Here is a 56,445-nt window from a genome sequence, read left to right as displayed (position 1 = left end):
CGGCGGGCCTGCTGACTGCCGGTGGTCGCATGCAGATCTGGGTCACGACGTCAGATGAAGGAGTGAAGCGCTGATGGCCAACTTCAACACGCTGATCAAACGTAAGCAATATATCTGGCTGGGACTCATTCTGGCGGGCGGCGCGGCAGCCGTCGGAGGCGGGCTGTATCTGTCAGATCTGAACATGAGCTCTGATGAGGAAGCCCCGGCTCAGGGCGAACCCGCACCGGATATGACCGGGGTGGTCGACAGCAGCTTCAACAGTAAGGTGGAGCAGCACGCGACAACAGAAATGCAGGCGACTGCCGCTGATCTCAACAAGCGTTTTGACTCCCTGCAGGGGGAAGTGGACCTACTGAGTAAGGCGCGAACCGCTGACCAGATACGTATCGACAAGCTCAGCAGTGACAATGAAGCCATGCAGAATCAGCTGAAGGCGCTGGGCGTGAAACCGGCTGTCTCTGGTGGCGAGCCCGCGCCGACTCCTCCGTCACCGCCACCCGGTCCGGAAGGGGAGCCGCAGCCAGCCAGTTATCCGCCGCAAACCGGCGCCGCGGTACCGCCTCCGACGGCATTCTATCCGGGGAATGGTATGACACCGCCGCCGCAGGTCAGCTACCAGTCTGTACCGGTACCAAACCAGATACAGCGTAAAACGTTCAGTTACGACAAAGGAAAAAAAACGAAGTCATTGCCGTACATTCCGTCGGGGAGCTTTGCAAAAAGTATGCTTATCGAGGGGGCAGATGCCAACGCGTCTGTTACCGGGAATGAATCAACTGTACCGATGCAGTTGCGTATCACCGGTCGCGTGGAAATGCCAAACAGCAAAACCTACGACCTGACAGGGTGTTTTGTGGGCCTTGAGGCCTGGGGAGATGTCTCCAGCGAACGCGCCATTGTCCGTACCCGCAATATCAGCTGTATCAAAGGTGATAAAACCATCGATCAGCCCATTAACGGCCACGTTTCCTTTATGGGGAAAAACGGGGTTAAGGGAGAGGTGGTGATGCGTAACGGAAAAATCCTCGGCTGGGCATGGGGGGCCGGTTTTGTTGACGGGATTGGTCAGGGCATGGAACGGGCTTCACAGCCGGCTGTTGGCCTGGGGGCAACCGCAACTGTTGGCGCCGGTGACGTTCTGAAAATGGGGGTCGGCGGTGGTGCATCTAAAGCTGCGCAGACGCTGAGCGAGTACTACATCAAAAGGGCCGAGCAGTATCACCCGATCATTCCGATTGGTGCCGGCAACGAAGTGACCGTCGTGTTCCAGGATGGATTCCAGCTGAAAACGATTGAAGAACTGGAAGCGGAAAAGAACGGGCAACAGCAGGCTCAGAATCAGGAGGCGGAGCCGGCACCGCAGGCTGATGCACATCATCAGTCAGGCGGCGGTATGAACGGATTCAATACTGACGAGATGCTGAAGAAGCTGGGCAAACTTGATCCGCGTGAGTTCTCTCCGGGCGCAGCGCCGCAGGGGGAAAATAATGGCTAAGTCTCTCATTACTGCTGTTCTGTCAGCACTGCGCTGGGCTCACTGGCTGGTTAAGTGTGCGGTGGTGTATCCGCTGGCCATGATGATGTTACTGGTTGTTCTGGTGTTCCTGACGGGACCGTACACGTTCGGCCAGACGCTGGTGAAAACCGTAGAGTCTGTGCAGCAGTAGGGATATGTCATTCAGGACTGCACGGGGCCGAAAGAACTTAATGGTGATGCGGTGAACGCTCCACTGCCTCCGGTTTTACAGGAAGACTGCACCACCGTCAGTACGGATGCGGCAGGGTATGCAGCATATATCGACCAGAGCTATACGCATAATATTCTCTGGCTCTGGCTGCTGATGGCGGTGGTGTTTACCGGGATCGCTGTGGTTTTCCGTCGGACTCCTGTCCGCAGGGTGATCATACGGAAAAACGGTGTTGTCGTCGGAGAGGCTGGTTCGGGTTCTTCAGGGCTGATTCTAGCCCGATCTGATGTCAGCCAGATTAAGCGTGTTTACTATGAAATGAGTCCGGATGAAGGGGATAAATTTGTTCGGGCGATTAAGGAAAATACCCAAATCAGGATGAACCTGAAGAAATAACCGATAAATAGCGAGAAATATCATGAAGGAATTAATGCTGTTAATTCCTCTGGGCAGCGCTTTGCTCTTAACCGGGTGTGCGGGCACAGAGACCGAATTTCAATGTAATGCCACGACGTCGGATACCTGTATGACGATGGAGCAGGCAAATGAAAAAGCGAAGCTGAAGGAGGTACGCAGTGATGCAAAGCCGGCTGCGGCCGGGTTGCCACAACTGGCTGAGGGTAATTTCAGAACCACGTCAGTTAATTCGTTCCCGTTGCCGCCTCAACCCAACCTGAACCGGGCCAGAGTGGCAGCGGAGAGAGAACGAGCACGTGCAGTGTACCTAAATAATCCAACGGCAAAGAATGAGGCAATATATTTCGAAACCGAGAAAAGGCTCCAGTCTTTGCCGGTAGTGAAAATGTCTTTACCAGTAGTGGCGTCAACGTTTACGTCACCGTCAACACCGCCAGGTAATTATCCCCGGCCATTAAGAAAAGGGGAGGAGACAACGTCATTGTGGATAGCGCCGTATGTGGATTCAGATGATGTATATCACCAGCCGGCAACGGTTCTTTTTGTCGTAAAACCATCGGCGTGGGGACAGCCTCGCCTTAATTGATTCACAGCGCCATTGCTGGCGCTGCAGTAGTGTTCCATTTCTGAATTATAACGAGTGCCCTCTGCGTTGAAAGGGATGGGCGGTAGCGTGTGAAATGAACGTCGATAACGAAAAATGAAAGAATTTGAAAAATGACTGACTCAATGAAATATCTATGGCTGCTTTTGCGCGAAGATTCGTCATATATTTTTATGTTGATTCTTATTGTTGGTTCTGCCGTAATCGTGTCTTCCTTTTTTCAGAGAGTAATCACATCCTGGTGGGGTAAAACCCTCAGTGTGATACTGTGTATGGTGAGTATGATTACTACAGCAACAGGAGTTCTTGATCCTGAGTCAACATATAAACAAATTATAAACAGGAAAGAAAATATCATTTATACGCTTAGAAATTGCAGAGTCTCCGCATTTGAAGCGCAGCAGGCAGGGTTTCTGGCTAAAGCAAAAGATGCCTGGTCTTGCCCGGATGGCGTAACACGGTATATGGATGTGAGATACAGAGATAAGGCAGAGATTAATAAACTTAGTACGGAAGGTAAGTAACGTTATGGATGAATTATTCAAATGGACGATGGCGCTGGTGTTTTTATTGACAGGTTATCGCCTGCTTTTTTCTAGTGACAGTAATACAGTGCCCGAAGTTCTTTCTCATCACTGGAAAAATGACTGCCGGTTGCTTGAGACTAATATTGATAAAGGGTTTTCTCTCCAGCGCAAAATAGACTTCAGTGTGGTGATGTTATTGAAAATGTCAGCAAGGCTGATTATGACAGAGCGATAAGGGGCGATAAGCAAACAACTATCGCAGAGGCAATGAAAGAAATATTCATTCGTTAATATATAAACAGAGGCAATAAAGTATGCATGCCTTTATTTTTCTGGTGCTGATGACGCCGAGTAGTGGTGGTGGAATTTGGGATATTACTCCCATGCCTAATACAGATGTCTGCATAAAAATGCTACGGGTACTCGAAGCACGTGGTGGCAGAGGTTACGGAAGTAATACAGGAGAGTGCATTGAAATTAAAACCCGCGAGCCTTTGAGCAGCGTGATAGAAACATTGAGTGAGGGTGGGTAAATGGCTGAATACCAGTTAAGTTTTGATGGTTTTGTTCGACTTTTTTTTGCAATGGCAATCATTATCTGCGGTTACGGCTATGTAATTATTGGTGTTTTTATAAGAGATGCGCTTGCCTATATTTTAATGTTGTTTGGGCTTACAGGTCTCAGTGCTTTATTTTCTTTAATGGTATTCATGGATAAAAATATGTGGGCCGGTTCTCCTGATTTGACGCTATCAGTAATAACGGGATTTTTTTCAGCCACAGTGATCTTTTATATGTTTTATGTCTTGATTTATTACTTTGATCGGATGGGGGCGGGTGAATAGTAAGACCGGTGGTCAGTGTTAACAATCTCACGTTATTTGAAAGTATGCAGCATAAGGAATAAGAAAGTGAAAGCGTACTATATACTTGGACATAACGTTGCATGGCTTAACGGTATATGCCTGATTCTTTTTGTTATTGGTTTGGTCGGTGCGCTGGCAATGGTTGCCATCCCTGAAAAATTCAATCTTCGAGTTAACAGAGGCGATACATTCATATACTGTGCGCTTATAGCGGTGGTTGGGTTTTCCGGGATGTTCGTTATCTCCATTCACTCATTTTCGATGGATGAACTTGAAGCAGGTAGACACTGGAAAGATGACTGCCGGACACTTGAGGTAAACATGCCGACAGGCGCTTTTACCAGCCCTGTTAATAAACTGGACTGTGATGGCATCATCATTAATGTGCCTGGTGGGCAGTATTATTCCTATATCCATCAGTGGGAATTATATAAAGCTAACTCAAAATGAAATGCTGATTAATAAACTGGATTGACCGGTAGGGATGGAACAATGGAAAGACAACAAGAAATTGAAGAGCGCTCTCGGGATTTAATAAGAAAGGCCGATGAAAAAGAAAGGCAAGAATTGAAACGTTTTGATCTGCTATATGGTATTTTTTGGGTTCTTCTTTTTTTTGCTTCAGCTGGATGTTTTTTTGTTCAGTATGAAGATTTTCGCGATATGCAGCCCGCCACTCCAGAACAACTGCAAAGTATTATTCATGATGCGCCTTGTGCGGGTGAGGCTTTTCGGATGGCTCTTCAAACTAATAATGTGACTTCGTCAGCGACATTAACTTTTGGTGACGCAAAAAAGATGGCATCAGAATGCAAGGATAAAAAAGAGATTAAAGCAGTACGTGAAAAACAACTTAACGCACTGAACGATATGAGCAAATAATCAGGGGATGGATATGATGCTGTTTCTTCGAAAGTATGGATTTTTGTTTACCCCTCCAGTCTACTGGCTCATCTATCTGGGAGCCAGACTGACTTACAATGGACTGGCAGGAGACTTTTCTGCTGATTTCCTTCAGGGTATTCGACATGAAGGCGTCTATATTATCTGTAGTTTGTGTGTATTTTATTTTTTCTGCTTAGAGGTGGAAGTTGGTGATGGCGAATTCTCAGCGAACATTCTGTTCCTGATTGTTTTCTTTCATGTGGTTTTATTATTTATCACTCTGCTTATTTGTTTGTGGCAAGGGGAGGTGTTGTTGGATTCGATCTTTATGGGTCAGATTATCGCCTCCATGTGTTTATTGTTTTTCATTCCTGTGCTTTCCATTATAAGGAGGAGTTTCTAGTGCGGCTGTGAATATTCTTCTTGCCATTTATTACCCTTGTTATTTTGAAATGCTCTTAAAGGAACGCCTGCATGAGTAATAACATCATCGATGCCGTCACCCAGACTGTGAATTCACTGGTATCAGCACTGAAGCTGCCCGACGAATCTGCAAAAGCCAATGACACGCTGGGCAGCATGAATTTCCCCCAGTTCAGCCGTATTCTGCCCTATAAGGATTATGATTCCGCGACCGGTCTGTTTATTAATAACAAAACCGTCGGTTTTATGTTTGAGGCGCGTCCTTTACCCGGTGCGGATAAAAGTATCGTCGCCACACTGGAGCATTTACTGCGCAGCAAACTTCCCCGGGGCGTCCCGGTCAGTTTTCATCTGGTCTCCAGCAAACTGGTCGGCAATGATATCGACTACGGTCTGCGTGAATTCCGCTGGAGTGGTAAACAGGCTAAAAAGTTTAACGCCATTAATTACTATACGGACAAGGATAATTACTACGTTATCGGGAGTATGGACGAGCGCTGGCAGGGTAAAGGCGCGGAAGCGCTTGGTCTTGAAGGAAAGGTGGACAAGCAGGTCTTCACGGAGCTTCTGCAGGGAAAACTACCTGATGGCAGCGACCTGACCCGGATACAGGATGGCGTGAATAAACACCGGCCCGGTTACGATCTGACCTTCTCGGCCCCCAAAAGTGTATCGATGCTGGCTATGCTGGGCGGCGATAAGCGTCTTATCGATGCTCATAATCGCGCGGTGACAGTGGCTCTTAACCAGGTGGAGTCCCTTGCCTCCACACGGGTAAAGAGAGATGGCGTTTCTGAAACGGTCCTGACCGGGAATCTGATTATTGCCCGCTTTAACCACGATACATCGCGCGCTCAGGACCCACAGATACACACGCACAGCGTGGTTATCAATGCGACACAGAACGGCGATAAATGGCAGACGCTGGCCAGCGATACCGTCGGTAAAACCGGGTTTTCCGAAACCATACTGGCCAACCGCATCGCATTCGGAAAGATATACCAGAACTCTCTCAGGGCCGATGTTGAGTCTATGGGTTACAAGACAGTGGATGCGGGTAAGAATGGCATGTGGGAGATGGAGGGCGTGCCGGTTGAGTCGTTTTCCACGCGCAGTCAGGAGCTCCGGGAGGCTGCAGGACCCGATGCCTCCCTGAAGTCCCGGGATGTGGCCGCGCTCGATACCCGCAAGTCGAAAGAAGCCATCGATCCGGCAGAGAAGATGGTGGAGTGGATGAACACGCTGAAGGAGACCGGGTTTGACATCCGGGGGTACCGTGAGGCCGCCGATGCGCGGGCCGCAGAGCTGGCCCGTGCACCTGCCGCGCCGGTGAACACTGACGGTCCGGATATCACGGATGTGGTGACGAAAGCGATTGCCGGTCTCAGCGACCGCAAGGTGCAGTTCACGTATGCCGACCTGCTGGCACGCACGGTCGGCCAGCTGGAGGCGAAGGACGGTGTCTTTGAGCTGGCGAGAAAGGGCATCGATGCCGCCATTGAACGGGAGCAGCTTATCCCTCTCGATCGCGAGAAAGGCCTGTTCACCTCAAACATCCACGTTCTCGATGAACTCGCCGTCAAAGCCCTGAGTCAGGAGGTGCAGCGCCAGAATCATGTCTCTGTCACGCCCGATGCGTCTGTGGTGCGCCAGGTCCCTTTCAGCGATGCCGTCAGCGTGCTGGCGCAGGATCGCCCGGTCATAGGTATCGTTTCCGGTCAGGGCGGTGCAACCGGCCAGCGGGAGCGGGTGGCCGAGTTAACCCTGATGGCCCGGGAGCAGGGGCGTGACGTCCATATCCTGGCGGCCGATAACCGTTCACGAGATTTTCTCGCCGGTGATGTGCGTCTGGCCGGGGAAACGGTGACCGGTAAATCCGCCCTGCAGGACGGGACGGCGTTTATTCCGGGCGGAACACTCATCGTGGATCAGGCGGAGAAGCTGAGCCTGAAGGAAACGATTTCCCTGCTTGATGGCGCGATGCGCCATAACGTGCAGGTCCTGCTCTCCGACAGCGGGAAGCGCAGCGGGACCGGCAGCGCGCTGACGGTGCTGAAGGACAGCGGCGTGAATACGTATCGCTGGCAGGGTGGCCATCAGACCACCGCCGACATCATCAGTGAACCGGATAAAGGAGCACGCTACAGCCGGCTGGCACAGGAGTTTGCCGTCAGCGTGCGTGAAGGGCAGGAAAGCGTGGCCCAAATCAGCGGGACGCGTGAACAGAGCGTACTCAACGGCCTCATCCGAGACTCCCTCAGACAGGAGGGGGTGCTGGGTGAGAAAGACACGACCATTACAGCCCTGACGCCGGTGTGGCTGGACAGCAAAAGCCGGGGCGTGCGGGATTATTACCGGGAGGGGATGGTGATGGAACGCTGGGATCCGGAGACCCGGACGCACGATCGCTTTGTCATTGACCGGGTGACCGCGAGCAGCAATATGCTGACCCTGAAAGACCGGGAAGGGGACCGTCTTGATCTGAAGGTTTCCGCGGTCGACAGCCAGTGGACGCTGTTCCGGGCAGATACACTGCCGGTGGCAGAGGGGGAACGTCTGGCGGTGCTCGGGAAGATACCGGACACACGCCTTAAGGGCGGGGAGAGCGTCACAGTGATGAACGTGGAGGACGGGCAGCTGACGGTACAGCGGCCGGGGCAGAAAACCACGCAGACCCTGGCCGTGGGTGCGGGCGTGTTTGACGGTATTAAAGTCGGCCACGGCTGGGTGGAAAGTCCCGGCAGGTCGGTTAGCGAGACGGCAACGGTCTTTGCGTCGGTGACGCAGCGTGAGCTGGATAACGCCACCCTCAACCAGCTGGCACAGAGCGGAAGTCACCTCCGGTTGTACTCGGCGCAGGATGCGGCGCGCACGACGGAGAAGCTGTCGCGGCATACCGCGTTTAGCGTGGTCTCAGAGCAGCTGAAGTCCCGATCCGGCGAGACGGATCTGGATGCGGCCATTGCGCAGCAGAAGGCCGGGCTGCATACCCCGGCAGAACAGGCCATTCACCTGGCCATCCCGCTGCTTGAGAGCCAGGACCTGACCTTCTCCCGGCCCCAGCTGCTGGCGACGGCAATGGAAACCGGGGGCGGGAAGGTTTCGATGGCGGACATCGACACGACCATCCAGGCACAAATCAGGTCGGGGCAGTTGCTGAATGTACCGGTGGCACCCGGGCGTGGCAATGACCTGCTGATATCCCGTCAGGCCTGGGACGCCGAGAAAAGCATCCTGACCCGGGTGCTGGAAGGTAAAGACGCGGTGGCCCCCCTGATGGACCGCGTGCCGGACAGTCTGATGACGGAACTGACCGCCGGACAGCGGGCGGCGACCCGGATGATTCTGGAGAGCACGGACCGGTTCACGGTGGTTCAGGGGTATGCCGGGGTGGGGAAAACCACCCAGTTCCGGGCAGTCATGAGTGCCATCAGTCTGCTGCCGGAAGAGACCCGCCCGCGCGTCATCGGTCTGGCGCCGACGCATCGCGCGGTCGGGGAAATGCAGAGTGCCGGCGTGGATGCGCGCACGACGGCGTCGTTCCTCCACGACACGCAGCTGCTGCAGCGCAATGGGCAGACACCCGATTTCAGCAACACCCTGTTCCTGCTCGACGAGAGCTCGATGGTGGGGCTGGCCGATATGGCAAAAGCCCACTCCCTCATCGCCGCCGGCGGTGGACGGGCGGTGCCCAGCGGGGATACCGACCAGCTGCCGCCCATCGCGTCGGGCCAGCCGTTCAGGCTGACGCAGCAGCGCAGCGCCGCCGACGTTGCCATCATGAAAGAGATTGTGCGCCAGGTACCTGAGCTGCGACCGGCGGTCTACAGCCTGATTGAGCGGGATGTGCACCGCGCCCTGACCACCATTGAGCAGGTCACGCCGGAGCAGGTGCCGAGAAAAGAAGGCGCCTGGGCGCCGGGCAGTTCTGTGGTGGAATTCACACAGAAGCAGGAAAAGGAGATAGAAAAGGCACTGAGCGAGGGGAAAACCCTGCCGGAAGGTCAGCCCGCGACGCTCTACGAGGCGCTGGTGAAGGACTATACCGGACGGACCCCGGAGGCACAGTCGCAGACTCTGGTGATCACCCATCTGAATAAGGACCGGCGGGCGCTGAACAGTCTGATCCATGACGCACGGCGGGAGAACGGGGAAACCGGCAAAGAGGAAATCACCCTGCCGGTGCTGGTCACGAGTAACATCCGTGACGGTGAACTGCGCAAACTGTCGACCTGGACGGCTCACAAGGAGGCGGTGGCGCTGGTTGATAACGTATACCACCGTATCAGCAAAGTGGATAAGGATAATCAGCTGATCACCCTGACAGACAGTGAAGGAAAGGAGCGATTTATCTCACCCCGGGAGGCATCGGCAGAAGGCGTCACGCTCTATCGTCAGGAAAAGATCACCGTGTCTCAGGGGGACCGAATGCGCTTCAGCAAAAGTGACCCGGAGCGCGGCTATGTGGCCAACAGTATCTGGGAAGTGCAGTCTGTTTCGGGTGACAGTGTCACGCTGTCTGATGGCAAAATCACCCGTACGCTGACCCCGAAGGCGGAGCAGGCACAGCAGCATATCGACCTCGCCTACGCCATCACCGCCCACGGCGCCCAGGGGGCCAGCGAGCCGTATGCCATCGCGCTGGAAGGGGTGGCCGGTGGCCGGGAACAGATGGCCAGCTTTGAGTCTGCCTATGTGGCTTTATCCCGCATGAAACAGCATGTTCAGGTCTACACCGACAACCGTGAGGGCTGGATAAAGGCCATCAAGAATTCACCTGAGAAAGCGACGGCGCACGATATTCTTGAACCCCGTAACGACCGGGCGGTGAAAACAGCCGATCTGCTGTTCGGGCGGGCAAGGCCACTGGATGAAACCGCCGCGGGCCGGGCAGCCCTGCAGCAGTCCGGTCTGGCACAGGGAAGTTCACCAGGAAAATTCATTTCTCCGGGGAAAAAGTACCCTCAGCCGCATGTGGCGCTGCCGGCATTTGATAAAAACGGGAAAGCCGCCGGTATCTGGCTCAGCCCGCTGACCGATCGGGACGGACGGCTGGAGGCTATCGGCGGAGAGGGACGAATTATGGGCAATGAAGACGCCCGGTTCGTGGCGCTGCAGAACAGCCGCAACGGAGAAAGCCTGCTGGCCGGGAATATGGGGGAGGGCGTCAGAATGGCCCGCGACAATCCCGATACCGGGGTGGTGGTGCGGCTGGCCGGTGATGACCGCCCCTGGAACCCCGGGGCCATGACCGGCGGGCGGGTATGGGCTGATCCGGCGCCGGTGGGTCCGGTACCGCAGGCCGGGGCTGACATTATCCTCCCGCCAGAGGTTCTGGCGCAGCGGGCGGCAGAAGAACAGCAGCGCCGCGAAATGGAAAAACAGGCGGAACAGACTGCCCGGGAAGTGGCCGGGGAGGCGCGTAAAGCCGGCGAGCCGGCGGACCGGGTGAAAGAGGTTATCGGGGACGTCATTCGCGGACTGGAGCGTGACCGGCCGGGTACGGAGAAAACGACGCTACCGGATGATCCTCAGTTCCGGCGCCAGGAGGCGGCGATTCAGCAGGTGGCCTCAGAAACTCTGCAGCGTGAGCGTTTGCAGGCTGTGGAGCGGGACATGGTGCGTGACCTGAACCGCGAGAAAACCCTCGGGGGCGACTGACGCGCCTGCGGCTTGTCTGCCCCGGCAGGGCCTCCGGTTAACACCGGACACCCTGCCGGGGTGCGGAAAAAAGAGAGAAGGATACAGAGATGACAGCACACACAATGGGTTTCAGAGCCGCTGACCGCTGGCTGCAGGCATTACTGACCTGGACACCGGGTCAGACGGATATGATTAAAACGGTGGCCCTGGTCCTGATGGTCACCGACCATGCCGGGTTACTGCTGGCACACAATAACGAGATAATGCGGCTTCTGGGACGGGGCTGTTTTCCGCTGTTCGGTCTGGCATGGGGAATGAATCTGGCACGGCACGCGGAAATACGCCAGTCGCAGCTCAACAGCCTGTGGGTCTGGGCGCTGGTTGCCCAGGTGTCGTTTATGCTCATCGGGTACCCGTGGTATACCGGGAATATTCTGTTTGCCTTTGCCGTCACGGGCCAGGTCCTGCGGTGGGTCAGCCAGCCGTCCTGGTATTACACCCTCCCGGCGGCTGGACTGCTGGTCGCCTGGATACCCCTGTCAACCGCCAGCTACGGCATGGCCGGAGTGGGTATGCTCACCGCCAGCTGGCTGCTTTGTCGCGCACAGCATGCACCGGAACGGCTGGGATACGGTGTGCTGTGGGCCCTCATGGTGTTGCTGATGAATATGAATGACGTGAGTGAATCAGTGGCCGGGCTGGCGATTGCGCTGCTGACGCTGATGGTGTGCTCATCTGCCGGAGAGCGTGTGAAACGCTTCTGGCCGCGGCAGTTCTTCGTGATGTTCTATGCGGTGCACCTGGCGGTACTGGGTATTGTCGTCTCAATGTGAAACCAAGAGCAGGAAAGGGCGATGTCGTTCAGGTATAGTAGCTCTTATTAGCTGAACGATAGGCAATTGTTATGGCAGAAGAAAAACGCCCTGTACTGAGCCTGAAACGAAAACCGGCGGAGAACAGTACGACCCCCGCAGAGGCGACCCCTGCTCCTGGTGTGGTGCGCCGTAAGAAGGTCGTGGTGGTCTCGTCCCCGCCGGCCTGGAAGGCAAAGAAAGCGAAACTTGAGAAGGTTAAACAAGTGGCCGAAGCCGCCGCGCGCAACACTGCGCCGGCGCCGGTTAAAGCGGTAAAGACGCCACCTCCGGTGCGTTATCTTCGCCTGCTGCCGCCGGAACAGGCCATTATGACGCTGAAGGCTTTCTGGCCACAGCTGTTCGACGGAAACTCCCCCCGTCTGCTGGTAACGGGCATGCGCGAACAGCTGTTTGCCGATATTGTGAAGCGCGACCTGCCGCTGTCGCATAAACAGGTGATCAAGTGCCTGAAGAGTCTGACCCGGTCTGCGGGCTATCTGTCCCGGATGAAGGTGGGGGCCTCCCGCTATGATCTGCAGGGGAATGCCGTCGCGACCGTCACCGCAGAGGAAGCGCAGTACGCCAGTGAGCGCATGATGAAAGAACTCCTGCGAACGGAGCGTATGCGGAGCCAGTCTGCTGACTGAATACAATCGGGGAGAGGAAATGGATTTTGAAGCGCGGAAACAAAAGGCGCTGGCGATAATGGCCAGCCGTAAGATGTGGAAAAGCAATTATGCACCGCTTCTGATACGCCTGCTGTGGCGGCTGGGGATAAAGATTCCCCCTCTGCCGTTTGCTCCGCTCTGGCAGGTTTTTGGCGTGATGACAGCCTCTTTCTCCGTCGGATACGGGCTGTGGATGTACTGGATGGTGTGGCGGGCCCAGGGGATGTCCCCCCTGTTCGCTTGTAAAATCAGTCTTATCGCCGGCGTGTTATTTGGCCTGACGATGGCGTTGTTTCATCTGTGGCGCCGAAAGGTGAATAAATTACCTGACTGGAAAGATTTATAACGGAATCAGAAGAACGCCGGAAACAGGACTTACCCTGGCTGAATGGCATGAATTTTCGCGCTATGCACTTGCGTGCATACTCATGCATGCCGTAAAAACAGAGCCTGCGCGTTTCTGGCGGGTTTTCGGGTGGTTTGTTGCCTGTTTTACCGGTTTTCCGTCAGAAACGCCCTGAGGCCGTTTTAGCGGTGCGTACAATTAAGGGATTATGGTAAATGGTGACTTGGTTAATCATAAACATCCTGGGGGATGGCATACACCAGCTGGATATCCGGTGCATCGTTGAGCCATCGACCTGATTTTTTCATCAGGTAGCCACCAATTTCTTCGGTAGTCAGCCGAGCATGAAACAATGCTTCATCATTGAACCAGCAGTCAGGGTGATAGATGAGATCCAGTGGGTTTGCCCTGAAATTAATCTCCAGTAACTGGAGTGCATAGCTGTGGTCAGATGCACTACCTTCTGCTTTGCGTATAAAGTTGATAACGTCGTTCAGTTCTGTCCATGTAAAGTCATCAAGGTATTTTTCCTGATTAAGCGCCATCCTGGTGAAATCTAGTGCACTTGTCCAGGATGAAAAATCACGAAAATCAGAGAACCCGCAGGGCATGACGACCTGTGCATTCCAGTCTGCCATCATCTGTTTTAGTTCTTCATTGTTTTCGTCCATCCCGTTATCGATGTGATCGAGAATGCCATTCAGCTGACTGACCAGTTCTTTCATCTGTTTACGGGTGACCCGTGCGGGTTTCATTCGCTCAGGTAATGGCATCAGAAATACTCTCTTTTTTATCGTGCACTCGGGGGAACTAAGTAATCTATCGGGCTATGAATCAGAGCTCAAATCGTTTTTTTTTCTTTCTGATGATCCGCATTCAGCGCTTTTGTGGCTGTAGGCCCATCAGAAGCAGAAAAAGCTGCACGAGCGGAGAAGGTAGCTAAGGAAAAACAGCAAGCAGAAGAGGCTGCAAAAGCATTCGCAGCGAAAACAGCAGCGGCATCCGCCGCTGCGGAAAAAGAACGTCAGAATGCGATTTCTGCTGCGGCTGCTGCAGGTCAACATCAAACTGTTCCTGATGCGCGTAATAATCTGAATCAGGCGACTGCTGAAGCATCACGCCTGAAAACAGTGGCAGATAATGCCCTTAATACAGCGAAGAATAAGCGAAAGGAAGCTATCGATGCCGTACCAGTAGCAACTCAGGCTGAGAAAAAATATCAGGATCTGCAGCAAAGCATTAAAGGCCTCACGCTGAATAATAACGGCCAATACGGTACCCAAAAATGGGAGGTTATCAGTTCGAATAAAGAGCATGACCACTGGGGATACCGGTTCTATCCATCTGGGATCACAAAAGCTCAGGTTGATGCAGCGCAGAATGATGCGGTGAACAAACGAAATGCTGCCTCCAGTCTTGCCAGCCAGGCAACGGCCGCTGAGCAGGCCAGTCTGCAGGCATCAGCTGCCTATAATGCTGCAGAAACGCGCCGTCAGGCTGCCCAGGTTGCATTAGCGTCCGCAGAACAAGCCGCCGCTGCGGCAGAAAAAAACGACAGGCTGATGCAGCAGCGAAAGCCGCTGAGGAGGCCAGAACCATTGCCGAAAAAGCAAAAGCGCTGCTGGCCCGTCGTACAGCCGCAGATAAACTGAAATCTTCAGAGATTCAGGCTGTCAGGGGTATCCCGGCTACAGCGGCACCTTTTGCTATTCCTCTGACCTGGTCAACTGCGTCACGTGGAGGTTTTACTCTGTCGGCTGATGCTGCGGCCAGCCTGGGAGCTTTCATCAGCGAGGCTCTGGCGACGTTACGTGTCGCTGTGGTGGCTAACCCGGTAGCATTAACCATTGCCGGTCTTGTGTTATCGAAATCAGTTGGCGTCGGTAGTGATATGGTGCCCGGTCGGGATATCAGTTCGATGATGCCTGGCGATGCGTTTAGTCTGCCTGATACCGCGGCATTGAATAAAGCAGCAGATCAGAAAACATCTGTCAGTATGCCGGTTCGTGGCCGTCTGGTTATGAATGATAGCGGCATTCTGGATGTTCAGCTGGTCAAAACCAATACTGCCGGTGCCGTGAAGGTCGCTCGTGCTGTACTGGATAAGGAAACCGGCTACTGGGGCTATACTCTTCCCGTTGTCGCAGATGTTCCGGCGCAAACTATTTTTGTCAGCCCGGCTGACGCACCTGGTGCAAACGGACCACTGACGCTAAGCGGGCCGGTACCACTACCGGAGCGTATTCTGCATACCGGTGATCAGATTTCGGCGCCACAGGCTACAGATAAAACCGTGACGCCGGTAGCGGATGACCTCGATTTTGAAGATATTATTCTGGTGTTTCCACCGGAGTCCGGCCTAAAACCGCTGTATATGATGTACCGTAGCCCTCGTAACATGCCCGGTACAGTAAGCGGCAAAGGGCAGAACGTTGGCAATAACTGGATGGGGGGGGCCAGTACCGGGGATGGTGCTCCTGTTCCTTCCCAGATTGCGGATAAATTACGCGGGAAGACTTTCGGTAGTTTTGATTCTTTCCGTCGGGCGTTCTGGAAAGCGGTTGCTGACGATTCTGCACTAAGCAAGCAATTTAGTGAAGCTGATATTAATCAGATGAAAGCTGGAAGGGCACCTACTGCGGACTTTTTAGAATCAGTAGGGAAACGTGTTAAAATTGAATTACACCACGAAAAAGAAATATCTCAAGGAGGGGCTGTTATGGATGTCGATAACATTAAGGCGCTAACACCTAAAAATCATATTGAGACACATAAAGGAAAATAAAATGGCTGGTAATAAAATTTCAGATTTTACGGAAGAAGAATTTACTGCTTTTGTTAGTAAAATAATCGCTGCTGATTTTCAAACTGACAAAGAGAACGATGATGCTATTTATTCGTTCGCCCAACTAACAGAGCATCCTGCTGGTTGGAACCTCATCTTCAAGCCTAAGGTAGGCGAAGATTCTTCGGCGAAAGGAATTGTTAAAACCGTAAAGGAATGGCGAGCTGCTAACGGTAAGCCAGGTTTTAAAAAATCGTGATTGAATGTGCGGGTTCAGGTGATGAATCCGCACATTTTTAACTCTGGATTTGAAGAATAATTACTAGATATCCATTATTTTTTCCTGTCTCCAAACTGACCCCATGATGGATGGTTTATGGCTCTGTCCAAGATACCGGCGACGGACCCGTCTGCTACTGGTTTCGGCATACCACAAAATCCTGACGCCTCCGCATGGCGTCGTTGTCCAACCCCGGGAACGGGGAAAAGCCAGTTTCCCCCGCTCCCGGCGTTTCTTAAACACCCGTTAAGGAAATACTGTGAAAAAAATGAACCGTACGCTCCGCAGATGTTGTCTGTCCGGGCTTATCAGCCTGTCTTTGTTTGCACCTTTTCCGGTTGTGTATGCCGACAGCATCGAGACGGGATATTCGCCGGAAGGAACGGCTCTGCAGCTGGTCCTGAAGACTATTAATTCTGCACAGCAGGAAATCCGGCTGATGGGCTATTCCTTTACCTCACCCGAAGTCGCCGGCGCGCTTGTCAGGGCAAAGCGGCGTGGCGTCGATGTGAAAGTGGTTCTGGACTGGAAAGCCAATACCGGCAAGCAAAACCAGGCGAGTCTGGCGGCCATGAATCTTCTGGTCAATGCCGGCATCCCGGTTCGCACAGTGTCGCAGTACAAAATTATGCATGACAAAGTCATCATTGCTGATGGCCGCAATATTGAAGTCGGGTCTTTTAACTACACCCGCTCCGCCGATCGGGTCAATTCAGAGAACGTGCTAGTCGTGTGGGATGTTCCAGTCGTTGCTCAACGCTATCTGCAGCACTGGTCGACCCGCTGGTCGCAGGGAACGGACTGGAAACGGGCTTATTAACGCACCTCAGCCATAAAACGAGCATCAATACGGTTCACTTACGTCCATGCTAAAGCGCCTGAACCACCCGTCGCTCGTATCTTACCTCTTAAGTCTTGCCCCTGAAGGTACTCATTTTTAGTTCAGGATGGGGCTACTCTCCATCTCTCTTACAAGAGGACATGGGCATCTCATTTAGTTGAAATTTGTACGCCAATACAAATGACAATCTTAGAAAGGATCTCTTGCAAATTGAAAGTAAGTTATTGATTTGCAGGATCTGAGAGTTCTGTAGTATCCTCCGTTCCGAAGACATTTCTGAGGTGTCAGGAGAGCGATAAATGTCACGTCCAGCAGATAAAACAACTTCCTCTGCGAATGCAAAACGTGCATACCGGAAAGGTAAGCCAATGTCTGCCAGTGAGAGACAGCTTGCCGCGATTGCGCGGAAACGCGAAACGCATAAAGAAGTTAAGGTTTTTGTTAAAAACCCACTAAAGGACGTGATGATAGCGGTTTGTGAAGAAGAAGGTCTGACACAAGCCCAGTTTATCGAGAGGCTCCTTGAGCGAGAGCTTACAGAACGCGGTCTTTTAGATGTAAAGACTTCACATTCTTGATCATGTTTATATTGAGTGCTAGATTGTTGATGGTCTGAATAATTTTGGGTGTGCCACGCCGTAAGGTGGCAGGGAACTGGTTCTGATGAGGTATCTACCCGGGACCAGAAAAGCAAAAACCCCGATAATCTTCTTCAATCTTGGCGGAACGAAAAGATTAACGGGGCCTTCATAAACTGCATAGAACGTGTTGCTCTATGCAGGGAGTATATGTACATGCTCAGAAAACTTCAAGATCAGTTTCTGTGTCATTCGCTCCTTCCGTGCAACATAAGCGCAGGAAGCGGTGACTGATATCCTTCAAAACCACTATTCACAAGTTAAAAACCCGAACCCGGTTTTCACGCCGCGAGAAGGGAAAAAGACCCTGCCGTTCTGCCGTAAGCTGATGGCGAAAGCCGAAGGCTTCACGTCCCGTTTTGATTTTTCCATTCATGTGGCGTTTTTGCGTTCGCTGGGTAAGCGGCACAGGATGCCACCACTGTTGCGCCGGCGTGCAATTGACGCGCTACTGCAGGCAATGTGTTTTCACTATGATCCACTGGCCAATCGCGTGCAGCGCTCGATTACCAATATGGCCATCGAGTGTGGACTGGCCACCGAGTCCAGGAGCGGCAACCTGTCAGTCAGCCGTGCCACCCGGGCGCTGAAGTTTCTGGCGGAGCTGGGGCTCATCACCTATCAGACGGAATATGACCCGCAGATCGGCTGTAACATCCCGACCGATATCACCTTCACCCCGGCTCTGTTTTCCGCGCTTGACGTTTCTGAGGTGGCTGTGGTGGCCGCGCGCCGCAGCCGTGTGGAGTGGGAAAACCTGCAGCGCAAAAAGCAGAAACTGAAACCGCTGGAGATGGACGAGCTGATCGCAAAAGCGTGGCGGTTCGTGCGTGAGCGTTTTCGCTGCTATCAGGCTGAGCGTAAATCTCACGGCCGGAAGCGGGATACTGCACGGCGGGATGCATCACGGCAGCGTCATGACATCGAGACGCGCGTGCGTCAGCAACTGACCCGCGAATACGCCACCGGACGCTTCAGGGGAGATAAAGAAGCGCTGAAGCGTGAGGTTGAGCGCCGTGTGCAGGAGCGCATGCTGCTGTCGCGCGGGAACAACTACACGCGACTGGCCACTGTGCCCATATAACATTACCTTCCTTAAAAAATCCGGCCGGCGCCGGAGGCTTTCGCTCGCCTGTTGCCCGGCTACTACGTATTATCTTATCTTCAGGCCTGCATTCCTCACCATAATTCCGGTCTTCCTGGCGTCAACGTGGCCTTAAATGTTATCGCCGGCGTCACTTCTGACGGCCGATTTCTGTTATCCACATATAACTGCAAGGGAGTATTTCATTAGGCTACAACCGTGATACGCACAAAGCACATGCCGTCGGACTTTCAAGGCGCGTGGTTCCTTTTAAACACCAGCTCTGTACCTCTTTTAAAGATCCTTTAATAAATCCTGTAAACACATAACCTGTTCATCGCCTGCCCTGTGGACAGGCTCCTGAGAATGGCCGCCCTTGCAGCGACCTGACGGTCGCGCCGGTTCGGTAACACCAGTGAGAGCTCCCATCGCTTCGCGACGGGCCCCGGCCGGAGAATTAAATTAGTTACAGCATTCAAAAGGAAATCCATCATAAAACCGGCGCCGGTTTGCCAGCCAGGAGCCCCTCCCCACCACTGAAAAGCGCCGCCGCCCCCGGCCGAAGGCCGGGAGTAGTGTCGCTTTTAATGATGGGTGTTGTAACTACTCTTCTTCATCGCTGTAGGTGGAGCTGCGGTCAGTTGTCTGGTACACGCTCGTAAGCGGCCCTCCGGCCCGCTAACGCGGAGATACGCCCCGACTGCGGCTAACGCCTTGCCGGGACCACTCCGACCGCGTACAGAGGCTCCTGAGACGTTTTGAGCGGGTATGGCTTTGCAGCTACCGTGTTAAGTTTCCTGGTGTCGCTGAAATAGTTGATGAACATCCCCCTAAGCGTCAGCAGCAAGCTGCCGCCGCTAAGGCCCCGGAAATCACGCCCTTTACGTCGTAAACGCCGTAAAGCCCGCTCACCGGGGTTAAAAGGGATTACTTTGACTTCTTCATTGCTGTTAGATGGTTAAGGCTAATCAGGGCAGGGGGTAGGGTGGCAGAATTTATAGCCCGGTAACCGGCTACGCCGGGCTTTCGGCGCCATTTGACGCCACAGACACATGTAACCTCATCTGGCGCCTCCATGCCGCTGACGCGGCATCCAGAAGTTTCCCGATGCTGTAAGTCTTAACGTCTGCTTTGTGCCAAAGGCGGAAGTAACTAACAGCAGTCTGTGTGAAAATACGGGGAGCAGGTCAGTCAGAGTGTACCGCAGAAGTCTACTTTTCAAACGTACATTTTAATAAGTAGAAAAGTTATTGAGTCCAGTCTCTGTTGCCTATATCTTTAACAAAGATAAAACATTTGAATTATCTGTTAAATGATATGGCTATCAGACATGATGATCTGAGGGCGGTAGCATTCCAAAAACAAGAGCAGAAGAGGCGGAAGTTCAAGTTGAGCATGGGCAAAACGATTTCAAGAAAAAAACGTCTATCTCAGTACTATACAAACCGGGATGTGGCAGAGTTGCTTATCTCATCATTACCATCAGACGAAGCAAGTACAATCATTGACTTAAGTGCTGGTGAAGGCTCGTTGTTGATGACAGCTGCGCTCAAATACGACAACGCAAAGCTCTACGGAATTGATATTGATGATGAAAACTGCAGAAAGTTAGACCTATTACAAAACACGACGAGTATATGTTTAGATGCAACCCATTCAGCCAGTTTTGATAAAATAAAGGCACAAAACAGTACATATGGCATAGTCATTGGCAATCCTCCTTTTTATACAGCTGAACATACTGCCTATACAAGGTTCTTATTTAAGGAGTGGGCACTAAATCATAAAACAAAATATTACAGAGCTGAGGTTTTGTTCTTAATGTTATCGCTTAAGTTGCTTGATCGAGACAGTTGTTGTGGAATTGTTGTACCTGATACGATATTTTCAAGCGAGAAATATAAACCACTCAGAGAAAAAATAACCTCATTATTTAAATATATAGATGTTATAGAATTAGATAATAAGGCATTTTTGGGAACTGAAGCAAGGACTCATATTCTCACTGTCAGTAACAAAAAATCAATAAGCCCATCAATAACAACAAGAAGTTCAAAAAAAAATAAAGCGATAAGGCTTAAAAAAGAAGAGTTTATTGAAAGGGCCGACCATCAATATAACTCTTTTAAATATAACAATAACGAAAAAACGATTGAAACTTCAGGTATAAAAGTTATGAGAGGGAATATCAGCAAAACGAAAAAAACTCAACTGCATGATGCGATAATCCATTCATCTTCTTTTTATAATGATTTTTCTTTATTTGAAAATAACAATGACAGTGCAGAAAATGGTTCAGCCGTACAGGCGGTGAAAGGAGATGTTGTTGTACCCCGTGTAGGAACAAGATGTTTGGGGAAAGTTGGGATCATACGAAACGGTTCTTTTTCCATTACAGATTGTGTTTTTGTTATCAAAGCTTCTGAGTACGAATGTGGTGAAATGGTTGCCGCGGCATTAAAATCGAAATTTGGAGTCGACTGGATTAAAAGTATTTCGAAAGGCATTGGAGCGCAGTACATAACATTAAATGACATAAAAAAACTACCCCTGCGATAATAACATCATGAAAATAGATCATATTACAGCAAGAGATACTGAAGCGATTATTGAACAATCCAAAAAATTAATCAAGATTGGTTACTGGGATAATGTAAAAGTATCAGTACTGCAACGCTGGTTAGATAATTTCAAGGATGAAAAGGAAAAATATCTTGCAGCCTCTGTGTTAAGCGAGTTGATATATCGTAACAGAGAAACTGTTACATCTATGGGCTATAATATATTCTCAATTATTCTCCCACAGATCTTAGAGGAGTTAGATATTTACCATATTGAGGATATTGAAAAATGGATGAATGACATCAACTCGCCAAAACATGCAAGGAATCTTCCGTTTCGAACGTCCGTAATAAATAATGTGGATAGTAAAGTCACTAAAAGTGGTGATGTAATACACACATTCCTACAAAGAGATTTTTTCGATAAAAACTTAGGGGTAAAAGTTGAAAATATAGAAAAATTGCCACCAAGAATCAAAGCGATAGTTTTTTTTGATGATATGCTTGGTTCTGGCACTCAAATTGACACTTTCATGAAAGAAACAAATCTTGATGAACTTGGAAAGAAAATAATATTCATTCCATTTGCGGCTCTACGCGATTCAACAATAAGGATACAATCTAAATATAAAAACCTAATTATTAGGCCTGTTGAGTACTTGGATGAAAATCATAGTTTCTTTAGAGCATCCAACAGGAGAATAAATAGAGAATATTTCTATACACATAATGATTTCTTAAGATTGTACATTGATATATGTAATAAGAACTCAATAAGCAATCCATTAGGGTTCGGTAATTTGGGGCTTAGTTATGTCTTGGCAAACTCAACTCCAAATAATAATCTTTCATTCCTCTGGTTTGAAAATGAAGGATGGAATAGGTTATTCAAAAGGTAAAATATGAAATTTAACGAGATTTTTTCGAAAAACCGTGCCGAAGAATTACCTGATGATCTCTATGGTAAATATGTTCTTCCCTTAGGGTACGAAGATGTAAATCTAAAAAAAACGACAAAAGCAAGTATAGTTATTGGGGGGAGAGGATATGGAAAAACGATGTTCTTAAAGTATCATTGCCACCAGACAGCTCTAAGTGTGAATAAAGATACGATTGGTATTGAGGATCTTTCCAATCTGGGTATATATTGGCGCCCGGATACATCCTTTAGCCAGTTATTAACCGAAGCTTGGCTCGGAAAATTTTGGTCAACAGCTTTCAAAACGTACATGAGTCTATCGCTGATTATTGAGTTTGTTAAACTAACCAATAATTTATTGTCCGAAAAATCTCCTGTTTTTTCGTTGAAAGAGAAGATTAATAATCTGAAATTGCCAGATACAATTTCTGAAGGTTTGGGCATTGATAAAAATGCGAAACTTGTTGATGTTAGCGATCTTTTACATGAAAGACTGTTTACTCTTTGCAATTGGATAAATGCCCCAGTTACTGAAACACCACCGTTTTCTCTTGATACAAAATTTTCATTACAGAATATCATTAGCAAACTACATGCAATAACTGGATGCATTATAAAGCCTAATTTTCAAGTTTACATTGACGAGTTCGAGAACTTGACATCAGACCAGCAGGCAATAATCAATACTTTAATGAAGCACGGATCCATGCCGTTACTGTTCAGTGTTGCCTATAAGAAAAATGCTAATATTTCACATAAAACGTTAGGCAACGAAAGCATTGTTGAGCAGCATGATTTCAGATATATAGACTTAGAAGAACTGTATCTCAATGACTTTGATACATTTGCTGGTGAGATATTAGCCCTGCGCTTTTCAGATTATATAGAAAACACTGATCATGAAAAACTCCGTTCCATATTTACGTCAGAACATCAAATCCCGCACAGACAAACGAAGGAGTATCAGGATTCAATTAAAAATCTGGCCAGTAAGTTTCTTCCTGAAAAATCGACAAAAGAGATATCACATGAAATATTCAGTGATGACGCATTAACTAAAAAATTACATTCAATGATTGAAACCGGTTTGTCTAAATCAAAGTCAAAATTGCAAGTTCAATATTTTATAGATGATAAATTTCCTGAGGCAAGCCTGATAAATGGTGCATTGCTGAATAGGAAAAGTATTAGCCCAGACGAGGTGTTAGAACAATATTTGCAATATAAAGCAGGACATACAACAAAATATAAATCATGGATACCTAACAATCTCGTCGGTGTAATTCTCTATCTTTATAATAAATTACCAACCAGAATCTGCCCACTGTACGCTGGCTATAAACAGTTTGTATATTTATCAAGAGGGAACATCAGACATTTTCTGGAGTTATGTCACCAGTCGGTAACAAAAACAAATATCACGTCTCCACTGCCGCCAAAAACGATACCATCCATGACAATCGAAGCTCAATTAGAGGCCACCCTGAAGACGAGTGAACTCGAAATTGAAAAAATAGGAGATTTTGGTGCTCATGGAATGCATCTAAAAAGAGTGGCTAAAAGACTTGGTGCGATTTTCAACTATTGCCAATCTCGACGTTCTCAGAGCGAATCAGAAGTAAACCATTTCACTTTAGATTTAACTGATATAAATCTTCTTGCTTATAATGTTAAGGAAATCCTAAATGAATCATTGGTGTGGTCCGTGCTGATTGAACAGAAAGGAACGAAGAGTAAATCAACTGACAACCTGGAACTCAATGATTACGTCTTACATCCAGTTCTTGCACCATATTTTGGAATAAGCCACAGAAAAAAGAAAAAAATAAAATTTAGCAAAGGTGAGGTTGAAACCATTTTTGTAGGTAGTGATGAAGATTTTTCATCCTTGTTAAAGAAATATGGAGCCCGGTGGGATATCGATGACTCATCTTTTGATGTTTCTAGTTCAGTCACATCATACCAGTTGGGCCTGTTATGATAAAATTCAAACGTATCAGAACTCACAACAACTTAGATTTTACTAATCGCCATCATGACATTTTTTTCTATGGTGAAGAGTTAGATGAGAGAACTGGCCTGGCGATAAAAAAAGTAAACGCAAGCAATGCATTTCAGGTTAAATATGTAAAAGATGAATATGCATTAAAACTCAATGGTAATAAATACAAATTGTTAGCATTGAAGGATGCATTAATCTCTATGTCGCCTAAAAAAGTAATAATAGACTCTACTTCTCTTGATTTCCCTGAAATATTGTATCTTTTTTACTCCATTAATATGATTGAAGGTATAGAATCATTTACTGTTCTCTACATTGAACCGAAAGAATACAGTAAGTCGCCTTCGACTGAGGGCGGGGATGAGGAGTATCAATTAAGCGATGGCCGACAGCCATTTTCTTCTCTTCCCGTATTTTCACTGAATACAATCACATCTGGCTTACAAAAAACCAGCCTGGTTTCATTCTTAGGATTTGAAAACTCTCGTCTAGGCCAGATTTTAAGTAATGATGATGGGGCAAGCTTCAATAAATTACTGGCTTGTATATCAGTCCCAGCTTATATCCCAGGCTGGGAGAACAAATCACTCAGAAAGCATTTATTACATTTCGACAGCATGGAGACAGATCTAAGAACCTGTCCTGGTGCAAACCCTTACGCCGTATATCAGACCTTATTAGATATATATGCAGAAAACCCAAGACTGGTGCTGACATCCTTAGGTACAAAGCCTACGGCTATCGGTATCTGCGTTTTCTTAATTAACAATCATCCAAATAATAGCGTTGAAAAACAATTGGGAGCAATATATGACTATCCTATAAAATCCATCAACCGTACAATTGGAATTGGTGAGATTTACTCCTACGAACTATCAATAAGCTAACGTCCCGCCTACGTTCATACGTTTGAAGTGTTCGGTACCACCGGCTCTGTGACAGTTCAAGCTCATCATCAAAATCTTCGGCTACAGGCCTAGTTTTATTGTGGAGAGTAATTACGGTGATTGAATAAGTCGTGAAAATTGGCAACCTCCATTCGGCTTGTTCCAACTGATGCAGAGCCGGGCTATTGATCCACTCAAAGAGATGGCTCATGCATCAGTTGTATTGTTGTAAAGCCACACCGTCATATTGTATTTGAAAAGAAAACGCTTTAGTCAATCCCAGCCTTAATAACTGTTTGATGTTCAATATAACGTTCTATACTTGAAAAGACTATTTAGATGATTAAAACTGTTATAAATACTGGTATGTATAACACGAAGTCGAATGAGTAAGGTATTTTTTGTGTGGGATTTATTCATTAAGATAATGCTGCTGTTACCGATTCCCTTGATAACTGTTTTTCCCAACATTATTCCTTTTCTGACTTATAGACAAAATGGTGATAAAAACAAATCCGCCCTGATGGATACACTAGCCCGAGAGATGGATAAACAACAACCCTGTGCGTATCTTGTGGAGTCATGCGTTTCTCGACCGCATAACATCCGGCCAATACCTTGGGCGTTTCTGCGGGTGGTACTACATTACAGTAATTCGATGGAAATCATTCAGCTAGTATCATCTGGGAGGAGAATACTGGCACTGTTGCAAATATAGGCTTGGAGGGAGATGGTAAATGTTGGCTTCACCGGGAGCGAAACGACGGTCAGGGATGTTGTGGCTAAGTGGCGTAAGCAGGTTAACAGTCCCGTTATCGCCCCAGTTCGACTCCCCTCAGCATCCAGGGTAAGCCGCTGGTTAATGCCCTGGCGAATGATCAGAGGAGAAGAAAACTATGCATCCCGCTTCATCGAATCGATGTGCCAGAAAGAACCGCAACTGAAAATGGCGCAACAGCTGTCGCTCGACTTCTATCGAATGCTGAAAACGAAGAATAAATCGCAGTTAAATCAATCGTTCACTGACGTAAGTCAAAGTGGGCTCATTGACCTTCAGCGTGTTGCGGCCAGTATGGAAGCGGATGCAACAGCAATACACGAAGCGATAAGCAGCAGATGGAGTAATGGCGTTGTGGAAGGCCATGTAAACCGCCTGAAGATGCTGAAACGACAGATGTACGGTCGAGCTGGCTTCGAGTTACTTCGACGACGAGTCATGAGCCCTCTGGCTTAAACAACTCCACCTAAGTTGCGGAAGACCCAGTTTTGCACCGTTGGTAACAATGATGATATCTTGGACATGATCGGATGGATGAGCCCTGACCGGAAAACCAATTTTCTGAGTCATTCTGCGAATCTGCGATTTTATGCATTGTGCTCTGTGGAAGGGTTGAATAGCTATATAGCCCCGGAAAAAATTAAGGCGCAGATAAAGGTTTCACGTGGTGGAAAAGGTATCAGCAGGTTAATCAGGGTGCTCGGGAAAAATGAGTTCATCCGAATTGTGAAAGATAGCCAGACGGTACTCACTATCGGCATGGACAATTCCATTGCGACTGGCTAGGTCAATTCATCGCCGTTGCTGTCATTAATTCCGGGTTTAGCACAAGAGTTGTTTATTAGTTTAAATATTAATAACTGGATGATAATTAGATGAATAATATCGAGATAATTGAATCAGGATACAATGCGTTATGTGATGCTTATAATAATTCCGTTATCAGTCTTAAGCGCTCCTCCCTATATGAAGATTTACTAGTCCATATGGATATTCCTGAAAAAAACAGGAGCCGATTCACTTATGCTACTTTGAATGATCGCGACGAAATAATCGCAATATGTGTGTTTATTGTCTCTCTTGATGAGGGAACAACTGATGTAGGATGGTTTGTTAGAGCGGACTTTAGAGGTAAAGGGGTTGGTAGAGATACAGTAGAAAAGGCATTCAACGAGTTTAAGAATGGTCTCAAGGGGGCTGGAGTTGAGGCTATTTTTATTGGCGCCACTGTTGATAATGGTAATACTCCTTCAATTTCATTGGGGCAGAGGTTTATAGGCGGAGAAGAAATAATAGAAAAAGAAGACGGGACTACCATCTACTCATACCTCAATCGTTTCACGCTTTAGTTAATGGGAGAGGGTCAATGGAAAGAGTGAGTACCTATGTCATGGGGTAGTGACCGGGTAGCTGCGATAACTGCCAACTTTTCATCCCTCCACCTTCACGCACAAACGAACGTATATGTGACAGGTACGACATGCTGATAGGCTACATGCGGGTATCGAAGGCGGACGGCTCCCAGGCTACCGATTTGCAGCGCGACGCGCTGATTGCCGCCGGGGTCGATCCAGTACATCTTTACGAGGACCAGGCATCCGGCATGCGCGAGGATCGGCCCGGCTTGACGAGCTGCCTGAAGGCGTTGCGAACTGGCGACACACTGGTCGTGTGGAAACTGGATCGGCTCGGACGCGACCTGCGACATCTCATCAACACCGTGCACGACCTGACTGGGCGCGGCATCGGCTTGAAGGTATTAACCGGGCACGGCGCGGCCATCGACACCACGACCGCCGCCGGCAAGCTGGTCTTTGGCATCTTCGCCGCCCTGGCCGAGTTCGAGCGCGAGTTGATCGCGGAGCGCACGATTGCCGGCCTAGCCTCGGCCCGCGCGCGCGGGCGGAAAGGCGGCCGGCCGTTCAAGATGACCGCCGCCAAGCTGCGGCTGGCGATGGCGGCAATGGGTCAGCCAGAGACCAAGGTCGGCGACCTGTGCCAGGAACTTGGCGTCACGCGGCAGACCCTGTATCGGCATGTTTCACCCAAGGGTGAGCTACGTCCAGATGGCGAGAAGCTACTCAGCCGAATTTGATGCCGGCATGAGGCAACGTAGCGACAGCGTGGTTTGTCTCAATGGGAAGCGCTCATGATCGATCTTTGAAGGCCCGCAGCAGTCGTGTCACAGACAGGACGAACAAACCGGTCAGCGTGAGGGCTGCGATACCCCAGTACTCTCCGATGAACGCGCCGGCCGTCGTGCCGGCCAGCACAATGGCGAGAATCGGCAAATGGCAGGGACAGGTGAGCACGGCCAGCGCGCCCCACAGGTAGCCGGTGATCGGTTTGTGCGTCTCGGACGGCAAGCGCTCGGGGCTGTTCATGGCAGACTCTCCGCGTGCTGTGCCGGCTCGGTCGGCATGGTGGCCAACTGCACCTCCAGATCGGCCAACGCTTCGCGCCGACGCTCGACGAACTGGCGCAGAACGGCAAGCTGCGCGGCCGCTTCATCGCCGTCCGCAGCATCCAGCGCCCGGCACAGCCGCGCCAGCGCGTCCAGGCCGATGCCCGCCTCGAAGGCCGCCCGCACGAAGCACAGCCGTTGCAAGGCGGCATCATCGAACAGGCCATAGCCGCCCGGGGTGCACGCCACCGGACGCAGCAATCCGCGCAGCAGGTAGTCGCGCACGATATGCACGCTCACCCCGGCATCAAGGGCCAGCCGGGACACGGTGTAGGCGCTCATTGAAAACCTCCTTTTTTTATCCAGCGCAGCAGGAAAGCTGCTTCACGTCCTTGTTGAAGGTCTGCGCCGCAAGCTTCAACCCCTCGACCATTGTCAGGTAGGGGAACAACTGGTCGGCCAGTTCCTGCACCGTCATGCGGTTGCGGATGGCGAGCACCGCCGTCTGGATCAGTTCGCCCGCTTCCGGGGCCACCGCCTGCACGCCGATGAGCCGTCCGCTACCTTCCTCGATGACCAGCTTGATGAAGCCGCGTGTGTCGAAGTTGGCAAGCGCTCGCGGAACGTTGTCGAGTGTCAGCGTGCGACTGTCGGTCTCGATGCCATCGTGGTGCGCTTCCGCCTCGCTGTAGCCCACGGTGGCGACTTGCGGGTCGGTGAACACCACTGCCGGCATCGCGGTCAGATTGAGGGCTGCGTCGCCGCCGGTCATGTTGATCGCGGCACGGGTGCCGGCGGCCGCTGCCACGTAGACGAACTGCGGCTGGTCGGTGCAGTCGCCGGCCGCGTAGATGTTCGGGTTGCTCGTGCGCATGCCTTGGTCGATAACGATGGCCCCTTGCGCATTGACAGTGACCCCCGCCGCGTCCAGCGCGAGGCTGCGCGTATTCGGTGCCCGACCGGTGGCAACCAGCAACTTGTCAGCGCGCAATTCACCGTGTCCGGTGGTCAGCACGAATTCGCCGTTCACATGGGCGACCTGGCTGGCTTGCGTGTGCTCCAGCACCTCGATGCCCTCGGCGCGGAAAGCGGCTGTCACGGCCTCGCCGATGGCCGGGTCTTCCCGGAAGAACAAGGTGCTGCGTGCCAGGATCGTGACCTGGCTGCCGAGCCGGGCAAAGGCTTGCGCCAGTTCCAACGCCACCACCGACGAACCGATCACGGCCAGGCGTGCGGGAATGGTGTCGCTGACAAGCGCTTCGGTGGAAGTCCAGTAGGGTGACTCTTTCAGGCCCGGAATCGGCGGCACGGCCGGACTGGCACCGGTGGCGACCAGGCAGCGGTCGAACGTTACCTCGCGCTCGCCACCCTCGTTCAAACGGACGACCAGGCTCTGGTCGTCCTTGAAACGCGCTTCACCGTGCAAAACGGTGATGGCTGGATTGCCGTCCAGGATGCCTTCGTATTTGGCGTGCCGCAGTTCATCGACACGGGCCTGCTGCTGGGCCAGCAGTTTGCTGCGGTCAATCGCAGGCACAGTTGCCGCAATACCGCCGTCGAACGGACTTTCCCGGCGCAGATGGGCAATATGGGCAGCGCGGATCATGATCTTGGACGGCACACAGCCGATATTGACGCAGGTGCCGCCGATGGTGCCGCGTTCGATCAGCGTGACCGTCGCGCCTTGCTCGACGGCCTTCAGCGCCGCCGCCATCGCGGCCCCGCCGCTGCCAATGATGGCGATATGCAAACCGGCGCCCTCAAGTGCATCACGGATTTTTGGTTCATCTTTGAAATCACCAACCCGGATCGAGCCTTGATAACCCAATGCGGCGATGGCGGCCAGCAGTTGGTTGTGGCTCACGGCGGTGTCTGCCATGACTTGCGCGCGGCTTTCTGGATAGGACACCACAGCGGCATTCACGCCGGGAATCTTTTCCAAAGCATCTTTGACATGGGTGGCGCAGGATGTGCAGGTCATGCCATTCACGGTGATTTCGGTCATTTTTTTACTCCATTGAATTTCGGGGTGCAGCAGGCATCGGCTTGGCGTTTTCGTTGGATGGCGTAGATGGTCAAGCCGATGAAAATCGCCAGCGCAGGCAGCAGCACATAGTCCAGATAGCCGGTCAGCGCGGACAAGCCGACCACACCGAGCAAAATGACCAGAACAGGGGTGAAGCAACACAGCGCCACGAGGGTTGTGCCAATGATGCTGACCCGCAGCAGTGTCTTCGGGTCTTTCATGATCAGTTCTTGACTGATGATGGGTAGCCCGCATCCTCGGTAGCCTTGGTCAGTTTCTGCACGCTGGTCTTGGCATCATCGAAGGTGACCACCGCTTCGCGCGTCTCGAAGGTCACGTCAACTTTACTGACGCCATCGACCTTGGAAATCGCCTTCTTGACAGTGATCGGACAGGCCGAGCAGGTCATGCCCGGTACGGACAGCGTAACGGTCTGGGTGGCGGCCCACACGGGGGCAACAACGGCAGCGAGGGCAAGGGCGGAAAGCAGCTTTTTCATGGTGAACTCCTGTGATCAATAGAAAAATGGCACGACGTAGGGAAATCCGAGCGCGACCAAAACCAGCACGGCCACGCCCCAGAAAATGAGCTTGTAAGTAGCTCGCACTTGGGGAATCGCGCAAACCTCACCCGGTTTGCAGGCGGCTGACGGCCGGTAGATGCGCCGCCAGGCGAAGAACAACGCCACCAGCGCCACGCCGATAAAGATGGGGCGATAGGGTTCCAACACCGTCAAGTTGCCGATCCAAGCGCCGCTGAACCCCAAGGCGATCAGAACCAGCGGCCCGAGGCAGCAAGCCGAGGCGAGGATGGCGGCCAGCCCGCCAGTGAAGAGCGCGCCGCGCCCGTTTTGAGGTTCAGACATACGTTTGTCCTTTCGAATCTGAATTGGATAGCTTAAGCTTACTTCCGTAGTTATGTACGGAGTCAAGCGATATGGAAAACAATTTGGAGAACCTGACCATTGGCGTTTTCGCCAGGACGGCCGGGGTCAATGTGGAGACCATCCGGTTCTATCAGCGCAAGGGCTTGCTCCCGGAACCGGACAAGCCTTACGGCAGCATTCGCCGCTATGGCGAGACGGATGTAACGCGGGTGCGCTTCGTGAAATCAGCCCAGCGGTTGGGCTTCAGCCTGGATGAGATCGCCGAGCTGCTGCGGCTGGAGGATGGCACCCATTGCGAGGAAGCCAGCAGCCTGGCCGAGCACAAGCTCAAGGACGTGCGCGAGAGGATGGCTGACCTGGCGCGCATGGAGGCCGTGCTGTCTGATTTGGTGTGCGCCTGCCATGCGCGGAAGGGGAACGTTTCCTGTCCGCTGATTGCGTCACTGCAAGGGAAGAAAGAACCGCGCAGTGCGGACGCGGTGTAGCCCGAGGGAACTACGCCTTAGCGTGCTTTATTTTCCGTTTTCTGAGGCGACTCCAACGTCAGAAAAGACCGTGCGGTCGACTTTTGATATTTCGTGCTGTCGCCTTCTGAAAGTGACAGAAAATACCGCGCTCAGCCATCTTTTCCTCCAGATTACGCAGCCTCAGGGAGTAAGCCAGATACCAGCGAACACATTAAGCGATAATATCGACAGGGTAATGTAAACGTTTAAAGGCTTTTCGGATCAGAGGTATGAGCAAGTAACATCGCAAAAAATAGTACGTTACCTGATGCCGCCTTAATGCGACAGAACCTTTTTAGCCTGCCGGAAGATTGAGTCGTACATGGAGTGGCAGGGTATGGGGTCTGAGGTCCAACCATGCGAAAAACCACGTTAAGAAAGCAACCTTCTGAAAAGGCGACGTTTATCAGTTTTTTTTCCGGCCATAAAGGGGGCGGAAATTATTCCCTGCACGGGTATTCGCAAGGATTTCGGTAGTGCTCTGGCTCTGCCCCCCATAACCTGGCGGACAGAGCATGATTGGGAAAGCGGTACCCTCACGGCAGAAACGATTGACGCAGGCTATATTTCTATTATTCTGGAAATATAGATAAAGGAGGTATTATGGATTTAAACACTGCTGCAAACGCACTTCGAGAACTGGGCCACCCGACACGTCTCAGCATATACCGGGAGCTGGTCAGGGCGGGTCATGAAGGCCTGCCGGTTGGCGAACTGCAGAAGCACCTTGAGATTCCTGCCTCCACGCTCAGCCATCATCTTTCAGCGCTGATATCCGCTGGACTCATAAGCCAGGAACGGCAGAGTCGTACCCTGTTCTGCAGGCCCTGCTATGCGCAGCTTGAGCAATTGATGGCCTTTCTGACAGAAGAATGCTGCGCAGGCGGCAGCTGCAGTCTGTCACCCGCAAAGACTCCCGAAGAGACCCCATTGTGAACAACCTGACTGATGCCCTGAAAAATATCGATCCGGCCCTCCTGGACGCGCCGCTGACGGAAGATAAGCTGAAGGCCAGAGAGATAACGCATCCGCCCCGCATCCTGATGCTCTACGGCTCGCTGCGGGCGCGCTCTTACAGCCGGCTGACAACGGAAGAAGGTGCCCGGCTGCTGACGGCCATGGGCGCGGAGGTGAAAATTTTCAACCCGTCCGGCCTGCCACTGCCCGATGATGCGCCGGAGACGCACCCGAAAGTGGCTGAGCTGCGGGAGCTGGTTCTCTGGTCGGAAGGCATGGTCTGGTGCTCTCCGGAGCGTCACGGGGCCATGACCGGCATCATGAAGGCCCAGATTGACTGGATACCGCTGACGTCAGGCGCGGTCCGCCCGTCAGGGGTCGTCTCAGAAAACGGAAAATAAAGCACGCTAAGCCGGTTGCAGCGGCCGTAGCGGCCTGAACTTGCCCGCGCCGATCTTGGCGCTGCTGCGCCAGAGGTAATCGCCGGTCAGGTTGATGTGCTCCCAGCCGAGCGGCGACAGGTACTGCAACAGGCCGTCATCGACGGCTTGACCGTGGCCCGGTAGCGCTGCTGCTCGAAGCTGCGGTCGCGGATTTCCCCCAGGCGGTTGAAGAACACGGCGCGGGCCAGCGCGTTGCGCGCCTCGCCTTTGTTCAGCCCGGCATGCACGCGGCGGCGCAGCTCGACGCTTTGCAGCCAGTCCAGGATGAACAGTGTGCGCTCGATGCGTCCCAGCTCACGCAGGGCGACGGCCAGGCCGTTCTGGCGCGGGTAGCTGCCAAGCTTCCTGAGCATCAGCGAGGCCGTCGCCGTGCCCTGCTTGATCGAGGTGGCCATCCGCAGGATTTCATCCCAATGGGCGCGGACGTGCTTGATGTTGAGCGTGCCGCCGATCATCGGTTTCAACGCCTCGTAGGTGGCATCGCCCTTCGGGATGTAGAGCTTGGTGTCGCCCAGGTCACGAATGCGCGGGGCGAAGCGGAAGCCCAGCAGGTGCATCAACGCGAAGACGTGGTCCGTGAACCCTGCCGTGTCGGTGTAGTGCTCCTCGATCCGCAGGTCGGATTCGTGATACAGCAGGCCGTCGAGCACGTAGGTCGAGTCGCGCACGCCGACGTTCACGACCTTGGTGTGGAACGGCGCGTACTGGTCGGAGATATGGGTGTAGAACGTCCGCCCTGGGCTGCTGCCGTATTTCGGATTGATGTGGCCGGTGCTCTCGGCCTTGCTGCCGGTGCGGAAGTTCTGGCCGTCCGACGATGACGTGGTGCCGTCGCCCCAATGCTCGGCGAAGGGATGTCGGAACTGCGCGTTGACCAGCTCGGCCAGTGCCGCCCCGTAGGTTTCGTCGCGGATGTGCCAGGCTTGCAGCCAGGCCAGCTTGGCGTAGGTCGTGCCGGGGCACGATTCCGCCATCTTGGTCAGGCCCAGGTTGATCGCGTCGGCGAGGATCGTGGTCAGCAACAGGTTTTTGTCCTTGGCCAGGTCGCCTGACTTCAGGTGGGCGAAGTGCCGGGTGAAGCCCGTCCATTCGTCTACCTCCAGCAGCAATTCGGTGATCTTGACGTGCGGTAGGATCATCGCCGTCTGGTCGATCAGGGCCTGTGCGGTATCGGGCACCGCCGCATCGAGCGGCGTGATCTTCAGGCCCGACTCCGTGATGATGGCGTCCGGCAGCTCGTTGGCCAGCGCCATGCGGTTGACGGTGGCGAGCTGCGTTTCCAGCAGCGTCAGCCGGTCATGCAGGTACTGGTCGCAATCGGTGGCCACGGCCAGCGGCAATTCGCTGGCCTGCTTGAGGCTGGCGAATTTCGCGGGCGGCACCAGGTAGTCCTCGAAGTCCTTGAACTGGCGCGAGCCTTGCACCCAGATGTCGCCGGAGCGCAGCGCGTTCTTCAGCTCCGACAGCGCGCACAGTTCGTAGTAGCGCCGGTCGATGCCGGTGTCGGTCATCACCAGCTTCTGCCAGCGCGGCTTGATGAACTCGGTCGGCGCGTCGGTGGGCACCTTGCGGGCGTTGTCGCTGTTCATGCTGCGCAGCACCTCGATGGCGTCGAGTACGTCCTTGGCGGCGGGCGCGGCCCGCAACTTGAGCACGTCGAGAAATTCCGGCGCGTAGCGGCGCAGCGTGGCGTAGCTCTCGCCGATGCGGTGCAGGAAATCGAAGTCCTCGGGTTGCGCGAGCCGCTGCGCTTCGGTGACGCTCTCGGCGAAAGCATCCCAGGACATGACGGCCTCGATGGCGGCGAACGGATCGCGGCCCGCTTGCTTGGCCTCGATCAGCGCCTGGCCGATGCGCCCGAACAGCCGCACCTTGGCATTGATCGCCTTGCCGGATGCCTGGAACTGCTGCTGATGCTTGTTCTTGGCGGCATTGAACAGCTTGCCCAGGATGCGGTCATGCAGGTCGATGATTTCGTCGGTGACGGTGGCCATGCCCTCGATGGCGAGCGCCACCAGGGTCGCGTAACGCCGCTGCGGCTCGAACTTCGCCAGGTCGGCGGGCGTCATCTGGCCGCCCTCGCGGGCGATCTTGAGCAGCCGGTTCTGGTGAACCAGCCGCTCGATGCCGGAGGGCAGGTCGAGCGCCTGCCACGCCTTGAGGCGTTCGATGTGTTCCAGCATGTGCCGCGAGTTCGGTTTGACCGGGGATTGCCGCAGCCAGGCCAGCCACGTCGTCTTGCCGTTGTCGCGGCGCTTGAGCAGATCGTCGAGGCGACGGCGATGCACGTCCGTCAGCGGCTCAGCCAAGGCGTCGTAGAGACGCCGGTTGGCGCGGGTAATCGCTTCGGCGCTCGCCCGCTCGACGGCGTTGAGGGCGGGCACAATGACCGACTGCCGCCGCAGGTGCTCGATCAAGGCTCTGGCCAGCACGATGCCCTTGTCGGTTTGCATGGCCAGCTCGGTCAGCAACTGGACAGCCTGCCGGTAGTGGCCAATCGTGAACGGCTGGAAGCCGAACACCGTTTGCAGCTCGACCAGGTGCTCGCGTCGGGTCTGCTCACGCTGCCCGTACTCGTCCCAGCTTTCGATGCCGACCTTGAGCTGGTTGGCGACCAGTCTCAGCAATGGCGGGAACGGTGGCTCATCAGCGCCAAGGATGACGCCGGGAAAGCGCAGGTAGCAGAGCTGCACCGCGAAGCCCAGCCGATTGGCCGGGCCGCGCCGCTGCCGGATGATGGAGAGGTCGCTTTCGCTGAACGTGTAGTGACGGATCAACTCATCCTTGGTGTCCGGCAACGCCAGCAGGCTTTCGCGCTCGGCGGCGGAGAGGATCGAACGGCGGGGCATGCGGTTTCCTTCTTCTTGAAAACGTAGGTTTGTGACAAGCCCGCCAAGGCAACCGGCGCGGCACGGGAATCAAGGCATTGCGATTCTCGAAAATAGTTCTTGAAATTCTATTCTTGATTGCATATCATCTCAACGAGTTTCGATAAGAAAGGATGCGCATGCGACCGTCTGTTGTGCTTGACATGAAGCGAAGCGCAGTGCGTGAAGCGGTAGGCCGCTTTCGCGCCGCGAACCCGCGCGTCTTCGGCTCGGTGCTGCATGGCACCGACCGGGATGGCAGCGACCTCGACCTGTTGGTCGATGCGCTGCCCGGTGCCACGTTGTTGGACTTGGGCGATTTGGAAGAAGAACTGAAATCGCTGCTCGGCGTTGACGTCGATCTGCTGACTCCCGGCGACCTGCCGCCGAAGTTCCGGGCCAAGGTGCTCGCGGAGGCGCAACCGATATGAGCGAGAACCGCCTGCCCGATTACCTCGACCACATTCAGCAGGCCGCAACCGATGCGCGCAGCTTCGTGGAAGGGATGGCCAAGGACGACTTCTTGGCCGACAAGCGCACCCAGCAGGCCGTCATCATGAGCCTGATCGTCATCGGCGAGGCGGCCACAAAGGTGATGGATGGCTACGTCGAGTTCACCCAGGCGCATGCCGACGTGCCGTGGCGCAGCATGCGCAATATGCGTAATCGCATGGCTCACGGCTATTTCGACATCAACCTCGATGTGGTGTGGGAGACGGTACAGGAATGGCTGCCGGCGTTGCTCCAGCAATTGCCCGCCGTGCGTCAGGATGCCGACGATGAAGACCGTAACGACAACTGTGAAAGAGGGATCTCCGATGACTGTTGAATCGAGAATATTTTCTGTAGCCGAGTATGTTCAGCCGTCCGAAGGCGAGCCTATTCGTTCCGTTGTGCTTGAAACCCGAGACTCAATTATCGTGGTTTGGCATGTCCATCCCGGGCAGGAAATTGCGGCTCACATTCATCCTCACGGCCAAGACACGTGGACTGTTTTGTCGGGAATGGCTGATTACTTTCAGGGCAATGGGATTGTTCGTGCCCTCAGGGAAGGTGAGATAGCCGTGGCAAGACCGGGCCAAGTGCACGGGGCGCGAAATACAGGTACCGAGCCATTTGTGTTCGTCTCGGTTGTGGCATCAGCCAATGCCGGTTTCGTATTGGCTGAGCGATAGAGCCCAATCTCTGGAGTTGGTCCAATGAGCGGTCGGGGAGATAGGTAACAGACATGCAGCGGACACGGCTGCTAAACCAGGTCGCAAACCTCCTTGCGTCGCAGCGTGCCGCAAGCGACGCGATCAATCGAATGGGGTCGGCATGAGACTGAACACCATCCAGTTCCCGACCGCGTAGCCGCCTGTCCTGCCGATCAGGTCTTGACCATCGACGCCTGGGATCAGTCCTGAATGTTCTTGGAGACCACTACGTTATGAGCCGCAGCCGCCGCAAAACACCCATCGTCGGGCACACGACCTGCGGCAGCGAGCGCGAGGACAAGAAGCTCTGGCATCAGCGCTGGCGCACCCGTGAGCGCACGGCGCTGACCAGCGCGTCGCCCGAAGCCCTGAGCGCCCATCTGCCCCTGCTGGAAAACCAGGCCAGCAGCGTCTGGTCGATGGGCAAGGATGGCCGCTCCTACTGGCCCGTCAAGCGCCAGGCCGCCACGGCGGATCGCATCGCCAATCACAAGGGACGCAACCCGCAAGAACGCGCCTCCCTGAAAAAGCGCCTGCTGCGCAAGTGGATGAGCAAATGAAGCTCTCCTTCCATCAGCACATTGCGCTGTTCTGGATGATCGGTGCTCCGGGCGTCTTCGCGCCCGTGATCGAGAACGCCAAGCGGCCCGATGCCGGCGCCGTCATGGCGTGGGGTGTCGCGATCGTGGCGGTGATGATCCTCTTCACCCCTTTGCTGCTGCGCTGTCCACCATTCCGGCGCTGGTATGGCCGGACGGATGCGCTGTCGGAGCGGCAGCGCCAGGCGCTTGCCGAGCGCGGCCTGCGCCGCTACTACCAGACCGCTTTCGATGACGGCTACGTGCCCCGCGTGATGCCCTACGTGTGGCGCATCATCTGGACGGTCGGCGGGTTGATGGCTGTGACCGCCGTACTGCCTACCAACACCGGACGGCCAGCCTTCGATGCCTTGGTGGTCTTCTCGACCTGGTATCCGATAGGCGTGATGCTGCTGGTTTTCGCGTCGAGGCCCCTTGGCCGGTTGATTCGCCAAAGAGCACAGGAGCGGCGGAAATGAGCACGTCAACCATCGAGGCGCTGGCCAGCGCCTGGGCAAGGATTGCCGAGGAAGCGGAATTCCCCGCTGACTACGAGGGGACTGCCACACCACAAGCGCATCGGGCTAGCGAAGCTATTCAGGAGCAGATTCGGGAGCGCATCGTCGCCACCAACGACATGCGGCTGTTCAGCCTGCTGCACCTGCTGGGTCAGGCGTCGCTGCGCATGGAGCAAGCGCTGTGGCCGGAGGATTACGAGCGGATGACGCGCGAGGTTGAGGAAGCCCTGCGGCAAGCCACCGACGCCAACGCCAGATCGTACACCCACGAAGAAGTGATGCAGGCGATGCAGGAACGCATCGACCGGGCGCGAGACAAGCCATGTTGATTGGCTATGCGCGCGTCTCGACGCAGGATCAGAACCTGGAGCTGCAACGCGAAGCCTTGAGCAAGGCCGGATGTAAAAAGGTCTTCGAGGACAAGGTGAGTGGCACGCGGGCAGACCGGCCTGGCTTGGCCAAGACGCTCGAAATGCTGCGCGAAGGCGATACTTTGGTCGTCTGGAAGCTCGACCGGCTGGGCCGGTCGGTCAAGCAACTGGTCGATCTGGTCGGCGATCTGCACAAGCACGGTGTCCAGTTCAGGAGCCTCACCGACTCCATCGACACCGGCACACCATCCGGGCGGTTCTTCTTCCACGTCATGGCGAGCCTTGCCGAAATGGAGCGCGAGCTGACCGTCGAGCGCACCCGCGCCGGGCTGGAAGTCGCCAAGCAGCTCGGCCGCAAAGGCGGCCGCAAGCCGAAGATGACCGACAGCAAGATCGAGTCGGCCAAGAAGCTGCTGGCCAGCGGGGTGCCGCCCAAGGACGTGGCCAAGAACCTCGGCGTGTCCATTCCGACGCTGTACCGCTGGGTGCCAGCCTCCACGCACGCTTAGCGTGCTTTATTTTCCGTTTTCTGAGACGACCCCCGTCACAGGGAAAAACCCTGGCCGTCATGCAGGTCAGCGGCGGCTCACAGTCGTTCAACGCTGTAAATCAGATGCGTATTCTTGGACGCTGGATGCGGATGATCACCATCCCGAATCAGTCATCCGTGGCAAAAGCCTGGGCCGAGTTTGATGAGGATGGCCGCATGAAGCCTTCTTCGTATTATGACCGCATAGTGGACGTCATGGAGGAACTGATGAAGTTCACCCTGCTGACGCGCGGTCGCAGTGATTATCTCACCGACCGCTACAGCGAAAGGAAAGAGAGTGCCGCGCAGCTTTCTGAGCGGGTCAACCAGCGCAGCATATAAAAAAGCCGGCAGATGCCGGCTTTTTCCACACTGTTATGCCCGCAGCCTGGTAAAAAATCAGTGGCTGACGCGGTTCCCGTGCTCATCAATGACGGCTTCGCCGTCCTCTTTGGTAAACGCGCCCTGCTGCGGGTCCGGCAGTATGTCCAGAACCACTTCGGAGGGACGGCACAGCTTCGTGCCGAGCGGTGTCACTACCACCGGGCGATTAATGAGGATCGGATGAGCCAGCATGGCATCGAGCAGTTCGTCATTGCTGAAGCGGTCTTCTGCCAGGCCGAGCTGTTCGTACGGTTCGGTATTTTTGCGCAGCAGGTCGCGCACGCCGATGCCCATATCCGCAATCAGCTTCTTCAGCTCATCGCGTGACGGCGGCGTTTCCAGATACAGAATAACCGTGGGTTCGGCGCCGCTGTTACGGATAAGCGCCAGGGTATTGCGGGATGTCCCGCAGGCCGGGTTGTGGTAAATGGTAATGTCAGTCATAAGCGGTACTCCGTAAAGGGGCTGCACGGGCGCAGCCCCGGGGTTAAAGTTAAACAGACAGGCGCAGGGCCAGCGCGGCCAGCGTGACAAAAAGCACCGGCAGGGTCATCACGATGCCCACGCGGAAGTAATAGCCCCAGCTGATGGTGATGTTTTTCTGTGCCAGCACGTGCAGCCACAGCAGGGTTGCGAGGCTGCCGATAGGGGTTATTTTCGGGCCGAGGTCACAGCCGATGACGTTGGCGTAAATCATCGCCTGCTTCACCACGCCCTGTGCGCTACTACCGTCAATCGACAACGCGCCAACCAGCACGGTGGGCATGTTGTTCATGACGGACGAGAGTGCCGCCGTCAGGAAGCCGGTGCCGAGCGTTGCGCCCCATACGCCGTGCTCTGCAAACCGGTTCAGGGCGGCGGAAAGGTAATCAGTCAGTCCGGCGTTACGCAGTCCGTATACCACCAGATACATGCCCAGCGAAAAGATAACGATCTGCCAGGGCGCGCCTTTCAGCACCCTGCCGGCGTCAATCACGTGTCCTTTGCGGGCAACCAGCCAGAGAATAAACGCCGCCACCGCCGCCACCAGGCTGACCGGCACGCCGAGCGGCTCCAGAGCAAAAAAGCCAACCAGCAGAAGAACCAAAACCACCCAGCCAGCCTTAAAGGTTCGTGCATCCCGGATGGCTTCCCGCGGTGCCTTCAGCTTCGCCAGGTCATAGGTGACCGGGATGTCCCTGCGGAAAAAGAGATGAAGCATCACCAGCGTGGCCGCAATGGAGGCAATGTTCACCGGCACCATGACGGATGCGTACTCGCTGAAGCCCAGCGTAAAGAAGTCAGCCGTTACGATGTTCACCAGGTTCGATACGATGAGCGGCAGGCTGGAGGTGTCAGCGATAAAGCCCGCTGCCATCACAAACGCCAGCGTGGAGCCGGGAGTGAATCCCAGCGCCAGCAGCATGGCAATAACGATCGGCGTCAGAATTAGCGCGGCTCCGTCATTGGCAAACAGCGCCGCCACTGCGGCACCCAGCAGAACGATATACGTGAACAGCAGCCGGCCCCTGCCGCCTCCCCAGCGGGAAACGTGCAGCGCGGCCCACTCAAAAAAGCCGGACTCATCGAGCAGCAGGCTGATAATGATGACCGCAATGAACGTGCCCGTGGCGTTCCAGACAATCTGCCAGACCACCGGAATATCACCGATGTGCACCACGCCGGTCAGCAGCGCCAGCGCCGCACCGATGACGGCACTCCAGCCAATGCTCAGCCCCTTCGGCTGCCAGATGACCAGTACCAGCGTCAGGATGAAAATCGCACCTGCCAGAAACATACCCGCTCCTATTGAATACAAATGCCTGTTAAACCGGACTGATAAATTTTCGATGCGTAATATATTCGATAATCCAGATATATACCGGTAAATTTTTAAATGCAGACAGGCTTGCCGTTGGTGGTGGCGTTATCGCGTTCAGCCTGCCGGCTGAGCTGGCGGATATCATCCCGCTGGCAGAGATAAGCCTGTTCGATAACCGCCGCTGCCCACGCCGGCATATGAGGCGACAGACGATAGTGGATCCATTTTCCGTCCCGCCGGTCGGTAAGCAGCCCGTTTTCTCTCAGCAGAGCCAGATGCCGTGAGATTTTGGGCTGAGTTTCTTTCAGCACGGACGTAAGTTCACAGACGCAGAGCTCCCCTTTTTCGCGTAGCAGCAGCACGAGGCTGAGTCGGGTTTCGTCGGAAAGGCTTTTAAAAAGCTGCAGGGGGGACACGGGTGGCATGGTGACTCCTTATTGTGACTGACCTGAGTGTACCTGTGAAACTTTCTCCGTCAAATTTATATTCACTTAATCATATGTATGTGCGAACGCCGGACGAGCCTGAGCATGCAGAAGGACTTTCCGTCCGGATGCGCCTGACCGGCATTCCATGAACAGCGTTTTTGCCCTGCGCGTTGACCCCGTTAACAATTCGTGTAGAGTAAAAAGCGCTTTTTGCCGTGGTTCATCTGCCCGGCGGGCATTTGTGGCCGGTACTGAACGTCTGTTCATCCGGTCTTTCTGATTACCCGCGCTGCTCTGTCAGCCGTGAAGGAGTGATAAACACCACCATGCGTCTTACGCCACCCTGAGTCGTACCCCTCCTCTGTCGCACTGAATAAACTTCGGCGCGCACTCAAAAACATCCCGTCTGCGGATGTGCTTTTTCGTACGTAAAATTTTTGCCCTCACGGGCTGACCGTAATCAAAAACTGAGAAATGACTATGCTGCTGTCCTCGACGCGTAAGGACTGGCTGGGTAACGTCCGTGGTGACGTCCTTGCCGGTATTGTGGTCGCGCTCGCGCTTATTCCCGAAGCGATCGCCTTTTCCATCATCGCCGGAGTCGACCCGCAGGTCGGGCTCTACTCTGCGTTCTGTATTCCCCTGGTTATGGCCTTCCTCGGCGGCCGTCCGGCAATGATATCGTCCGCCACCGGTGCGATGGCGCTGCTGCTGATCACGCTTGTAAAAGACCACGGCCTGCAGTATCTGCTGGCGGCCTCGGCGCTGACCGGCGTACTGCAGCTGGCGGCCGGCTACCTGAAGCTGGGCAGCCTGATGCGCTACGTCTCCCGCTCGGTGGTCACCGGTTTCGTGAACGCGCTGGCCATCCTGATATTTATGGCGCAGCTGCCGGAGCTGACCAACGTCACCTGGCACGTTTATGCCCTGACCGCTGCGGGCCTGGGCATCATTTATCTCTTCCCGTATCTGAACAAAACCATTCCCTCGCCGCTGGTCTGCATCATCGTGCTGACCGCCATTTCCATGTGGCTGCACCTGGACGTGCGCACCGTGGGTGACATGGGCAAACTGCCGGACAGCCTGCCGGTGTTTCTGATCCCGGATATCCCGCTTAACCTCGACACGCTGATGATTATTCTGCCGTACTCGGCAGGACTTGCCGTGGTGGGGCTGCTGGAGTCGATGATGACCGCCACCATCGTGGACGACATGACCGACACGCCGAGCGATAAAAACCGCGAGTGCAAGGCGCAGGGCGTGGCCAACATCTGCACCTCCTTTATCGGCGGCATGGCGGGCTGCGCGATGATTGGCCAGTCGGTGATCAACGTCAAATCGGGCGGGCGCGGGCGGCTTTCCACGCTCACCGCCGGCGTGGTGCTGCTGCTGATGGTGGTGTTCCTGCGCGACTGGGTGTCCCGGATACCCATGGCGGCTCTGGTGGCGGTGATGATCATGGTCTCCATCGGCACCTTCTCCTGGCGCTCCATCAGCAACCTGCGCAGCCATCCGCTGTCAACCAGCGTGGTGATGCTGGCCACCGTGGTGGTGGTGGTGGCGACCGATAACCTGGCGTTTGGCGTGCTCACCGGCGTGCTGATTGCCTCGCTGAACTTCGCCACCAAGGTCGCCCGCTTTATGGCGGTCTCCTCTGAGCTGAAGGACGACACCCGCACCTATACCGTAGCCGGCCAGGTATTCTTTGCCTCATCCGATCGCTTTATGAGCCACTTCGACTTCCGTGAAGCGGTGGAGCGCGTGGTGATTGACGTAACGCACGCCCACTTCTGGGATATCACCTCCGTGAGCGCGCTGGACCGGGTGGTTATCAAGTTCCGTCGCGAAGGCACGGAAGTGGAGATCAAGGGTATGAATGACGCGACCCGCACCCTCGTTGACCGCTTCGGAGTGCATGACAAGCCTGAAGAAGTGGAAAAGCTGATGGGTGGCCATTAATTTACTGGAGAAAGCATCATGAATAACACCGTTATTGCCTGCGTTGACGGCTCGCCGTCAACCCGGCCGGTCTGTGAGTATGCTGCCTGGGCAGCCGGTAAACTTGGCGCGCCGCTGGCGCTGCTGCACGTGCTCGAAAAGAGTGAGACTCCCGCCGTGTCTGACCTGACCGGGAGCATTGGTATTGACAGCCGGGAGCAGCTGACCGAAGCGCTGGTCCGCGTCGAGGGTGAGCGCAGCCGGCTGCTGATGGCGCAGGGCAAGGCCGTGCTGGCCGGCTGTGCGGAGCTCCTGAAGCAGACCGGACAGCCGGACGCACAGCTGCTGCAAAAGCACGGCGCACTGGACGAAATCCTGGCGGAGCTGGGCGAAGTCCGGCTGATGGTGCTGGGGCGCCGCGGGACGCAGAATCAGGTAGGCAGCCATCTGGAAAGCGTCATTCGCCTGCAGAAAAACCCGGTGCTGATTGTGCCGGAGACGTTTACGCCGCCGGCGCGGGTGATGTTTGCGTACGACGGCAGCAGTGAGAGCCGTAAAAACCTGACGCGCCTGACGGTCAGCCCGCTGCTGCACGGCCTGAGCTGTCATATCGTGATGGTCAACGGTGACATGTCAGCCCTGCAGGATGCGCAGGCTGTTCTTCAGGAAGCCGGTATCACGACCGAGACACGCCTGCTGGAAGACGAGTCCGTAACCGGGGCGCTGTGCCGCTACGCGGACGCCCATGATATCGACCTCACGGTAATGGGGGCCTGCGGGCACTCCCGGTTACGGCGATTCTTTATTGGCAGCCACACCACGGAAATGCTGTCTGAAAGCCGTCAGCCCCTGCTGATGCTGCGATGAAACAGGCGGGCCTGATATCAGGCCCGCCTTCACAGGGGAAAGAGGATGACGGGTATGAAGGTAAAGGCGCGTTATTGCGGCGCATCCGTCCTGATACCGGTGGCCAGCAGGCTGGCGCCAAGAATGTAGACCAGGCAGAACAGGGCCTGAAGATGCAGGGTGACATGGTTATCTATCAGCACGCCCATGATTACCGGGGATGCCCCGCTGGCAATCACCGTCCCTGCCTCAACCGCCGAGCGCACCCTGGCCAGCTGCGCCGGACCAAACAGCTGTACCCAGAGCGCGGTGGCAAGCGTTGAGGCAATGGCCGACGATACGCCGGTCATAATCAGGTAAAAAGGCGTCACCCACTGACCGTTGCTGAGCCATAGCGCCAGCATGGCCAGGGCCTGTGGCATCAGAAACCACGGCAGCAGCCTGCGTGGTGAGAGCCGGTCAATCAGCGGGCCAAACGACAGCAGCGATACCGCCTGGGTAATGGCATAGGCAATAAACCATACCGCCACCCACGACAGCTCCCAGCCTTTCTCCTGTGCCAGCCTCGCCTGGTGGAAGAAGAAGCCGGTGGTGATAAAGGGGGAGGCCAGCACGACAGGCAGCGCCAGCAGCAGGTTGCGGTTTCGCCATACCGGCGCCTCTTTTTCTTTCTCCTCACCCCGCTTTCTGAACGTACGCAGCGGCTTCTCTTTCCCGCGGGGCAAAAACATCAGCGCGACCCCCACGCCGGCAACAAGCATTCCGGCATTGATGCCCCAGGCAGCGCGCCATCCCGTCAGCGCGCTTATCTGCACCGCAATCACAGGAAAAACGGCCTGCGCCAGCGAGAGCCCCAGCGCGATGGCGCCGAGCGCCTTGCCTGCATCAAGGGGGAACTGGCGCGCCGTTGCGGTCAGCGCAGTATGCACCATCAGTCCCTGGCCGCCGAGGCGCAGAAAGTAAAACCCGATGCACAGCATCCACGCCGCCTGTGCGCCGGAAACCAGCAGGCAGGCCGTGAGCAGCAAAAGGGTGACCGCCAGCGTGAAGCGGCGGGTCGTGGTGTAGTCAATCAGCCGTCCGGCCCAGGTCAGCGTGATGGCGCTCATCACCGTTCCGATTGCGTACAGGCCGCCCAGTCCGCCGTCGGTGAGCCCAAAGGCCTCACGAAAATCCTGCCCGTAAAGTGAGACAAAATAGGTCTGTCCAAAGCTGGACATGGCCATCAGCATCGCACCGAACGTAAGGTGAGAGGCGTGATGAAACATAAACCGAAAAAGCTGACGCATGAATATCCCTGAAGGCGGGCTGCAGCCCGCCGATTAATCACGACGTGTCCGTACCGGCTGCTGCGGACACGGCGCCTGCGTCCCTGAAGCAGGTACACGCGGGTTCACCGTGAAAGGTGGCAGTCCCGTAACGGATATGAGAGAACGGTACCCGGCGCGGACTGGCTGTCGCGGCAGGCTCTCTGATAAAGGACGGGCGAAGAGAAACTCAGGGTGGCGTAATGTGCATGACTCACAGTCAGATATAAAATGCTGCCGAAACGATAATTTTTAATGCTCTTCAGGTCAAGCCTGAAAACGGGCTCCTCATGCCCGCCGCAGGGGGAGTCGCACAAAAACAGTGGATAGCCGCTTGATTAACGCCCGTGACCGGGCCAGAATTGCGGCGAGGTGATGGCGTTCCACCTTACCCAACCGCTTCCCCTGAGAAGCTGATGACGCCTGATATTACTCCCCTTTAACCGGGAGTATGTCAGGCCGCCCCGTATCATCAGCCTGCATACTCCCTCTGACACAGAGGTAAACCCCGTGAAATCTTATCTGGCCATTATCATTGGTGGATCCGCTGGCTGCCTGATCCGCTGGCTGCTTGGCGCACGCCTGAACAGCCTGTTTCCTGACCTGCCACCGGGCACGCTGGTAGTGAACCTTGCGGGCGGATTTATCATTGGTGCGTCGCTGGCCTGGTTCATGCGCCATCCTGACCTGGATCCGGCCTGGCGATTACTTGTTATCACCGGGCTGTGCGGTGGGCTGACCACGTTTTCCACGTTTTCCCTGGAAATATTCTCACAGCTGCAGTCCGGTAATTATTTCTGGGCGTTTACTTCACTGCTGGTACACGTAACCGGCTCCATTCTGATGACTGCCCTGGGTTTTTTTGTCGTCACATGGCTGCTGTGAGCGTGTGGCTGATGACGGATAAAAATGCCCCTGCCTGCGGCAGCTTTACAGGGCTTTACCTCTTCCGCCTGAAGCGGGCCGGACGTTATGATAAAATTAACGTCACGCTAATTCGTTAATTTATCAGCAATTAATTATCGTATTTTTTATATCTTCAGCGTAGCTCAGCCGGCTTATCCTCTGATAACCAGCGGTTGTATATCAGGGGAAGGCCTGTTTTTTTTGAATAAAGGGAGGGAGTGTGTCAGAAATCCCAGACAGAAATAAAAAGAGGATGTCAGAAGTGCCATCTGCATTTTTCAGCTCGCCCGCAGCCGGCGGCATCGTGCTCATCATCGCCTCAGCAGCCGCTATCATCGTGGCTAACTCTCCGCTCAGGGAGGGATATGAGGTATTCCTGAAATACAACGCCGCCGGCCTCTCCGTTGAGCACTGGATAAACGACGCCCTGATGGCCGTGTTCTTCATGATGGTCGGCCTGGAAATCAAGCGCGAGCTTCTCACCGGTCAGCTTGCCACCTGGGGCCAGCGCGCGCTGCCGGGATTTGCCGCGCTGGGCGGGATGGCCGTGCCTGCGGCCATTTACGTATGGTTTAATGCGGGCAGCGATGAAACCCTCGCTGGCTGGGCAATTCCTGCCGCCACGGACATTGCCTTTGCGCTCGGGGTACTGGCACTGCTGGGCAGTCGCGTACCTGCCTCGCTGAAAATTTTCCTGTCGGCGCTGGCTATTCTGGACGACATGGGCGCAGTGGCTATTATTGCGCTCTTCTATACCAGTAATATTTCGTTTCTGATGCTGGCCGGTGCGGCGGTCACGGTTGCTCTGCTGTTTATCATGAACCGTGCCGGGATTACCCGGCTGTTTCCCTATCTGCTGGCGGGGGGCGTGCTGTGGTTTTTCATGCTTCAGTCCGGGGTGCACGCCACCATCGCGGGTATCCTGCTGGCGCTCTTTATCCCGCTGCGGGTAACCGATCCGGATAAACAATCCCCTCTTGCCCGGCTGGAGCACGGCATCAATCCGTGGGTGACGTTTCTGATACTGCCGCTGTTTGGCTTCGCAAATGCGGGGGTCGCGCTCTCCGGTATGACGGCTGATGACCTGATGTCGCCGGTACCGGTCGGCGTTGCGCTGGGCCTGTTTGTTGGCAAGCAGGCGGGCATTTTCGGCCTGTCGCTGCTGGCCGTCAGCCTGGGCCTGGCAAAACGGCCTGAAAAAAGTACCTGGCTGCAGGTTTACGGCGTATCGGTCCTGTGCGGAATAGGGTTTACCATGAGCCTGTTTATCGGCAACCTGGCGTTTGCAGAAAGCCCCCTGTTGGTGGACGAGGTCAAGGTGGGGGTACTTGCCGGCTCTGTACTGGCAGCACTGGCGGGTATGCTGATACTGCGCTTTTCTCCTTCGCATCCTTCCCGGTAACGCATTCGGGTCCGGAAAATCCCCGTGATGACGGGGATTTTTATTTCCCTGCAAACTTATTAATCAACAGGGCCACCTTCATTACCGTCGGCATTTATTCAGGTGCTTATCATCACACTGGTGCCCGCATTTATAGTTTGCCGAAAAAATTCGCACCGTTAATCATGCAGGTACAAACAAAAAGCAGTCTTTTTGTCAATCATGGCAACTTTTCCTGGCCGCCCCCGGTTATGTCGGTTCTCTCGCCTGTTATTAATGTAGCGGGTAATGTCCCATTTCAAAAAGGGGAAAGGGAGAGGCATGCTGATGTCTAAAATCAGAATGCCCCCGGAGTTCTGTTTATGGATGAGAACCTACAGCTGCTTGTGTCCTGCCAGAATTTTCAGGCCAATGATACCCGCCAGAATCAGTCCGAAACAGGCAATGCGTAACAGGCCCTTATCTTCATTTAAGTAAATTATTCCGTACGCTGCTGTCCCTAAAGCACCAATCCCGACCCAGACCGCATAAGCGGTTCCTACAGGAATAGTCCGTGTTGCCAGGGACAAAAAGTACATGCTCACACCGATAAATGTCAGGCAAAAAATACTGGGGTAGATCCGGGTAAATCCCTCAGTCCGGAGCATTGACGCGGCATAAAAGACTTCGGCTATGCCGGCAATCACCAGATACATCCATCCATTCATAAAACTCCTTTAACGGCTCATCAAAACCAGCAATATTGTGGGCAATGTTAACTCTGTTTTTAAGCAGGGGATCATCAGCATCAACCGCGAAACCCTTTCCGGCACAGGAAAAAATCGCTGCCTGCGTCGGGTTAACTGCCTGGGCCCAGTTTTTTTAACCTGAAATAGGTGGCCCTGGATATGCCGGTTTTCTCCATCACCAGTTTAATGGGCGTTTCGTGCCGGATAAGCTCCAGTGCGGCGGCCGATTTGTGATGAGGTTTCCGTCCAAACCTGACGCCTGCCGCCATGGCGATGACCCGGCCTTCGTTTGTGCGCTCCAGGATCCGCTCCCGCTCAGCTTCAGCAACGGCAGCAAGGATCTGAATGACCATTTTACCCATCGTGCCTTCAGTACTCAGTCCATTCTCCAGAAACCGGATGGCTATTCCCTTTTTATAGCAGGCATCAACAATGTGGATCATATCCGCTGTGTTGCGGCCAAGCCGGTCCATTTTGGTACACATGATAATGTCATCTTTTTCGGCACGGGCAAGCAGCCGTTGTAACCCTTCACGTTCGTCCGTGGCGCCCGACATCATGTCAGTAAAAATCCGGTCATCTCTGACGCCTGAAGATTTCAGCTCCATGATCTGCGCCGTCAGTTTCTGATGGCTCGTTGATACCCTTGCATATCCCAGTAATGCCATATTGGTCTCACAAATCGATACTGATACTGCGTAGTATCATAAAGCATAAAACACGATTTTTGATACTCATGTAAGCACGCACTTTAAAAGGTCTCAAAACTTATAATATCTGAGACTATCAAAATTTGAGCAGAGCGATACCCTTACGAAAGGATGCGGGATGAGTGACGGTTTTCTGACCAGTGAACAGACCGAAAACTACGGACGGTATGCCGCCGAGCCTAACGAGGTTCAGCTGGCCCGGTATTTTCATCTTGATGAACGCGATCTTGTTTTTATTAATCAGCGCCGGGGGAAACATAACCGATTTGGGATTGCCCTTCAGCTAACCACGGCCCGTTTTCTGGGAACCTTCCAGACCGATCCCTTGCAAATACCTCCCGGCGTCCGAAATTACGTTGCATTACAGCTGAACATTCATCGCCCTGAGATCATGGCCCGATACGCCCAGAGAGAGAATACCCGTTGGGAGCATCAAAGGCTGATCAGGCAACACTCTGACTACCATGATTTTGGCGATTTCCCCTGGTCGTTCAGACTGAAACGTCTGCTTTATATCCGCACATGGCTCAGTAACGAGCGCCCCGGTCTGATGTTCGATTTTGCCACGGCATGGTTGCTCCAGAATAAAGTATTGTTGCCCGCAGCCTCAGCGCTGACGAGGCTCATTGGCGAAATTCGTGAGCGGGCAAGCAGGCGTTTGTGGCGCAGACTGGCTGCATTACCTGACAGCTGGCAGACTGAGCAACTGGCCGGTCTGCTTGTCATACCGGAAGGACAGCGGGTTTCCGTGATGGAGCAGATACGAAAAGGGCCCGTCAACGTCAGTGGTCCGGCCTTTACTGACGCACTTCAGCGCTACACACGCCTGCGCAGCCTGGAGTTTTCCCGGCTGAATTTTGCCGGGCTGCCTGCAATTCAACTCCGCAACCTGGCTCGTTATGCTGGCATGGCTTCGGTAAAATATATCGCCAGAATGCCGGAGGAACGGCGGCTGGCCATCCTGACCGCGTTTGTTAAAGCACAGGAAATTTTGGCACTCGATGAGGCTGTCGATGTTCTGGATCTGCTGATCCTCAATATCACGCGTTCAGCGAAGCAAACCGGGCAGAAAAAACGGCTCAGAACGCTCAAAGATCTTGATCGCGCGGCGCTACTTCTGGCACATGCATGTACGCTTTTACTGGATGATAAAATGGATGACGCAGCGCTGCGTCAGACTATTTTCAGCCACGTACCAAAGAACCGGCTGGCGGAATCCGTAGGTAAAGTCAATGAGCTTGCCCGCCCGCAGGACACAAATTTCCAGGATGAAATGGTCGAGCAATATGGACGGGTTAAGCGCTTTCTGCCAGCGATGCTGCGTGATTTACATTTTCAGTCTGCCCCTGCCGGCGAAAATACGCTATCGGCCATACATTACCTGGCCGAACTGAGTGGTTCGAAAAAACGCCTCCTGGAGAATGCGCCTGAGCAGATCATTACAGGTCCCTGGAAACGTCTGGTGTACGACTCCGAAGGCCGGATACAGCGTGCAGGATACTCATTGTGCCTGCTGGAACGCCTTCAGGATTCGCTGCGTCGCCGCGATATCTGGCTGGAGAACAGCGATCGCTGGGGCGATCCGCGTCAGAAGTTTCTTCAGGGGAAAGAATGGCAGGCTCAGCGGATCGCCGTATGCCGGGCGCTTGGACACCCCACCGATGGTGGAAATGCCGTTAAACAGCTGGCAACCGAACTGGACGAAACCTGGAAAACGGTGGCCTCACGCTTTGAGCTGAATGCTGCCGTGAGCATCTGTCATCAGGGTAAATATCCGTCCCTGACCATCAGCAGTCTGGAAAAACTGGAAGAACCGCAGCCGCTGATTCTTCTGAACAGCCGCGTCAGGCAGCTGGTCCCCCCTGTTGATCTGACAGAGCTGCTGCTTGAAATTGACGCCCGGACTGGTTTTACCCGCGAATTCACTCATGTGAGTGAGTCTGAAGCCCGTGCTCAGGATCTTAACATCAGCCTGTGTGCCGTACTGCTCGCTGAAGCCTGCAATATCGGACATGAACCGCTGATCAAACACAGTATTCCGGCACTGACCCGCCACCGTCTGAGCTGGGTAAAACAAAACTACATTCGGGCTGAAACGCTGGTCAGCGCTAATGCCCGGTTGGTCGATTTTCAGTCCACGCTGGAACTGTCTGAGCGCTGGGGCGGCGGAGAAGTGGCTTCTGCAGATGGGATGCGCTTTGTCACTCCTGTAAAAACGCTGAACTCTGGCCCTAACAGAAAATACTTTGGCTCAGGGCGTGGGATCACCTGGTACAATTTTGTTTCTGACCAGTATTCCGGCTTTCACGGCATCGTTATCCCCGGTACGTTGCGTGACTCTATCTTTGTGCTGGAAGGGCTTCTGGAGCAGCAGACGGGGCTGAATCCGGTGGAGATTATGACGGACACTGGAGGGTCCAGCGACATTATCTTTGGCCTGTTCTGGCTGCTGGGCTACCAGTTTTCGCCCCGCCTGGCAGATGCCGGTGAGGCGGTATTTTGGCGTGCAGATAAAAATGCGAACTACGGGGTACTGGATGAGCTGGCGCGGGGATGCGTTGAACTGTCAAAGATAGAAACCCAATGGGATGAAATGATGAGGGTTTCCGGTTCTCTGAAGCTGGGTACAGTCCACGCCTCAGAACTTGTGGGCTCGCTTTTAAAAAGTTCCCGTCCGTCAGGGCTGGCGCAGGCGATTATGGAGGTGGGACGGGTCAACAAGACGCTGTACCTCCTCAACTACATTGATGATGAAGAATATCGTCGCAGGATACTGACTCAGCTTAACCGGGGAGAAGGCCGTCACGCCGTGGCAAGGGCGATCTGTTACGGCCAACGTGGTGAGATTAGAAAACGTTACCGTGAGGGGCAGGAGGATCAACTGGGTGCGCTGGGGCTTGTCACTAACGCAGTTGTATTGTGGAACACGCTTTATATGCAGGAAGCGCTATCACATTTGCGCAGCGCTGGTGAGATCCCGGAAGACGAGCATATCTCACGCCTGTCGCCACTGATGTACGGTCATATCAACATGCTGGGACATTATACGTTCACGCTGCCGGAAAATATTCTGAAGGGAGAGTTGAGGCCATTAAATTTCAATTCAAACAATGAATTATTGCCTTAACGTGGTTTTTTACACGATTGAACCTCGAACCCCGGTATAGATTATTCTCCGCGCAGTTGGCGGCGTTTTGGTCAATGTGTGCACTCTGGAAGCCAGGAACGGGATACACCACATCGGTATTCATCCGCGTGCTGTAACAGATAGCGCACCGCGCCGCGCTTTTGTCCATTATCTTAGCCTGAACTTTGTCAGGAATTGCTTTTCTGTTGGTCATTTAGTGTCAGAGCCCTGAAGAATGTTTCGGATATGATTTTCGATTTTCACGCAGACTGCCTCTGACAGCATGTCGCGGGAGACAGGGTTGACCTGAGCAGATTTCTCCGACCAGTAATGGATCCTTGTTTCACCCTGAACAAAAAGAAGACCGCATACTCCCATCGCTCCTCCTGCCGGTGCCATTGCAACAGCTGTAATGGAGTCCATCTTCTGAAAATAATCCGCCGGTGCTGGGATGTATGTGTTAAAACCGCTATTAATATCAACACCAGGAGTCCATCCAGGAATTCGAGGGCAGCAAATCGCTTCTTTCAGGTGAGGAGTTAATAGGCGGAGCAGATCGGGACGCAGGTGGATAATGACTTCAACATTTCCCGGAAAGCTGACATCTTTCGTGAAGACGGTACAGAACTCCCCATCAAAGCGCTGTTCTTCAGTTACTACAGGCGGAAGCCGGCGGAGCACCCCAACCTTTTCACACAGGCTTATCACCACTTTATCGAGCTCGTTAAAATTGGCTGCGAGCTTGCTTAACGCATCATCAGAAAGCACCAGAGCATCGCGGCTTCCGCCACCCAGCGCAATATCACACTCTGCGATCTGCGCCTGAACCTGAGCCAGGGGCAACAGCAGCCGGTCAACTGTGAAGGGCAACGCCGGGGCACTGTGCAGCCAGCACAGCCCATCGGCAAACGCCAGGCGGGAACGGGTAAATAACTGATAAAGTGAAGCCATCTCCCCGGTGCCAGCCTGGCGCTCCGCATGGCCGCGGATAAGCAGCAGTGCATCGCGGATATTCATCAAATCAGAACAGCACTTTGCCACAACATCGCCGGCAGTGTGCGGCCGAGGGGCTGGCAAAAAGGGTGACTGCTCATGCTGATCAATATAACGGTACAGATCTGTCATATTCTGGGTGACCGTTATATTCCTGCGCTGAAGTACTGCATCGACCCGGGCTTTCAGCTCGTCATCGATGCGGGCATTGACCATAGCCATACATAAGCTCCTTAACCGGTTGGAGATGTAAAGCTTATCTGCTTTACATGAGATTGTAAATCTCTTTTGCTTTACTTTTAATGTAAAGATTGCCGTCTTACATTTTTGCATAATATTCAATAATTGAAATAATTATTGTCCATCTATCAACAGTGTCCTTTCTCGTTGCCTCAGATCCGAAAACCGGTATTTCCGGATCTTCGTTCCTGCCCCCGGCGCACAGCGGCCCCGCAACACAAGATGTAGCGGTGTTTCCAGCTGACAGTGACGCTATATGTGGGGTTTGAGGTCCAATGGAACGAAAACGTACGCTAAGGATATATATTATTGATTTATAATAAAATATGAGAAAATTCCTTTTCAGGAACCCTCTCATATGATGTAACTGATGCTATTTTCTTCGTTTCTTTTGAGTACTTTTAATAGCCATATATGATGTTTCATATAGAGTTAAAAGTTTCCCCATCTGACTATCTATAGCGTCATGCTTCTCAGGATTTCTTAATTTTTGCAACAATTTAGATATATATTTCGCAGGTAATTTTATTATTAATGAATTATGAGATTGATACATTTCTTTTGTCCAATCCAAATCTCTCCCTGATTTCAATGCCTCACTTTCTTCTCTATTAATAATAAATCCTAATTTTCCATACGGACCTGTTAAATATGATTGTAATTGTCTGTACTCAGATGGGCCTAATTCTTCAAAATTTTTCGCATCAAAAACAACTTGTCTTGTTTTATAGTCTTCTAATACACGCTTCCAAAAATCTGATTTTCCACCATTGGTACCTATAATATCTCGTCTCTGAACCGCGTTACCGTTTGGATGCGGTTTTATATCTGTCAGGTGGGATGCAAATACAATTCTTAGTGCGTCTAAGCACCATTGCTCAAATTCATTAGCCCCTTCATTTCCTGTCGGTATTTGATCCAGATGAGTGGTTATTTGACCTATTGTTTTATTTCTAATGGCTGAATTATCGGAAACAACATTGATATCATATTCGTCATTTATTTCCTCAGCTTCCTCTGGAGCAAGAGCGTTGCGATTTAAATTCAAACCAAGCCAATAACATGGATGAATTAATAGTTTTTCACTGCTTTCAAAACCTTTATCTGGGGTTCGTCCATCATGGCAAAATGAATAAGATGAAGTGTTTTTATCACGTATACCCACAAATCCTACGCTATACAAACTTTGGAGGATTCCACTAGCTTTTAGTAATTGTATTTCAGAGATTATTTTGGGGTCTTCATTTTCTTCTATTGATTCGAAAGATGCTTCTATTTTTTTTAAGCAAGTGTAGACTGTTAATTCAGGTTCAATACTACGGAATGCGCTAGTTATAACTTGTATTGAAGGAAAGATCTTCTGGTACTCCTTCCAAAGGTCTTCAAGCCTGGCCATGGAAATTGACTTGGCTGCATATTCTAGATCAGTGTTAATAATGGTTTCTCGACTCTCTCTAAATGCGGAGAAAAAAGCTTCATTTAACAATGACAGTAAATCTCTGGGGCGGTAAAGGGTAAATTGCAAGCATCGTTTAAAACCACTCCTTCCTTTGAGGTCATCGGCTGTACACCTATCCCAAACCCGTTGATCTTTCTCAATATCTAGATTAAATGCCACTTTCATTCTTTTAGCCGATAGCATTAAGAGTTGTGCCCAATCCCAATGCAGCCTTATGACTTGCCCCTCTATATTTCTTGAGTAGTCAGGATCTTCCTTTGATAGCGATCTAAATATATTATCTCTTAAAAAAATGATTGGGCGAATGCATTTTGCTTTTTGATTTAATTCAATTGAGGCATATGCCAGACCAGCTATGATTCCGATTCCTATATTATCCGGTTCATATGCTTCATCTAGCTTATCCATCAATATGACAATTTTCCTGTCTGAGCGCTCAAGAAGTGAAACTATATTGCCTTCGATTTCTGAAATATTCAAATTAAATTGAAGGTCACCAATTGATTCTTCAGGATTGTTTTCATCTAAATATTCTTTTGCTACAATCCTACACTTTCTTAAAATATCACCTTGTGCAGCATTCCATTTCTTTAAATGCTCATTCAACAATGTTTCTGTCGAAATTTGAGATGATAATTTATAATGAGAAGATATATATGATGCTATCTCCATTAACATAGCATATCGCCATAATAACCTTGTGGCTGCCCTGGCTAAATTGAATGAGCCTGTAAATGGCTTCAACATTGATCTAAAGCCAATTATTTGAGTGTCGTCTGGTGAAAAACTTAGGATTAATATTTTTTTATCTTTCTTCCAATGCTCATTTAGCTGAATGAATAAAGCACTTTTACCAGTCCCTCGTCTGCCTACAACAATAGTTCGGTCATCTGTTTCAATTAAAGTTCTAAAGTCAGCAGTTTCGATGAAAGCACTGCTCAACATTTTCTTATCATTTTCTGCTGTTGTATCGCCAAACGGATTAGACTTTGAAGTAATATTAAATTCCATATTCAACCTTTTATATTAGTTGCTTTCATTTATTACTTTATATACTGTTGAACGAGCAATATTCATTGTTTTTGATATGTGTGAGGCTCCTAAACCTTGTTTCCACATATTTAATATCGCACCTCTGTTTATTTTTCTTTTTCTACCGAACGGCTTTGTTGAATAAATCAGATTTCGGGTAAGTCTCCCCCGTAGCGGGTTGTGTT

At 53.0% G+C, this 56,445-nt stretch carries 54 protein-coding genes, 11 pseudogenes and 1 riboswitch (1 of these 66 only partly in view); of the genes and pseudogenes, 47 read left to right on the top strand and 18 right to left on the bottom strand.

Going from position 1 to position 56,445, the window contains the following annotated elements; all coding sequences use genetic code 11:
* From traK to ABLU87_RS22310, 15 genes and pseudogenes are all read left to right on the top strand, one after another.
* Nucleotides 1-74, top strand: partial view of a type-F conjugative transfer system secretin TraK gene (traK, locus tag ABLU87_RS22380; RefSeq protein WP_014386193.1) — the end only. 667 nt of this gene lie to the left of the window's left edge; the window shows 74 of its 741 coding nt (coding positions 668-741); its start codon lies off the left edge, out of view; its stop codon occupies nt 72-74.
* On the top strand, nt 74-1,498 hold the full coding sequence (gene traB / locus ABLU87_RS22375; protein ID WP_023158013.1) for an F-type conjugal transfer pilus assembly protein TraB: 1,425 nt from the start codon (nt 74-76) through the stop codon (nt 1,496-1,498). The genes traK and traB overlap by 1 nt, the downstream gene beginning before the upstream one ends.
* Nucleotides 1,491-2,087, top strand: a pseudogene (gene traP / locus ABLU87_RS22370) (conjugal transfer pilus-stabilizing protein TraP). Before traB ends, traP begins: the two are co-directional and overlap by 8 nt.
* Nucleotides 2,088-2,109: 22 nt before the next feature.
* Nucleotides 2,110-2,694, top strand: a complete 585-nt coding sequence (gene traV, locus ABLU87_RS22365) for a type IV conjugative transfer system lipoprotein TraV (protein WP_014386196.1) — start codon at nt 2,110-2,112, stop codon at nt 2,692-2,694.
* Between the two features lie 131 nt (nt 2,695-2,825).
* Entirely contained in the window at nt 2,826-3,236 is a 411-nt protein-coding gene (locus ABLU87_RS22360) for a hypothetical protein (protein WP_016831039.1), read from the top strand.
* A 4-nt stretch (nt 3,237-3,240) separates the two neighbouring features.
* Nucleotides 3,241-3,530: pseudogene (locus ABLU87_RS22355) on the top strand (hypothetical protein).
* Between the two features lie 23 nt (nt 3,531-3,553).
* Nucleotides 3,554-3,772: a hypothetical protein gene (locus ABLU87_RS22350; RefSeq protein WP_014386199.1), complete on the top strand. Its 219-nt coding sequence runs from the start codon at nt 3,554-3,556 to the stop codon at nt 3,770-3,772.
* The gene (locus tag ABLU87_RS22345) at nt 3,773-4,084 is read left to right on the top strand and encodes a hypothetical protein (RefSeq protein WP_014386200.1); all 312 of its coding nucleotides are present in this window, start codon (nt 3,773-3,775) and stop codon (nt 4,082-4,084) included.
* A gap of 66 nt (nt 4,085-4,150) precedes the next feature.
* Complete coding sequence (locus ABLU87_RS22340) at nt 4,151-4,555, top strand: hypothetical protein (protein ID WP_016831042.1); 405 nt, start codon at nt 4,151-4,153, stop codon at nt 4,553-4,555.
* 42 nt (nt 4,556-4,597) lie between these two features.
* Nucleotides 4,598-4,987: a hypothetical protein gene (locus tag ABLU87_RS22335; protein ID WP_023158009.1), complete on the top strand. Its 390-nt coding sequence runs from the start codon at nt 4,598-4,600 to the stop codon at nt 4,985-4,987.
* Between the two features lie 7 nt (nt 4,988-4,994).
* Nucleotides 4,995-5,393, top strand: a complete 399-nt coding sequence (locus tag ABLU87_RS22330) for a hypothetical protein (RefSeq protein ID WP_023158008.1) — start codon at nt 4,995-4,997, stop codon at nt 5,391-5,393.
* 71 nt (nt 5,394-5,464) lie between these two features.
* On the top strand, nt 5,465-11,074 hold the full coding sequence (gene traI, locus ABLU87_RS22325) for a conjugative transfer relaxase/helicase TraI (protein ID WP_227633963.1): 5,610 nt from the start codon (nt 5,465-5,467) through the stop codon (nt 11,072-11,074).
* Nucleotides 11,075-11,163: 89 nt separating this feature from the next.
* Nucleotides 11,164-11,889: a type-F conjugative transfer system pilin acetylase TraX gene (gene traX, locus ABLU87_RS22320; RefSeq protein WP_023317520.1), complete on the top strand. Its 726-nt coding sequence runs from the start codon at nt 11,164-11,166 to the stop codon at nt 11,887-11,889.
* Nucleotides 11,890-11,960: 71 nt separating this feature from the next.
* On the top strand, nt 11,961-12,557 hold the full coding sequence (locus ABLU87_RS22315; protein ID WP_023317519.1) for a fertility inhibition protein FinO: 597 nt from the start codon (nt 11,961-11,963) through the stop codon (nt 12,555-12,557).
* Between the two features lie 19 nt (nt 12,558-12,576).
* On the top strand, nt 12,577-12,924 hold the full coding sequence (locus tag ABLU87_RS22310; RefSeq protein ID WP_023317518.1) for a DUF6404 family protein: 348 nt from the start codon (nt 12,577-12,579) through the stop codon (nt 12,922-12,924).
* Nucleotides 12,925-13,151: 227 nt separating this feature from the next.
* Here ABLU87_RS22310 and ABLU87_RS22305 read toward each other — a convergent pair whose 3' ends face one another.
* The gene (locus ABLU87_RS22305) at nt 13,152-13,697 is read right to left on the bottom strand and encodes a hypothetical protein (protein ID WP_023317517.1); all 546 of its coding nucleotides are present in this window, start codon (nt 13,695-13,697) and stop codon (nt 13,152-13,154) included.
* Nucleotides 13,698-13,811: 114 nt separating this feature from the next.
* Between ABLU87_RS22305 and ABLU87_RS22300 the strand changes: the two are divergent.
* The 15 genes and pseudogenes from ABLU87_RS22300 (at nt 13,812) to ABLU87_RS22230 (ending at nt 27,794) form a co-directional block, all read left to right on the top strand.
* Nucleotides 13,812-15,709 (top strand): annotated as a pseudogene (locus tag ABLU87_RS22300) (S-type pyocin domain-containing protein).
* Between the two features lies 1 nt (nt 15,710).
* Complete coding sequence (locus ABLU87_RS22295; RefSeq protein WP_023317515.1) at nt 15,711-15,968, top strand: bacteriocin immunity protein; 258 nt, start codon at nt 15,711-15,713, stop codon at nt 15,966-15,968.
* Between the two features lie 105 nt (nt 15,969-16,073).
* Nucleotides 16,074-16,153 (top strand): annotated as a pseudogene (locus tag ABLU87_RS22290) (hypothetical protein); the annotation flags it as partial.
* 104 nt (nt 16,154-16,257) lie between these two features.
* Complete coding sequence (locus tag ABLU87_RS22285) at nt 16,258-16,809, top strand: phospholipase D family protein (protein ID WP_013213996.1); 552 nt, start codon at nt 16,258-16,260, stop codon at nt 16,807-16,809.
* Between the two features lie 320 nt (nt 16,810-17,129).
* The gene (locus tag ABLU87_RS22280) at nt 17,130-17,408 is read left to right on the top strand and encodes a replication regulatory protein RepA (protein WP_004099069.1); all 279 of its coding nucleotides are present in this window, start codon (nt 17,130-17,132) and stop codon (nt 17,406-17,408) included.
* A gap of 216 nt (nt 17,409-17,624) precedes the next feature.
* Nucleotides 17,625-17,702, top strand: a complete 78-nt coding sequence (tap, locus tag ABLU87_RS22275; protein WP_004171457.1) for a RepA leader peptide Tap — start codon at nt 17,625-17,627, stop codon at nt 17,700-17,702.
* Nucleotides 17,695-18,552: an incFII family plasmid replication initiator RepA gene (repA, locus tag ABLU87_RS22270; protein ID WP_023317514.1), complete on the top strand. Its 858-nt coding sequence runs from the start codon at nt 17,695-17,697 to the stop codon at nt 18,550-18,552. The genes tap and repA overlap by 8 nt, the downstream gene beginning before the upstream one ends.
* A gap of 1,395 nt (nt 18,553-19,947) precedes the next feature.
* On the top strand, nt 19,948-21,111 hold the full coding sequence (locus tag ABLU87_RS22265; RefSeq protein WP_157845837.1) for an N-6 DNA methylase: 1,164 nt from the start codon (nt 19,948-19,950) through the stop codon (nt 21,109-21,111).
* Nucleotides 21,112-21,118: 7 nt separating this feature from the next.
* A complete protein-coding gene (locus ABLU87_RS22260; protein ID WP_019706022.1) occupies nt 21,119-22,012 on the top strand; it encodes a hypothetical protein in 894 nt (297 codons plus the stop codon).
* A gap of 3 nt (nt 22,013-22,015) precedes the next feature.
* Nucleotides 22,016-23,958: pseudogene (locus tag ABLU87_RS22255) on the top strand (hypothetical protein).
* 51 nt (nt 23,959-24,009) lie between these two features.
* Nucleotides 24,010-24,921 (top strand): hypothetical protein, encoded by a 912-nt coding sequence (locus ABLU87_RS22250; protein ID WP_013213995.1) that lies wholly within the window; start codon nt 24,010-24,012, stop codon nt 24,919-24,921.
* Nucleotides 24,922-25,306: 385 nt separating this feature from the next.
* A complete protein-coding gene (locus tag ABLU87_RS22245) occupies nt 25,307-25,639 on the top strand; it encodes a hypothetical protein (RefSeq protein ID WP_013213994.1) in 333 nt (110 codons plus the stop codon).
* A gap of 3 nt (nt 25,640-25,642) precedes the next feature.
* A pseudogene (locus tag ABLU87_RS22240) lies at nt 25,643-26,155 on the top strand (transposase); the annotation flags it as partial.
* A gap of 419 nt (nt 26,156-26,574) precedes the next feature.
* Nucleotides 26,575-27,048, top strand: coding sequence for a GNAT family N-acetyltransferase (locus tag ABLU87_RS22235; protein WP_013213991.1), 474 nt, complete (start codon nt 26,575-26,577; stop codon nt 27,046-27,048).
* Between the two features lie 131 nt (nt 27,049-27,179).
* Nucleotides 27,180-27,794 (top strand): recombinase family protein, encoded by a 615-nt coding sequence (locus ABLU87_RS22230; RefSeq protein WP_000904941.1) that lies wholly within the window; start codon nt 27,180-27,182, stop codon nt 27,792-27,794.
* Nucleotides 27,795-27,846: 52 nt separating this feature from the next.
* On the opposite strand, the gene merE is transcribed toward ABLU87_RS22230, so the two are convergent.
* The 6 genes from merE to merT are packed head-to-tail and all read right to left on the bottom strand — an operon-like array spanning nt 27,847 to nt 30,994.
* Complete coding sequence (gene merE, locus ABLU87_RS22225; RefSeq protein ID WP_001087809.1) at nt 27,847-28,083, bottom strand: broad-spectrum mercury transporter MerE; 237 nt, start codon at nt 28,081-28,083, stop codon at nt 27,847-27,849.
* Nucleotides 28,080-28,445: a mercury resistance co-regulator MerD gene (gene merD / locus ABLU87_RS22220; protein WP_003465059.1), complete on the bottom strand. Its 366-nt coding sequence runs from the start codon at nt 28,443-28,445 to the stop codon at nt 28,080-28,082. The genes merE and merD overlap by 4 nt, the downstream gene beginning before the upstream one ends.
* 16 nt (nt 28,446-28,461) lie before the next feature.
* A complete protein-coding gene (gene merA, locus ABLU87_RS22215; RefSeq protein ID WP_000136268.1) occupies nt 28,462-30,108 on the bottom strand; it encodes a mercury(II) reductase in 1,647 nt (548 codons plus the stop codon).
* Nucleotides 30,105-30,350, bottom strand: a complete 246-nt coding sequence (merF, locus tag ABLU87_RS22210) for a mercury resistance system transport protein MerF (protein ID WP_000654684.1) — start codon at nt 30,348-30,350, stop codon at nt 30,105-30,107. Before merF ends, merA begins: the two co-directional genes overlap by 4 nt.
* A 2-nt stretch (nt 30,351-30,352) precedes the next feature.
* Entirely contained in the window at nt 30,353-30,628 is a 276-nt protein-coding gene (gene merP / locus ABLU87_RS22205; protein ID WP_000735441.1) for a mercury resistance system periplasmic binding protein MerP, read from the bottom strand.
* A 15-nt stretch (nt 30,629-30,643) separates the two neighbouring features.
* The gene (merT, locus tag ABLU87_RS22200; RefSeq protein WP_001294667.1) at nt 30,644-30,994 is read right to left on the bottom strand and encodes a mercuric ion transporter MerT; all 351 of its coding nucleotides are present in this window, start codon (nt 30,992-30,994) and stop codon (nt 30,644-30,646) included.
* 71 nt (nt 30,995-31,065) lie between these two features.
* On the opposite strand from merT, the gene merR reads away from it, so the two are divergent.
* Nucleotides 31,066-31,500: an Hg(II)-responsive transcriptional regulator gene (gene merR, locus ABLU87_RS22195; RefSeq protein WP_000429838.1), complete on the top strand. Its 435-nt coding sequence runs from the start codon at nt 31,066-31,068 to the stop codon at nt 31,498-31,500.
* Between the two features lie 121 nt (nt 31,501-31,621).
* Here the strand turns inward: merR and ABLU87_RS22190 are convergent.
* A pseudogene (locus ABLU87_RS22190) lies at nt 31,622-31,753 on the bottom strand (IS6 family transposase); the annotation flags it as partial.
* A 371-nt stretch (nt 31,754-32,124) separates the two neighbouring features.
* Here ABLU87_RS22190 and ABLU87_RS22185 point away from each other — a divergent pair.
* Nucleotides 32,125-32,457, top strand: a complete 333-nt coding sequence (locus tag ABLU87_RS22185) for a metalloregulator ArsR/SmtB family transcription factor (RefSeq protein WP_001549890.1) — start codon at nt 32,125-32,127, stop codon at nt 32,455-32,457.
* A pseudogene (locus ABLU87_RS22180) lies at nt 32,454-32,852 on the top strand (NAD(P)H-dependent oxidoreductase); the annotation flags it as partial. The gene ABLU87_RS22185 and the pseudogene ABLU87_RS22180, both read left to right, overlap by 4 nt.
* Nucleotides 32,853-32,885: 33 nt before the next feature.
* On the opposite strand, the pseudogene ABLU87_RS22175 reads toward ABLU87_RS22180, so the two are convergent.
* A pseudogene (locus ABLU87_RS22175) lies at nt 32,886-35,770 on the bottom strand (Tn3 family transposase).
* A 158-nt stretch (nt 35,771-35,928) separates the two neighbouring features.
* Here ABLU87_RS22175 and ABLU87_RS22170 point away from each other — a divergent pair.
* The 8 genes and pseudogenes from ABLU87_RS22170 to ABLU87_RS22135 all read left to right on the top strand — a co-directional run.
* Entirely contained in the window at nt 35,929-36,219 is a 291-nt protein-coding gene (locus ABLU87_RS22170) for a nucleotidyltransferase (RefSeq protein ID WP_001247892.1), read from the top strand.
* The gene (locus ABLU87_RS22165; RefSeq protein WP_001293886.1) at nt 36,216-36,617 is read left to right on the top strand and encodes a DUF86 domain-containing protein; all 402 of its coding nucleotides are present in this window, start codon (nt 36,216-36,218) and stop codon (nt 36,615-36,617) included. The genes ABLU87_RS22170 and ABLU87_RS22165 overlap by 4 nt, the downstream gene beginning before the upstream one ends.
* A complete protein-coding gene (locus tag ABLU87_RS22160; protein ID WP_003465043.1) occupies nt 36,607-36,963 on the top strand; it encodes a cupin domain-containing protein in 357 nt (118 codons plus the stop codon). Before ABLU87_RS22165 ends, ABLU87_RS22160 begins: the two co-directional genes overlap by 11 nt.
* A 254-nt stretch (nt 36,964-37,217) precedes the next feature.
* Complete coding sequence (locus ABLU87_RS22155) at nt 37,218-37,544, top strand: hypothetical protein (RefSeq protein WP_003100858.1); 327 nt, start codon at nt 37,218-37,220, stop codon at nt 37,542-37,544.
* Nucleotides 37,541-38,041 carry a hypothetical protein gene (locus tag ABLU87_RS22150; protein WP_003100856.1) on the top strand — a complete coding sequence of 167 codons (501 nt, stop codon included), beginning with the start codon at nt 37,541-37,543 and terminating at the stop codon, nt 38,039-38,041. The genes ABLU87_RS22155 and ABLU87_RS22150 overlap by 4 nt, the downstream gene beginning before the upstream one ends.
* Entirely contained in the window at nt 38,038-38,409 is a 372-nt protein-coding gene (locus ABLU87_RS22145; RefSeq protein WP_003100853.1) for a hypothetical protein, read from the top strand. The genes ABLU87_RS22150 and ABLU87_RS22145 overlap by 4 nt, the downstream gene beginning before the upstream one ends.
* Entirely contained in the window at nt 38,403-38,960 is a 558-nt protein-coding gene (locus tag ABLU87_RS22140; RefSeq protein ID WP_003100847.1) for a recombinase family protein, read from the top strand. Before ABLU87_RS22145 ends, ABLU87_RS22140 begins: the two co-directional genes overlap by 7 nt.
* A 20-nt stretch (nt 38,961-38,980) precedes the next feature.
* Nucleotides 38,981-39,322, top strand: a pseudogene (locus ABLU87_RS22135) (NAD(P)H-dependent oxidoreductase); the annotation flags it as partial.
* A 57-nt stretch (nt 39,323-39,379) separates the two neighbouring features.
* Here the strand turns inward: ABLU87_RS22135 and arsC are convergent.
* The 3 genes from arsC to ABLU87_RS22120 all read right to left on the bottom strand — a co-directional run bounded on the left by arsC (nt 39,380) and on the right by ABLU87_RS22120 (nt 41,590).
* Nucleotides 39,380-39,808: a glutaredoxin-dependent arsenate reductase gene (gene arsC / locus ABLU87_RS22130; RefSeq protein ID WP_001549888.1), complete on the bottom strand. Its 429-nt coding sequence runs from the start codon at nt 39,806-39,808 to the stop codon at nt 39,380-39,382.
* A gap of 49 nt (nt 39,809-39,857) precedes the next feature.
* Nucleotides 39,858-41,141: an arsenic transporter gene (locus ABLU87_RS22125; protein WP_001549887.1), complete on the bottom strand. Its 1,284-nt coding sequence runs from the start codon at nt 41,139-41,141 to the stop codon at nt 39,858-39,860.
* A gap of 95 nt (nt 41,142-41,236) precedes the next feature.
* Entirely contained in the window at nt 41,237-41,590 is a 354-nt protein-coding gene (locus tag ABLU87_RS22120; RefSeq protein WP_001549886.1) for a metalloregulator ArsR/SmtB family transcription factor, read from the bottom strand.
* 483 nt (nt 41,591-42,073) lie between these two features.
* Here ABLU87_RS22120 and ABLU87_RS22115 point away from each other — a divergent pair, with 483 nt between their 5' ends.
* Nucleotides 42,074-43,552, top strand: a complete 1,479-nt coding sequence (locus tag ABLU87_RS22115; RefSeq protein WP_001549885.1) for a SulP family inorganic anion transporter — start codon at nt 42,074-42,076, stop codon at nt 43,550-43,552.
* An 18-nt stretch (nt 43,553-43,570) separates the two neighbouring features.
* Nucleotides 43,571-44,398 carry a universal stress protein gene (locus ABLU87_RS22110; protein WP_004118529.1) on the top strand — a complete coding sequence of 276 codons (828 nt, stop codon included), beginning with the start codon at nt 43,571-43,573 and terminating at the stop codon, nt 44,396-44,398.
* Between the two features lie 71 nt (nt 44,399-44,469).
* Here the strand turns inward: ABLU87_RS22110 and ABLU87_RS22105 are convergent, their stop codons facing one another.
* Nucleotides 44,470-45,666: an MFS transporter gene (locus ABLU87_RS22105; RefSeq protein WP_001549953.1), complete on the bottom strand. Its 1,197-nt coding sequence runs from the start codon at nt 45,664-45,666 to the stop codon at nt 44,470-44,472.
* Between the two features lie 380 nt (nt 45,667-46,046).
* Nucleotides 46,047-46,117: riboswitch (Fluoride riboswitch) on the top strand.
* A 77-nt stretch (nt 46,118-46,194) separates the two neighbouring features.
* Between ABLU87_RS22105 and crcB the strand changes: the two genes are divergently transcribed.
* The gene (crcB, locus tag ABLU87_RS22100; RefSeq protein WP_004118534.1) at nt 46,195-46,569 is read left to right on the top strand and encodes a fluoride efflux transporter CrcB; all 375 of its coding nucleotides are present in this window, start codon (nt 46,195-46,197) and stop codon (nt 46,567-46,569) included.
* 274 nt (nt 46,570-46,843) lie between these two features.
* On the top strand, nt 46,844-47,992 hold the full coding sequence (nhaA, locus tag ABLU87_RS22095) for a Na+/H+ antiporter NhaA (RefSeq protein WP_011977829.1): 1,149 nt from the start codon (nt 46,844-46,846) through the stop codon (nt 47,990-47,992).
* 353 nt (nt 47,993-48,345) lie between these two features.
* Here the strand turns inward: nhaA and ABLU87_RS22090 are convergent, their stop codons facing one another.
* Both ABLU87_RS22090 and ABLU87_RS22085 read right to left on the bottom strand, forming a co-directional pair.
* Nucleotides 48,346-48,678 (bottom strand): multidrug efflux SMR transporter, encoded by a 333-nt coding sequence (locus ABLU87_RS22090; protein WP_004118538.1) that lies wholly within the window; start codon nt 48,676-48,678, stop codon nt 48,346-48,348.
* 131 nt (nt 48,679-48,809) lie between these two features.
* Complete coding sequence (locus ABLU87_RS22085; RefSeq protein ID WP_004118540.1) at nt 48,810-49,367, bottom strand: recombinase family protein; 558 nt, start codon at nt 49,365-49,367, stop codon at nt 48,810-48,812.
* A gap of 160 nt (nt 49,368-49,527) precedes the next feature.
* On the opposite strand from ABLU87_RS22085, the gene ABLU87_RS22080 reads away from it, so the two are divergent.
* Nucleotides 49,528-52,536 carry a Tn3 family transposase gene (locus ABLU87_RS22080; RefSeq protein ID WP_004118541.1) on the top strand — a complete coding sequence of 1,003 codons (3,009 nt, stop codon included), beginning with the start codon at nt 49,528-49,530 and terminating at the stop codon, nt 52,534-52,536.
* A 210-nt stretch (nt 52,537-52,746) separates the two neighbouring features.
* On the opposite strand, the gene ABLU87_RS22075 is transcribed toward ABLU87_RS22080, so the two are convergent.
* Nucleotides 52,747-53,751 carry a hypothetical protein gene (locus ABLU87_RS22075; RefSeq protein ID WP_019706030.1) on the bottom strand — a complete coding sequence of 335 codons (1,005 nt, stop codon included), beginning with the start codon at nt 53,749-53,751 and terminating at the stop codon, nt 52,747-52,749.
* A gap of 170 nt (nt 53,752-53,921) precedes the next feature.
* Here ABLU87_RS22075 and ABLU87_RS22070 point away from each other — a divergent pair.
* Nucleotides 53,922-54,035, top strand: a pseudogene (locus tag ABLU87_RS22070) (hypothetical protein); the annotation flags it as partial.
* 107 nt (nt 54,036-54,142) lie between these two features.
* Here the strand turns inward: ABLU87_RS22070 and ABLU87_RS22065 are convergent.
* Both ABLU87_RS22065 and ABLU87_RS22060 read right to left on the bottom strand, forming a co-directional pair.
* Nucleotides 54,143-56,239, bottom strand: coding sequence for a hypothetical protein (locus tag ABLU87_RS22065; RefSeq protein WP_019706029.1), 2,097 nt, complete (start codon nt 56,237-56,239; stop codon nt 54,143-54,145).
* A gap of 15 nt (nt 56,240-56,254) precedes the next feature.
* On the bottom strand, nt 56,255-56,445 hold a 191-nt coding region (locus ABLU87_RS22060; RefSeq protein ID WP_348866009.1), incomplete at its 5' end, for a helix-turn-helix domain-containing protein.

Origin of the sequence: Klebsiella sp. CB_Kp196, from assembly GCF_040061575.1 — a bacterium.
Classification (GTDB): Bacteria; Pseudomonadota; Gammaproteobacteria; order Enterobacterales; family Enterobacteriaceae; genus Klebsiella; species Klebsiella michiganensis.
The sequence above is the reverse complement of the archived record's forward strand: the minus strand, read 5'-3'. Positions and strand labels throughout refer to the sequence as shown.

Excerpts from the sequence above, each read along its gene's own strand:
- merR (WP_000429838.1), top strand. The coding sequence starts at position 31,066 with ATGGAAAACAATTTGGAGAACCTGACCATTGGCGTTTTCGCCAGGACG.
- ABLU87_RS22085 (WP_004118540.1), bottom strand. The coding sequence starts at position 49,367 with ATGGCATTACTGGGATATGCAAGGGTATCAACGAGCCATCAGAAACTG.
- ABLU87_RS22285 (WP_013213996.1), top strand. The coding sequence starts at position 16,258 with ATGAACCGTACGCTCCGCAGATGTTGTCTGTCCGGGCTTATCAGCCTG.
- ABLU87_RS22330 (WP_023158008.1), top strand. The coding sequence starts at position 4,995 with ATGGATATGATGCTGTTTCTTCGAAAGTATGGATTTTTGTTTACCCCT.
- ABLU87_RS22150 (WP_003100856.1), top strand. The coding sequence starts at position 37,541 with ATGAAGCTCTCCTTCCATCAGCACATTGCGCTGTTCTGGATGATCGGT.
- ABLU87_RS22110 (WP_004118529.1), top strand. The coding sequence starts at position 43,571 with ATGAATAACACCGTTATTGCCTGCGTTGACGGCTCGCCGTCAACCCGG.
- ABLU87_RS22125 (WP_001549887.1), bottom strand. The coding sequence starts at position 41,141 with ATGTTTCTGGCAGGTGCGATTTTCATCCTGACGCTGGTACTGGTCATC.
- ABLU87_RS22250 (WP_013213995.1), top strand. The coding sequence starts at position 24,010 with ATGATAAAATTCAAACGTATCAGAACTCACAACAACTTAGATTTTACT.
- ABLU87_RS22360 (WP_016831039.1), top strand. The coding sequence starts at position 2,826 with ATGACTGACTCAATGAAATATCTATGGCTGCTTTTGCGCGAAGATTCG.
- ABLU87_RS22145 (WP_003100853.1), top strand. The coding sequence starts at position 38,038 with ATGAGCACGTCAACCATCGAGGCGCTGGCCAGCGCCTGGGCAAGGATT.
- ABLU87_RS22065 (WP_019706029.1), bottom strand. The coding sequence starts at position 56,239 with ATGGAATTTAATATTACTTCAAAGTCTAATCCGTTTGGCGATACAACA.
- ABLU87_RS22090 (WP_004118538.1), bottom strand. The coding sequence starts at position 48,678 with ATGAATGGATGGATGTATCTGGTGATTGCCGGCATAGCCGAAGTCTTT.
- traV (WP_014386196.1), top strand. The coding sequence starts at position 2,110 with ATGAAGGAATTAATGCTGTTAATTCCTCTGGGCAGCGCTTTGCTCTTA.
- traX (WP_023317520.1), top strand. The coding sequence starts at position 11,164 with ATGACAGCACACACAATGGGTTTCAGAGCCGCTGACCGCTGGCTGCAG.
- ABLU87_RS22140 (WP_003100847.1), top strand. The coding sequence starts at position 38,403 with ATGTTGATTGGCTATGCGCGCGTCTCGACGCAGGATCAGAACCTGGAG.
- ABLU87_RS22345 (WP_014386200.1), top strand. The coding sequence starts at position 3,773 with ATGGCTGAATACCAGTTAAGTTTTGATGGTTTTGTTCGACTTTTTTTT.
- ABLU87_RS22305 (WP_023317517.1), bottom strand. The coding sequence starts at position 13,697 with ATGCCATTACCTGAGCGAATGAAACCCGCACGGGTCACCCGTAAACAG.
- merT (WP_001294667.1), bottom strand. The coding sequence starts at position 30,994 with ATGTCTGAACCTCAAAACGGGCGCGGCGCGCTCTTCACTGGCGGGCTG.
- ABLU87_RS22185 (WP_001549890.1), top strand. The coding sequence starts at position 32,125 with ATGGATTTAAACACTGCTGCAAACGCACTTCGAGAACTGGGCCACCCG.
- ABLU87_RS22120 (WP_001549886.1), bottom strand. The coding sequence starts at position 41,590 with ATGCCACCCGTGTCCCCCCTGCAGCTTTTTAAAAGCCTTTCCGACGAA.
- ABLU87_RS22310 (WP_023317518.1), top strand. The coding sequence starts at position 12,577 with ATGGATTTTGAAGCGCGGAAACAAAAGGCGCTGGCGATAATGGCCAGC.
- traB (WP_023158013.1), top strand. The coding sequence starts at position 74 with ATGGCCAACTTCAACACGCTGATCAAACGTAAGCAATATATCTGGCTG.
- ABLU87_RS22170 (WP_001247892.1), top strand. The coding sequence starts at position 35,929 with ATGCGACCGTCTGTTGTGCTTGACATGAAGCGAAGCGCAGTGCGTGAA.
- ABLU87_RS22075 (WP_019706030.1), bottom strand. The coding sequence starts at position 53,751 with ATGGCTATGGTCAATGCCCGCATCGATGACGAGCTGAAAGCCCGGGTC.
- tap (WP_004171457.1), top strand. The coding sequence starts at position 17,625 with ATGCTCAGAAAACTTCAAGATCAGTTTCTGTGTCATTCGCTCCTTCCG.
- ABLU87_RS22105 (WP_001549953.1), bottom strand. The coding sequence starts at position 45,666 with ATGCGTCAGCTTTTTCGGTTTATGTTTCATCACGCCTCTCACCTTACG.
- ABLU87_RS22160 (WP_003465043.1), top strand. The coding sequence starts at position 36,607 with ATGACTGTTGAATCGAGAATATTTTCTGTAGCCGAGTATGTTCAGCCG.
- ABLU87_RS22155 (WP_003100858.1), top strand. The coding sequence starts at position 37,218 with ATGAGCCGCAGCCGCCGCAAAACACCCATCGTCGGGCACACGACCTGC.
- ABLU87_RS22265 (WP_157845837.1), top strand. The coding sequence starts at position 19,948 with ATGGGCAAAACGATTTCAAGAAAAAAACGTCTATCTCAGTACTATACA.
- merA (WP_000136268.1), bottom strand. The coding sequence starts at position 30,108 with ATGACCGAAATCACCGTGAATGGCATGACCTGCACATCCTGCGCCACC.
- ABLU87_RS22165 (WP_001293886.1), top strand. The coding sequence starts at position 36,216 with ATGAGCGAGAACCGCCTGCCCGATTACCTCGACCACATTCAGCAGGCC.
- ABLU87_RS22335 (WP_023158009.1), top strand. The coding sequence starts at position 4,598 with ATGGAAAGACAACAAGAAATTGAAGAGCGCTCTCGGGATTTAATAAGA.
- merP (WP_000735441.1), bottom strand. The coding sequence starts at position 30,628 with ATGAAAAAGCTGCTTTCCGCCCTTGCCCTCGCTGCCGTTGTTGCCCCC.
- ABLU87_RS22280 (WP_004099069.1), top strand. The coding sequence starts at position 17,130 with ATGTCACGTCCAGCAGATAAAACAACTTCCTCTGCGAATGCAAAACGT.
- ABLU87_RS22080 (WP_004118541.1), top strand. The coding sequence starts at position 49,528 with ATGAGTGACGGTTTTCTGACCAGTGAACAGACCGAAAACTACGGACGG.
- traI (WP_227633963.1), top strand. The coding sequence starts at position 5,465 with ATGAGTAATAACATCATCGATGCCGTCACCCAGACTGTGAATTCACTG.
- ABLU87_RS22235 (WP_013213991.1), top strand. The coding sequence starts at position 26,575 with ATGAATAATATCGAGATAATTGAATCAGGATACAATGCGTTATGTGAT.
- merF (WP_000654684.1), bottom strand. The coding sequence starts at position 30,350 with ATGAAAGACCCGAAGACACTGCTGCGGGTCAGCATCATTGGCACAACC.
- arsC (WP_001549888.1), bottom strand. The coding sequence starts at position 39,808 with ATGACTGACATTACCATTTACCACAACCCGGCCTGCGGGACATCCCGC.
- ABLU87_RS22115 (WP_001549885.1), top strand. The coding sequence starts at position 42,074 with ATGCTGCTGTCCTCGACGCGTAAGGACTGGCTGGGTAACGTCCGTGGT.
- nhaA (WP_011977829.1), top strand. The coding sequence starts at position 46,844 with ATGTCAGAAGTGCCATCTGCATTTTTCAGCTCGCCCGCAGCCGGCGGC.
- merE (WP_001087809.1), bottom strand. The coding sequence starts at position 28,083 with ATGAACAGCCCCGAGCGCTTGCCGTCCGAGACGCACAAACCGATCACC.
- ABLU87_RS22350 (WP_014386199.1), top strand. The coding sequence starts at position 3,554 with ATGCATGCCTTTATTTTTCTGGTGCTGATGACGCCGAGTAGTGGTGGT.
- ABLU87_RS22245 (WP_013213994.1), top strand. The coding sequence starts at position 25,307 with ATGAGTAAGGTATTTTTTGTGTGGGATTTATTCATTAAGATAATGCTG.
- ABLU87_RS22230 (WP_000904941.1), top strand. The coding sequence starts at position 27,180 with ATGCTGATAGGCTACATGCGGGTATCGAAGGCGGACGGCTCCCAGGCT.
- ABLU87_RS22295 (WP_023317515.1), top strand. The coding sequence starts at position 15,711 with ATGGCTGGTAATAAAATTTCAGATTTTACGGAAGAAGAATTTACTGCT.
- merD (WP_003465059.1), bottom strand. The coding sequence starts at position 28,445 with ATGAGCGCCTACACCGTGTCCCGGCTGGCCCTTGATGCCGGGGTGAGC.
- ABLU87_RS22260 (WP_019706022.1), top strand. The coding sequence starts at position 21,119 with ATGAAAATAGATCATATTACAGCAAGAGATACTGAAGCGATTATTGAA.
- ABLU87_RS22315 (WP_023317519.1), top strand. The coding sequence starts at position 11,961 with ATGGCAGAAGAAAAACGCCCTGTACTGAGCCTGAAACGAAAACCGGCG.